The sequence below is a fragment of the Streptomyces sp. NPDC088254 genome (assembly GCF_044740925.1).
Taxonomy (GTDB): Bacteria; Actinomycetota; Actinomycetes; order Streptomycetales; family Streptomycetaceae; genus Streptomyces.
In genome coordinates this window covers 1-57,671 of record NZ_JBIURQ010000007.1, presented here as the reverse complement: position 1 = coordinate 57,671, position 57,671 = coordinate 1, and the positions used below count along the sequence as shown (strand labels likewise).

The window sequence follows — 57,671 nt, the reverse complement described above, 5'->3', positions numbered from 1 at the left end:
CCTCTTCCATCAGGGCATCGGCCCGAAAACCCTCGGGGTGGCTGTGCGCGAAGCGCTTGGTGTCCTGGGAAGGGGATGAAGAGGAGGTCATTGGGTCCTTACGTCGTTGGGGATGCCGTTGTGTCCGTATGCACGGCGGTCATTGTTGACAACGCACGAGTACCCCGGGAGATTCCCGTGTCCCGTGCCGCGCCGACCTGACGATGTTCGCACGGTACGGCCCGTCTCGTCATCGCCTTATTCCCGGGTTCAGGCGGCGGGCAGCGCGGGCTTCCAGTCGGGGTGGCCGGGCATGGGCGGAGTCTTCTCGGCGAACAGCCAGTCCTTGAAGAAGACGCCGAGGTCGCGTCCGGAGACCCGTTCGGCGAGACTCCGGAAGTCGGCCGTGCTCGCGGTGGCGTCGCGGTGCTCCTGCACCCAAGCCCGTTCCACCTGCTCGAACGCCTGCTCGCCGATCTCCTGGCGGAGGGCGTAGAGCACGAGGGCCGCGCCGTCGTAGACGTTCGGGCGGAAGATGCCGATCTTCTTGCCGGGCTCGGGCGGCTTGGGGGCTCCGGGCGGGCCGCCGGCGGCGCGCCAGCCGTCGGAGGCGCCGTAGGCCGCCTTCATACGCGCCTCGAGCGTGCGGCCGGCCTTCTCCTGCGCGTACAGCGCCTCGTACCAGGTGGCGTGTCCTTCGTTGAGCCACAGGTCGGACCAGGTGCGGGGGCTGACGCTGTTGCCGAACCACTGGTGAGCCAGCTCGTGCACCATGATCGACTCGATGTACCACTGAGGGTAGGCGGGCTCGGTGAACAACTGTTTCTCGAAGAGGGAGAGGGTCTGCGTCTCCAGTTCGAAGCCGGTGCTGGCCTCGGCCATGAGCAGGCCGTACGTCTCGAAGGGGTAGGGGCCGACCCTCTTCTCCATCCACGTGATCTGCTCGGGGGTCTTGGCGAGCCAGGGTTCGAGGAGGTCGCGGTCCCCGGCGGGGACGACGTCGCGGAGCGGCAGCGCGTGCGGTCCCTCGCGGTGCACGACGGTGGAGCGGCCGATCGAGACCTGGGCCAGTTCGGTGGCCATGGGGTGCAGTGTGCGGTACGTCCACGTGGTCGCGCCCACGGCCCTGCGCACACCGGTGGGCACGCCGTTGGCGACGGCCGTGTAGCCGTCGGGCGCGGTGACCCGGATGGTGAACAGCGCCTTGTCGGAGGGGTGGTCGTTGGACGGGAACACCAGGTGGGCGGCGTCGGCCTGGTTGGCCATCGCGAGGCCGTCGGAGGTGCGCAGCCAGCCGCCGTCCCGGCCCGCGCTCACCGGGTCGCTGGTGTGCCGCACGGTGACGCGCATCCAGTCGCCCCGGGGCAGCGGGTTCTGCGGGGTGATCACCAGGTCCTCGCCGGCGCTCGCGAAGGTGGCGGGCTTGCCGTCGACCTCGACTGAGGAGGCCTCGCCGTGGGCGAAGTCGAGGTTGATCCTCTCCAGTGCGGCGGTGGTCCAGCCGTCGATGACGGTGACCGCCTGGAGCGGCTCGCTGTTGTTGCCGGAGTACGTGAACGACAGGTCGTACGAGGCCACGTCATAGCCGGGGTTGCCTAGGTGCGGGAAGAGGCGGTCGCCGACGCCGAGCGGAGTCGCCGGGGCACTCGCGGCGACGAGGCACACGGCGACCGCCGAGGCGAGGAGGGCGGGCTTGAGCCTGCGGCGCCGGGAGGCGGCGGGGCGCGGGCCCTGTGACGCGGGGAGGCCGGTGCGGGAGCGAGGGGTGAGCAGCATGCCCCACCGCTATCAGCGCGTGCGTGCGCCTCGGCGACGGCGCGCGACCGGCCCACCCGAACGGGTTGCCCGGGTGCGATGGAGGCCACCGGGGCGGACGCCCGCCACCTCGCGCCCCTCGGAACAGCGGACGCCCGCCACCGTCCGCCCCCGGCGAAGCGTCACAGCGGACGCCGGCCACCACACGCCCCTCGGCGCGTGTCCGCCTCAAGGCGCCGGCGCGTGGTGCGGGGTGCGGCTCACGTCGTACACGCCGGCGACATTGCGCATGGCGCGCATCAGGGTCGGCAGATGCGCCGCGTCGGGCAGTTGCAGGGTGTAGGTGTGGCGTACGCGCTGCTGGCTGGGGGGTTCCACGGTCGCGGAGACGATCTCCGCGCCTTCCACGGCGATCGCCTCGGTGAGGTCGGCGAGCAGGTGCGGGCGGCCGAACGATTCGGCGACCAGGGTGACACGGCACTCGGTGGTGTCCCCCCAGCGCACGTCGACCTCCGTGCGCCCCGCCTTCGCCAGCCGGGCCACGGCGGCGCACTCGGCGCGGTGCACGGTGACCACTCCCCCGCGCACGGCGAAGCCGGTCACCTCGTCGGACGGCACGGGCGTACAGCAGCCGGCGAGCCGCACGCCGGCGTCCGGGCGGCCCACGACGGTGATCGCGGTGTCGGGCCGCGCCCCGGGCTCCCCGGAAGCCGCCCGCACGCCCGCGGGCCGTTCGGTCGCAGGACGCCCGGCGCCGCCCCCCTCGCCGTCCGTCCCGTCCGCCCCGCAGGGTGCGGGCCCGTCGGCGGGCTCCCCGGACCCGGTGTCCGCCCCGGGGTGCGCCGCCAGCCACCGCTGGATGGCGATGCGGGCGGCCGGGGTCTGGGCGTGCTCCAGCCACTGACTGGAGGGCCCTGAGGCCGGGTCCTGGCCCATCAGGAGCTGGACGGTGTCGCCGTCACGCAGGACGGTGCTCAGGGTGGCCAGGCGGCCGTTGACGCGCGCCCCCATGCAGGCGTGGGCGTCGTCGCCGTACTGCGCGTAGGCGGCGTCCACGCAGGTGGCTCCCTCCGGCAGGCCGAGGGTGCCGCCGTCGGGACGGAACACGGTGATCTCCCGGTCCTGGGCGAGGTCCTCACGCAGGGTGGACCAGAAGGTGTCGGGGTCGGGCGCGCCCTCCTGCCAGTCGAGGAGCCGGGAGAGCCAGCCCGGCCGGGTGGGATCGACGCGCTCGCCGTCGCCGACCGGGCCCCCCTCTGCCCGGGAGCCCTCGGCCGCGCCCCGCTCCGCCCGGCCGGCCTCGCCGCCCTGGTCCTCCGCGGGCTGGGCGTAGGGGTTGCCGAGCGCGACCACGCCGGCCTCGGCGACCTTGTGCATCTGGTGCGTGCGGATGAGGACTTCGGCCACCTGGCCGTCCGCGCGGGCGACCGCCGTGTGCAGCGACTGGTACAGGTTGAACTTGGGGACGGCGATGAAGTCCTTGAACTCCGAGACGACCGGCGTCATGCAGGTGTGCAGTTCGCCGAGGACCGCGTAGCAGTCGGCGTCCTCGTTGACGAGGACGAGCAGCCGGCCGAAGTCGCAGCCGCGCATGCGCCCGCGCTTGCGGGAGACGCGGTGGACGGAAAGGAAGTGCCGTGGCCGGATGAGGACTTCGGCCTGGATGCCGGCGTCGCGCAGGACCGTGCGCATGGCCTCGGCGAACTCGGTGAGGGGGTCGTCCGGGCGGGAGGCGTTGTCGGCGATCAACTCCCTGGTGTGCGCGTACTCCTCGGGGTGCAGGATCGCGAAGACCAGGTCCTCCAGCTCGGTCTTGAGGGCCTGCACGCCGAGGCGTTCGGCGAGCGGGATGAGGACCTCGTGGGTGACCTTGGCGATGCGGGCCTGTTTCTCGGGGCGCATCACGCCGAGGGTGCGCATGTTGTGCAGGCGGTCGGCGAGTTTGATCGACATCACGCGGACGTCGTTGCCGGTGGCGACGAGCATCTTGCGGAAGGTCTCGGGCTCGGCGGCGGCGCCGTAGTCGACCTTCTCCAGCTTGGTGACTCCGTCGACCAGGAAGCGGACCTCCTCGCCGAACTGCTCGCCGACCTGATCGAGGGTCACATCGGTGTCCTCGACGGTGTCGTGGAGCAGCGAGGCCGTCAAGGTGGTGGTCTCCGCGCCGAGTTCGGCGAGGATCAGCGTCACGGCGAGCGGGTGCGTGATGTACGGCTCGCCGCTCTTGCGCATCTGGCCGCGATGGGAGGACTCGGCCAGGACGTAGGCGCGGCGCAGCGGTTCGAGGTCGGCGTCGGGGTGGTGGGCGCGGTGCGCCTCCACGACGTGGCTGATGGCGTCGGGGAGGCGGCCGCGGGAGGTGGGACCGAGCAGCGCGGCCCGGCCCAGGCGGCGCAGGTCGATCCGGGGGCGGCTGCGCCTGCGGGGAGCGGCAGGCGCTACCGGGCCTGGGGTCGCGGGGTTCGTGGCCTCCGCACTCATGGGCACCTCCGGCTGCGTGGACCGGCGGACGGAGTGCCCCAGGGCGGACACGGCTCAGGGGGCTGGCGTCTCCCCCGTCCGGGCCGGTGCTTGATGCTACCGAGCCCATCACGCCCAACTGGCCGCCTCTCGCCGAGCGTGAAACGGATCACCCATTCGAGCGACGATTTCGAGGTTTACCTTTTACGCCAGTCGACTTTGAGCCTGTCGTGCTTTCCAACTCGTGACAGCGTCCCGGGCGGCGGTCCCGGTCCTCGGCGGGCTCTGCCGCCTGCGATGCCAAGCCGGCGGCCGGCTCAACGGACAGCGGTTTCCAGCCATTCGGGTTCGATCTCGCCTTCGGCGACGATGACCGCGGGTCCGGTCATCTCGATCTCGCCGTCCGGCCGCTCGGTGATCACGAGGCGTCCGCCGGGGACGTCCACGGTGTAGGTGACGGGGGATCCGGTCGCGGTCGGGTCGGCGCCGTCCCTGCGCGCGGCCGCCACTGCGACGGCGCACGCGCCCGTGCCGCACGACCGGGTCTCGCCGGAGCCCCGCTCGTGCACGCGCAGCGCGACGTGCCGCGGGCCGCGGTCGACGACGAACTCGACGTTCACGCCGTCCGGGTAGGCGGAGGCGGGGCTGAAGGGCGGCGGGGAGAACAGGTCGCCCGCGTGCGCGAGGTCGTCGACGAAGGCCACGGCGTGCGGGTTGCCCATGTTCACGTTGCGGGCGGGCCAGCTGCGCTCGCCGACGCTCACGGTGACGTCTCCCTCGGGCAGGCGCGCCCTGCCCATGCCGACGGTGACGTCACCGTCCTTGGCGATGTGCACGCTCTTCACTCCCCCGCGCGTGGCGATCGCGAGGTCGCCCTCGGGGACGAGACCCGCGTGCTGGAGGTAGCGGGCGAAGACGCGGACGCCGTTGCCGCACATCTCGGCGACGGAGCCGTCGCCGTTGCGGTAGTCCATGAACCACTCCGCCTCGGCCGCCATCTCCTTCGCCTCGGGATGGGCGGCGCAACGCACGACGTGCAGCAGCCCGTCCCCGCCGATGCCCGCACGGCGGTCGCACAGGGCGGCGACGGTGGCCGGGGGGAGGTCCAGGGCGTTCTCGGGGTCCGGGACGATCACGAAGTCGTTCTCGGTGCCGTGCCCCTTGAGGAAGGCGATCCGCGTGCTCATTCCTCGATCGTACGGGGTGGGTACGACACGGCACGCGGGACGGGCCTCAGCGCAGCCTGGCGACGCGCAGGACCGCCAGGACCACCACGACGGCGACCAGGACGACGTAGGCGAGGACGACACGCCAGTCGGGTCGACGGCCCGAGCCGCGCGGGGGGAGTCCGGGCCAGGTGTGGCCCACGCGGCGGGCGGCCGTCATGCCCCATCCGGCCGCGCAGAAGCAGATCAGCAGCCCCAGCATGGCGATCACGGCCCCGCTGTCGCCGAAGTCGAAGGCGAGCGGGAACGCGAACATCAGGGAGCCGGTGGCGGCCAGGGCCACGATGGGGGCGAGCTGCCAGATCCGCAGGCGGCGCTGCGGGCGCAGTTCGACCTCGACCTCGGGGCCGCTCGCGAACATCTCGTCGGGCTCGGGACCGTCCTCGGTCACGCCGTCCAGAGTGTCGTCCACACCGCTCCCGGCGTCGTCCGGCCCGTCGGGGCTCAGACGCACGTCCTCCGGCTCCGGTTCCACCCGCTCGGTGGTCAGGTGCTCGGTGCCTTGTGCGGTGTCACGAGGGCCGGCCTCCATCGCCACGCGCCCTCCCAGTTCGGACTCCACTTGGTCGATCGAAGCTCGATGATGGCACGCTGCCGGGGGCCCGGATGACGGCCTGAGCGTCCCGATGCCATGACGTGATCAGGCTGTGACCGGTCGTTCGAGCAACGTCAGTGCGAGCCGCGGAAGTTCCGTGCGGTCCGCGGCGGCCCCACTCAACCAGTGCACCCGCGGGTCGCGCCTGAACCACGAATCCTGACGGCGCGCGAAGCGCTTGGTGGCGCGCACGGTCTCGGCGCGCGCCTCGTCCATCGTGCACTCGCCGGCCAGCGCCGCCAGGACCTGCTGGTAGCCGAGCGCGCGCGACGCCGTGCGCCCCTGGCGCAGGCCCCGCGCCTCCAGGGCGCGCACCTCGTCCACGAGTCCCTCGTCCCACATGCGGTCGACGCGGCGGGCGATGCGCTCGTCGAGTTCGGGGCGGGCCACGTCGACACCGATCTGGACGGTGTCGTAGACGGAGTCATGGCCCGGCAGGTTGGCCGTGAAGGGCCTGCCGGTGATCTCGATCACCTCGAGGGCGCGGACGATACGGCGTCCGTTGCTGGGCAGGATCGCCTGCGCGGCCTCGGGGTCGGCGGCGGCGAGGCGGGCGTGCAGCGCGCCGGAGCCGCGCAGAGTGAGCTCCTCCTCCAGCCTGGCGCGGACCTCGGGGTCGGTGCCCGGGAACTCCAGGTTGTCCACGGCGCCGCGGATGTAGAGCCCGGAGCCGCCGACCAGGACCGGCCAGCGCCCCTCAGCGAGCAGCGCGTCGATCCGGGCGCGGGCCAGCCGCTGGTACTCGGCGACGGAGGCCGTGACGGTGACGTCCCAGATGTCCAGCAGATGGTGCGGAACCCCGGCGCGTTCCTCGGGCGTCAGCTTGGCGGTGCCGATGTCCATGCCGCGGTAGAGCTGCATGGAGTCGGCGTTGACGACCTCGCCGCCGAGCTGCTGGGCCAGGAAGACGCCCAGATCGGACTTTCCGGCCGCCGTGGGGCCGACGACCGCGACGACGCGAGGGGTGGAGGATGCGCTGCTCACCGTGACAGTCTCCCAAACCTCGCACCCTGCCCCCGAACGAGTGAGGTGACGGGGCCGGTCCGGCGTCGTTTCGGCCCGCACCGGGCGACGCGGGAAGCCGCCCGCGCGAGTACCGTATGGAGTGATTGCGGGCGGTATCGCACATCTCGTTCTGCTTCTGCGGAGAAGGTGACCCATGGGTCTTCTGCACAACTTGAAGTCCAAGCTCGCCCCGGCCAAGGACAAGGTCTCGCACCTGGCGCACCGGCACGAGAAGAAGATCCATCACGGGATCGACAAGGCCGCCAGGACCGTCGACGAGAAGACGAAGGGCAAGTACAGCGACAGGATCCACTCGGGCACCGGCAAGGCGAAGGGCGCCATGGACCGGCTCGCCCACAAAGAGGGACACCACGGGCACAAGGACGGGCCGGGAGCGGGCGACACGTTCACGCCGCCGACCACACCGCCGCCGCCGAACTCCTGAGCCCCACCCGCACGCCCCAGAAAGGCGTCAGGACCAGACGGAGACCACGTACCCCACGCCGTACGGGGCGTCCTCGTACAGCAGCGTGCCCGTGAGACCCGCGGCCTCGGCCGCGCCCGCGAGCACCTGCCACGGGGCCCGGCCGGAGGCTTTCAGCTCGCGTGCCACACGGACGTCGAGCGCCTTGAGCGCCTCGACGTCCGCCGTGCCGATCGCCCGTGCGACGGCGGCGTCGAACGGGGCGGCGCGCTCGTCGAGGTAGCCCGGCGCCTTCACGGTCCGGCAGGCGCTGGCGTCGCCCATGACCAGAAGGGCGACCCGTCCCGACCGCGCGCCGATGTCCCTGCCGACCTCGACGCAGCGCTCGGCGGCCAGGGGCTCTCCCACGCCGAGCCCCTCGACGGGGACGTCGGGCCGTCCGGCGTGCTCCAGCAGCCAGGCGCCGACGGCGAGGGACGGCGGCAGCTCCACCGCGGGACCCGTGTCGGCGACGGCGCGGCCCAGGCGTACGGAGATGTCCACGCCGAAGCCGCGGAAGGAGCCGTGCGCGCCCTCGGGATGCGCTCCTCGTCCGGACTCGTCGGCGGGGCCGACGATCACGAGGCGGTCCGGCCGGGCGGCGGCGAGCACGCCCACCGCTTCGGCGCACGCGGCGCGCGCGTCGTCCAGCTCGGACGCGGCGCCCGCGGCGACCTCGGGCACGAGCAGGGGCGGGCAAGGGCAGACTGCGGCGGCGACCAGCATGGTCAGTCGCAGCCGCAACCGCTGCCGGCGGCCACGGGGAGCGGCGCGGGGGCGCCGATCCCGGGCAGGCCGAGCATGACGCCGGCGGACCGGGCCGCCTTCTCGGCGTGACGCTTCTCCCAGGCGTCGCCCGCGCGCGTGCGGCGCACGTCCAGGACCGCGCCCTCGGCGAGGAGGTGGTGCGGCGCGGCGTAGGTGACCTCGACGGTCACGACGTCGCCGGGACGCACCTCCTGCTCCGGCTTGGTGAAGTGGACCAGACGGTTGTCGGGGGCGCGGCCGGAGAGGCGGTGGGTGGCGCCGTCCTTGCGGCCCTCGCCCTCCGCCACCATGAGGTCCAGCTTGCGGCCGACCTGCTTCTTGTTCTCCTGCCAGGAGATCTCCTCCTGGAGGGCGACGAGACGCTCGTAGCGCGCTTGGACGACTTCCTTGGGGATCTGGTTCTCCATGGTGGCGGCGGGGGTGCCGGGGCGCTTGGAGTACTGGAAGGTGAACGCCTGCGAGAAGCGGGCCTCGCGCACGACGTGCAAGGTCTGCTCGAAGTCCTCCTCGGTCTCGCCGGGGAAGCCCACGATGATGTCGGTGGTGATCGCCGCGTGCGGGATGGCGGCGCGCACCTTCTCGATGATCCCGAGGTAGCGCTCCTGGCGGTAGGAGCGGCGCATCGCCTTCAGGACGGTGTCCGAGCCGGACTGCAGCGGCATGTGCAGCTGCGGCATGACGTTCGGGGTCTCCGCCATGGCCGCGATGACGTCGTCGGTGAAGTCGCGCGGGTGCGGGGAGGTGAAGCGGACGCGCTCCAGACCGTCGATCTTTCCGCAGGCCCGCAGCAGCTTGCTGAACGCCTCGCGGTCGCCGATGTCGGAGCCGTAGGCGTTGACGTTCTGGCCGAGCAGGGTGATCTCGCTGACGCCCTCGCCGACCAGGGCCTCGATCTCGGCGAGGATGTCGCCGGTGCGGCGGTCCTTCTCCTTGCCGCGCAGCGCCGGGACGATGCAGAAGGTGCACGTGTTGTTGCAGCCGACGGAGATGGACACCCAGGCCGCGTAGGCGCTCTCCCGGCGGGTCGGCAGGGTCGAGGGGAACGCCTCCAGCGACTCGGCGATCTCGACCTGCGCCTCCTCCTGCACGCGCGCGCGTTCCAGCAGGACCGGCAGCTTGCCGATGTTGTGCGTGCCGAAGACGACGTCCACCCAGGGCGCCTTCTTGACGATGGTGTCGCGGTCCTTCTGGGCCAGGCAGCCGCCTACCGCGATCTGCATGCCGGGCCGGGACGCCTTCTTCGGCGCGAGCCGGCCGAGGTTGCCGTACAGCCGGTTGTCGGCGTTCTCGCGGACCGCGCAGGTGTTGAAGACGACGACGTCCGCGTCCCCGTCCGATCCCTCGGGGGCGCGCACGTATCCGGCGTCCTCGAGCAGCCCGGACAACCGCTCGGAGTCGTGGACGTTCATCTGGCACCCGTAGGTGCGGACTTCGTAAGTCTTCACGCCCTCTGCCCGGGTCCGGTCGCTGCTGCTGGTCATGGGACAAGGGTAGGCGCTCGCGAACGGTGCCCCGGATCGCCGTTCGCCCCGGGGGCCGGCGGGGCCTCACCGGTCCTCGCAAGGACCCCTCAGGGGTCGATCAGGCCGGCGCGGATCGCATAGCGGGTGAGCTCCAGGCGGTCGCGCATGCCGAGCTTCCGCAGCAGGTTGGCGCGGTGCCGTTCGGGCGAGGGCCCGCTCCGCGCCGGGGTGGATGAACGGCTCGTCGCGCATGACGGCGCGCCACGCAACAGGGCGCGTTCGCCCATGCCCCGGATGCCGCTGCGACCGACTACGTGCTGATCCCGCTACACCGAACCGCCGGCCCTGTGGTGGTCGCGGCGGGGCGGCCCGCCTTCGGTGCCCGCTCCCGCCCCCTGTGACCCTCGCCCTGGTCACCGTCGCCTCCCGCCTGGCAGGATCGCGCGCATGTCCAAGGTGTTCCCCCGTGCCGGCAGGGGCCGCGTCCTGTCGGGTGCGGCCGGCGTCGTCGTGCTCGGGCTGCTGCTGTGGTGGCTGCTGCCGCTGGGCGAGGAGCCGCCGAGCGGCGCGGTCACCCTCAGCACGGGCACCACGAGCGGCGTCTACTACGAGTACGGCAGCCGCCTGCGCAACGAGCTCGCCGAGGACATGCCGGACCTGGACGTGGACCTGACCGCGAGCAACGGCTCGCAGGAGAACGTCGCGCGCGTGGCGGCGGGCCAGGCCGACTTCGCGATCGCCGCCGCCGACGCCGTGGAGACGTACGAGGCGCAGCACGCCGACGCCACCGCCCGGCTGCGCGGCGTGGCCCGGCTGTACGACGACTATGTGCAGCTGGTCGTGCCGCGCGACTCCGCAGTCCGCTCCGTCGCGGACCTCAAGGGCAGGACGGTCGCCACGGGGCTGGCCCGGTCCGGGGTGCGGCTCATCGCGGAGCGGGTGCTGCGGGCCGCGGGGCTCGATCCCACGAAGGACATCACGGCGATGGCCGAGGGCATCGACACCGGGCCCGAGCAGCTGCGGCAGGGCAGGATCGACGCGTTCTTCTGGTCCGGCGGGGTGCCGACGGCCGGTCTGCAGGACCTCGCCAACCGTTTCACCTTCCGGTTCGTGCCGATCGGCCCCGAGCTCGTGGCCAAGATGCACGAGCAGGACGACGCCACCGGCTACTACCGGGCGACGAACATGCCCGAGTCGGCTTATCCGACCATCCAGAACGGCGCGACGGTGCCGACGATCGCCGTCTCCAACCTGCTGATCACTCGTACGGACATGGATCCGAGGCTCACCGAGTGGCTGACCCGGACGGTGATCAAGAGCCGGGACGGCATCGGCCGGCACGTCCACTCCGCGCAGCTGGTCGATCTGCGCACCGCGATCTACACCGACCCGCTGCCCCTGCACGAGGGCGCCAAGCGCTACTACAAGTCGGTCAAGCCGTAGAACGCACTCGCTGCAAACACCTCGCTCTCGCGACGTGGGAGGCCTCAGCCCGTCGGCCGTGACCTGGGCACCGACACCGTCACCCTGAGGCCGCTGGGCTCGTGGTGCTCGTAGGTCAGCGAGCCGCCGCCGGCCGCAAGAAGGGTGCGGGAGATGGACAGGCCGAGTCCGGAGCCCTTGATGTTCTGGTGACGGCCGCTGCGCCAGAAACGGTCGCCCACGCGCGTGAGTTCCTCGTCGGTCAGCCCGGGGCCGTTGTCGGTGACCACGACGGTCGTGGCATCCCCGTCGCAGGCGACCGCCACCTCGACGCTCTCGCCCTCGGGCGTGAACTTCACCGCGTTGTCGATCACCGCGTCCAGGGCGCTGGAGAGCGTGACCGGGTCGGCCCAGGCGGTGGTGGGCGGGCAGTCCCCGACCAGGCGCACACCCTTGGCCTCGGCGGTCGGCGCCCAGGCCGCGACGCGCTCGGCGGTGAGCGCACCGATGTCGGTGACCCTGAGGTCGGCCTCGGTGTGCTCGGCCAGCGCCAGGTCGAGCAGGTCGTCGAGGACCTGGGCGAGGCGCTTGCCCTCGCTCTGCACGGAAGCGATCTCCTCGTTGCCCTCGGGGAGCTCGTACGCCAGAAGTTCGATGCGCAGCAGCAGCGCCGCGAGGGGGTTGCGCAGTTGGTGCGAGGCGTCGGCGACGAAGGCGCGCTGCTGTTCCAGGACGTCCTCGACGTTGTCCGCCATCTCGTTGAAGGACCGGGCCAGCCGTCGCAGTTCCGGCGGGCCGCTGGCGACGGCGACCCGGGACTTCAGACGGCCGGTGGCGATGTCGTGGGTGGTGGCGTCCAGGACCCGGACCGGCCTGAGCACCCACCCGGTCAGCCGGAGCGCCGCGCCGATGGCGAGGAGCATCGCGGCGATCTCGCCGGCGCCGATGACGAGCCAGCCGTGCAGGATCCGTGAGCGCATCGCACCGGTGGGCGAGTCGGTGACGACGACGGCGACGACGTCGCCGTCGCGGATGACCGGTGACGCCACGACCAGCCGGTTGCGCTGCCATGGCCACACCTGTCGGGGGTCATGGCTGCGGCGGCTGAGGAGCGCCTCCTCGAAGGCGTCCCGCACCTCGCCCGACTTGGGGAGGTACCAGTCCCTCGGCGCGTGGGCCATGGGGGCGTCGGTGCCGTAGAAGACGCCGGCACGGATGCCGTAGACGTCGTAGTAGCTGGCCAGTTCGCGGACGAGCGCCTCGCGCCGTTCGTCGGGGGACGTGGGCTCGGCGGCGCTCGGCGCGGCGACGAACTGGGCGAGGGCGGCGAAGCGGGCCGTGTCGTCGATGCGGTCGACGACCACATCCTGCTGCTCGGCCCGGGCCACGCTGACGGCGAGCGGCACGCCCAGCGCGAGCAGGACGGCCGCCATCAGGACGATCAGCAGGGGGAGCAGCCGGGTCCGCACACCGTCCCCGCTAAGCGGCCGGGGCGACGAGCCGGTACCCGACGCCGCGCACGGTCTCGATCAGGGCGGGCATGCGCAGTTTGGCGCGCAGCGAGGCGACGTGCACCTCCAGGGTGCGCCCGGTCCCCTCCCAACTGGTGCGCCAGACCTCGCTGATGATCTGTTCCCGGCGGAAGACGACGCCGGGGCGCTGGGCGAGCAGCGCGAGCAGGTCGAACTCCTTGCGGGTGAGCTGGATCACCGAGCCGTCGACGGTGACGCGTCGGGTGGGCAGTTCGATGTGGACGGGGCCGAGGCGCAGTTCGTCCTCGCCGGCCTCGGCCGGGTCCTCGGGCGCGGTGCGCCGGCTGACGGCGTGGATGCGGGCGAGGAGTTCGCCGGTGTCGTACGGCTTCACCACGTAGTCGTCGGCGCCGAGGTTGAGGCCGTGGATGCGGGAGCGCACGTCGGAACGGGCGGTCACCATGATGACCGGGGTCGAGGTGCGCTTGCGGATCTTGCCGCAGACCTCGTAGCCGTCCTGGTCGGGCAGCCCCAGGTCGAGCAGGACGACACCGAAGCCGGGGCCTTCCGGGACGAGCGCCTGGAGCGCCTCCTCGCCGCTGCGCGCGTGGGTGACGTCGAACCCGTGCCGCTTGAGGACCGCTGACAGCGCGGCGGCGACGTGGTTGTCGTCCTCGACGAGCAGCAGTCTCACCCCGGCCTCCTTCGGTTCATCGGGCGTACGATCTGACTCTGTAGAAAGTCGTACGAACTGGACGTGTGGTTTCAGCACACCACCGGCGCGGCGCACACGCGCGCACGGTGGAAGTCACGCTGATGGACGAGGACGCCGTCAAGTGGGTTCCGGTTGCGCGGAGCTTCCGTTATCCGCCCGATACGCGCCCAGGTCACAAGTGCTACGACACGTGTCCGATTGCTATCGGATCGTGATGCTCAGATTCCCCTCAGATGTAATGACGCTGGTCGCGAGTGGTTACTACTGTCCTCCGAAACCGAGGAGGACGGAGCCTTAGAGCGATGACCGAAGTATCGGTGGCCAAGGAAGACGCGGCCGCGCCCGGCGAACTGGTCGTCCTGAAGAGCGTCAACAAGCACTTCGGCGCGTTGCACGTTCTCCAGGACATCGATCTGACGATCGAGCGCGGTGAAGTCGTCGTCGTCATCGGACCCTCCGGGTCCGGCAAGTCCACCCTGTGCCGCACCATCAACCGCCTGGAGACGATCGACGCGGGAACGATCACGATCGACGGGAAGCCGCTGCCCCAGGAGGGCAAGGAGCTGGCCCGGCTGCGCGCCGACGTCGGCATGGTCTTCCAGTCGTTCAACCTGTTCGCGCACAAGACCGTGCTGCAGAACGTGATGCTGGGCCAGATCAAGGTCCGCAAGGCGGACAAGAAGAAGGCGGAGGAGAGGGCCCGCGAGCTCCTCGACCGGGTCGGTGTGGGCACCCAGGCCGACAAGTACCCGGCCCAGCTCTCCGGCGGTCAGCAGCAGCGCGTCGCCATCGCGCGGGCCCTGGCCATGAACCCGAAGGTCATGCTCTTCGACGAGCCGACCTCGGCCCTCGACCCGGAGATGATCAACGAGGTGCTGGAGGTCATGCAGCAGCTCGCCCGGGACGGAATGACCATGATCGTCGTCACCCACGAGATGGGCTTCGCGCGATCGGCCGCGAACCGCGTCGTCTTCATGGCGGACGGCCGGATCGTCGAGCAGGCCACGCCCGACCAGTTCTTCAGCAACCCGCGCAGCGACCGCGCCAAGGACTTCCTGTCGAAGATCCTGCACCACTGACGGCGCGCCGCCCGGCGCACCGCCCCGGCGCATCCCGCGCCGCCCCGACGACGATCCGCGCCACAGCACCTGGAACACCGGTCCACGTCACCCGGCCCGGATCACAGACCCTCGTCATCCGCCTTTCGACGGCCCGCATTCCTTCGTCTCGCGAAGGCATCATCCAAAGGAAGTTCATAATGAAGCTTCGCAAGGTCACCGCCGCCTCGGCCGCCGTCCTCGCCCTCACCCTGAGCGCCACCGCGTGCGGCGGCGACAAGGACTCAGGGTCCGGTGGCGACAAGGTCAAGATCGGCATCAAGTACGACCAGCCCGGCATCGGCCTGAAGGAGCCGAACGGCTCCTTCTCCGGCTTCGACGTGGACGTGGCGACCTACGTGGCCAAGGAGCTCGGCTACGAGCCGAAGCAGATCGAGTTCGTCGAGACCAAGAGCGCCGACCGCGAGAACGCCCTCTCGCGGGGCGACGTGAAGTTCATCGTGGCCTCGTACTCGATCAACGACAAGCGCAAGGCCAAGGTCGACTTCGCCGGCCCCTACCTGCTGGCCCACCAGGATCTGCTGGTCAAGTCCGACTCCAAGATCGCCAAGGGCGCGGACCTCAACGGCAAGAACCTGTGCTCGGTCACCGGATCGACCTCGGCGCAGAACATCAAGGACAAGATCGCCCCCAGCGCCAACCTGCGGCAGAACCCGGGCTACTCGGAGTGCCTCGCCGCCCTCCAGAGCGGTTCGGTCGACGCGGTGACCACCGACGACTCGATCCTCGCGGGCTACGCCGCGCAGGACAAGTTCAAGGGCAAGTTCAAGCTGGTGGGCGAGAAGCTCAGCAACGAGAACTACGGCGTCGGCGTGAAGAAGGGCGACAAGGCGACGGTCGACAAGATCAACGCCGCGCTGAAGAAGATGGTCGACGACAAGTCGTGGCAGAAGGCCGTCGACGAGAACTTCGGCCCGGCCAGCTACAAGAACGAGCCCGCCCCGAAGATCGGCGTCATCGTCAAGTAACCCGGCGCCCGCCGCCTCAGGAATCCCGCGCCCGACGTGGGGTTCCGCGGGCGGGCCGCCCGCCGTCGCGATCACGGCGGGCGGCCCGCCACGCCCTCCACGTACGCCACCCACCCGGAAGCGCGGGAGATCGTGTTCGACTTTCTTGAAGGCTATGACGTCCTCGGGGCGTTCTGGGTGACGGTCAAACTGACCGTCTTCTCCGCCGTCGGCTCCCTGGTCTGGGGCACCCTGCTGGCCGCCATGCGGGTCAGCCCCGTACCGATGATGCGCGGGTTCGGCACCGCCTACGTCCACATCGTCCGGAACATCCCTCTGACCGTCATCATCGTCTTCACCTCGCTCGGCCTCGCCGACATCTTCGGTATGACGATGGGCGCCGCGAACAACTTCGAGCTCCAGGGCTTCCGGCTCGCGGTGCTCGGACTGATCGCCTACACCGCGGCGTTCGTCTGCGAGGCGATCCGCTCCGGCATCAACACTGTGCCCCTCGGGCAGGCCGAGGCGGCGCGCGCGATCGGGCTGGGCTTCAGCCAGACGCTCACGCTCGTCGTGCTGCCGCAGGCGTTCCGCGCGGTCATCGGCCCGCTGACCAACGTTCTGATCGCCCTCACCAAGAACACCACCGTGGCGGCCGCGATCAGCGTGCCCGAGGCGGCGTTCCTGATGAAGGAGATGATCGAGAACGAGGCCCAGACCCTGGCCATCGGCGCGGTCTTCGCGTTCGGCTTCGTGGTCCTGACCCTTCCCACCGGCCTGCTGCTCGGCTGGCTCGGCAAGCGACTGGCGGTGAAGCGATGAGTTCCGTCCTTTACGACTCCCCCGGCCCCCGCGCCAAACAGCGCAACGTCATCCTCTCCGTTCTCTTCGTCGCCCTGCTCGCGGTGGCCCTGTGGTGGGTCTGGACGAAGATGGACGACAAGAAGCAACTCGAATGGGCGCTGTGGGAGCCGTTCACCACCTCCGAGGCGTGGACGACGTACCTGCTGCCCGGCCTCGCCGACACCCTTAAGGCCGCGGCCCTCGCCATGGTCATCGCCCTCCCGCTGGGCGCGTTCTTCGGCATCGCCAGGATGTCCGACCACCGCTGGGTGAGCGTCCCGGCCGGCGCGGTGGTCGAGTTCTTCCGCGCCATCCCGGTGCTGCTGCTGATGCTGTTCGCCAACGAGTTCTTCGTCCGCTCGACGAACGTCAGCAGCGAGGACCGGCCCCTGTACGCGGTCGTCACCGGCCTGGTGCTCTACAACGCCTCGGTCCTCGCCGAGATCGTGCGGGCCGGCATCCTCGCCCTGCCCCGCGGGCAGACGGAGGCCGCGTACGCCGTCGGTCTGCGCAAGGGGCAGACGATGAGCAGCATCCTGCTGCCGCAGGCCGTCACCGCGATGCTGCCGGCCATCGTCAGCCAGCTGGTCGTCATCGTGAAGGACACCGCGCTGGGCGGCGTGATGCTCGGCTTCACCGAGCTGCTCAGCGCGCGCAGCACGCTGGCGGCCAACTACGCCAACGTGGTGCCCAGCTTCATCGTGGTCGCGATCATCTACATCGTGCTGAACTGGCTGCTGACCTCCTTCGCCTCCTGGCTGGAGGGGCGGCTGCGGCAGAGCAAGCGGGGCACGGGCGCGGTGCTGGCCGCGGACGACGTCGAGGACAACCCGGCCGCGGTCCCGGGCGACGCGGGCACGGGCGCGGGCGGCGGCGGCTGACGCCGGCTCACTCCGTGTGACCTGTGCGGCCCTCTGGGCCCTATGGAGGCAGTGGCGTGCGCGCCGCTGCCTCCTTCGCTTGACGCGGGAACCGGCAATAGGTTGCATACGTTCTGTGATCGTGCACCCTGCTCCTACCTCTTGTTCGCTTACGTCCCCGAGGACACCGTCGCAGGCAGGGGGCATCGCACCGTGGACCCGGTGATCATCGTCGGAGCGGGGCCGGTCGGGCTCACGCTGGCCCTGGCGCTGGCGCGTCAGGAGGTGCCGTCGATCGTCCTGGACGAGGGCCCCGGCAAGGATGAGCCGCGGCTGGCGCGCACGGTTGTGCTGCGCGAGGACACCACCGCCCTGGTGGAGCGGCTCACCGGCGTGTCCCTTGCGGGGGCCGGCGTCCGCTGGTCCGGATGGCGGGCGATGCGGCGCAAGCAGGTGACGCGCGAGATCGTCTTCGGCGACGGGGAGCCGGCCCCCCTGCACCTGGCCCAGCACGTGCTGACAGGCGTCCTGCGCACGGCCCTCGCGGACGAACCACTGGTGCGGATCGCCGTGGACAGCCGCCTCGACACCGTCGAGCAGGAGCCCTCCGGGGTCAGCGCCCACACCCGCGGTCCGGGCGGCACCTGGTGGCGCGGCAGCTACCTGGTCGGCTGCGACGGCCCCCGCTCCACGGTCCGCAAGCTCCAGGACATCCGCTTCCCCGGGCGCACGGCGGTCGAGCGGCACGCCGTCGCCGCGCTGCGCACCGAACTGCCGTGGGGAGATGAGGCGCTGCTGCACCGGGCTCCGCCGTGGCGCACGTCGGGCCCCTCCGCCGGAGAGATCCTCGGACGTCCGCTGCCGGACGGCGTCTGGCGGCTGGACTGGCTGCTGCCGCCCGGCAACGACCTCGTCACACCCGAACTGCTGGTGGCGCGGGTCCGCGAGACCCTGGCGGGCTGGAGCGGCGGCTCGACCCCGGCCTACGAACTGCTCGACACCGGCGTCCACACCGTCCACCACCGGCTGGCGCGCCGCTGGCGCGCGGGACGGGTCTTCCTCGCCGGGGACGCGGCGCGCCTGCTCGGCGCGCTGGGCGCCCAGGGCCTGGACGAGGGGCTGCGCGACGCCGACAACCTCGCCTGGAAGCTGGCGCTGGCCTGGCACCACGGGCCGCGCGAGGCACTGCTCGACAGCTACCAGACGGAGCGGCGGGCGGTGGTCGCCGCCCGGCTGCGCGCCGCCGACCAGGCGCTGCCGCTGCTGCGTGGCGGCAAGGGCATAAGGGCGTACGTGCCGGGCGCGGCGCGGGGTCACGAGGCACTGCTCACGGAAGGCCACGTGGGGCGCGGCGCGCTGGGCGCTCCGGGCACGTACGCCGACTCCCCGCTCTCGCCCCGCCGGCTGGAGGGCGAGACGCCGGTGGACACTCCGGCGGGGTCACCGGTCGAGGACGTGCGGGTGACCGCGGAGGACGGTTCCTTCGTACGGCTGCGGGACCGGCTCGGGCGTGGCGCCCTGCTCGTGGTACTGGTCGCGCCGGGCACGGGCGTCTGGGAACGCAAGCACTGGGTGGGCGCGGGCGTCATGCCCCGTCTCGCCGCTGCGGTGACGGCTCTGCCGAGCCCGGCCGAACTGCTGGTGGCCGAGAGCTACCCGGGGGCGGCCGCGCACACCGTGCTGCTGGTCCGCCCCGACGGGCACCTGGTCACCGCGCTGAGCGGGGTCCGCCCCGCCGACCTGCACGCGGCCGCGGAGGCGGCCGTGGGCGGGGCGGTCGGCGCGGAGACGACGGGGCAGGGGGAAGCGGAGGCTCGGAGCGAGGCGGGGGCGGGAGCGAAGTGAGGGCGGGAGCGAAGTGAGGGCACTCACCGTCACCCTGGGGTCCACATCGTGACAGTGAGTTGACCGGTGTGCACCGGCGTGCTCTACTCCGACTCGTGACCGACACCGATGTGCGCCTGTGGCGGAGGGTCCATATGGACTTCGTCCGCTATGCGGGCTGCGTGTGTCGCCCGTCCTGCTGACTTCGCATCCCCTTCTTCACCGGCGCGCGCCGTCGAGCGCTCCCGCGCTGCCGCGCGCCGTCCGCGAACGCTTTCAGGACGGTACTCGTGTCTGCCTCTCTGTCTCCCGCTGTCTCCTCCACCCCGCTGTCTTCCGCCGTGTCCGCCTCCGTCTCGTCTTCCGCGTCCACCGCCGGCGCGGGAACCGGGCCGACGCAGGCGGAACTCCTCGACTTCGTCCGCAGGACGGCCGCCGACGCCGAGCTGATCGCCTCACTCCCCCTCGATCCCGAAGGCCGCACCTGGGTGCGCCTGGAGGGGCCCGGTGGCAGTGAGGCCTGGCTGATCGGCTGGCCGCCCGGCACCGGCACCGGCTGGCACGACCACGCCGACTCGGTGGGCGCGTTCCTCACCGCTCGCGGCGAGCTGCGGGAACACGCGCTGGCCGTGCGGCTGCCCACGGACGGCTGGCAGAGCCTGGAGCTGTCCGAGGGCGTGGACCGCGAGCGCCGGCTCGGAGCGGGCCAGGGCCGCGCCTTCGGACGCCACCACGTCCATGAGGTGCTCAACGCCTCGGCCGACGAGCACGCGGTCTCCGTCCACGCCTACTACCCGCCGCTCCCCCGCATCCGCCGCTACAGCCGCACCGGCCAGGTGCTGCACCTGGAGCAGGTGGAGCGCCCGGAGGACTGGCAGTAGGCGCGCCGGGCGAACGGCCACCCGCGTCGGCGAGTTCGACGGCATGGCTACGAGGCCGCCCCGCGTGGGACTCTCGTCAGAACTCCCCGTCCTCGCCCAGGAACTCCGTGTCCTCCCCCTCCTCCTCGAGCGCCTGCCGGACCACGCGCAGGGCCATCCCCTGCGAGTAGCCCTTGCGCGCGAGCATCCCGGCCAGGCGGCGGATCCGTTTGTCGCGGTCGAGGCCGCGGGTGGCCCGCAGTTTGCGGTCGACGAGTTCGCGCGCGGTCGTCTCCTCCTGCTCGGTGTCGAGCTGGGCGACGGCCTCGTCGATCAGTGCGGGGTCGACGCCCTTGGTGCGCAGTTCCTGCGCGAGCGCCCGCCGGGCCAGCCCCCGGCCGTGATGGCGGGACTCCACCCAGGCGGCCGCGAAGGCGCTGTCGTCGATCAGTCTGACCTCCTCGAACCGCGACAGCACCTCCTCGGCCACGTCGTCCGGGATCTCCCGCTTGCGCAGGGCGTCGGCGAGTTGCTTGCGCGTGCGCGGGGTCCCGGTGAGCAGGCGCAGGCAGATCGCCCGCGCCCGCTCAGCCGGGTCCCCTGAAGACGCCTCCCGCTCGGCCCTCGACGAGGAGGGAGCGCCTTCGTCCTCGGCGGACGGTTCCCCGAAGCCGCGCCGACGGCGTCCGCGCCCGCCGCGCGGACGGGAACCGCCCTCGTCGCCACCCCCCGCTCGGCGGCCGTCGAAGGAACGGCCCTCGCCGTCCTCGCGCCCGCCCCCGTGCGGGCCGTCCCATGAACCGCCGTCCGGCCAGGTCTCACCGACCCCGGCGGGTCCGACCCCGGCGGATCCGCCGGGGTGCGCGTCGCTCTCGGCCCAGTCCGTTCGTCGTGTCACGGATCAGCTCTTGGCAGCCGCGGCCTTGTTCCGGGTGGTTTTGGCTGTGGGAGCGGTGACGGCCTTGGCGGCGTCGTCCGCCGGCGCGCCCGTGGCGGCCGCGGTGTCCGCGCCCGGCTCGGCGGCGGGATCCTGCGGGCGCACGCCGACGCCCAGCTTCTCCTTGATCTTCTTCTCGATCTCGTTGGCGAGGTCGGGGTTGTCCTTCAGGAAGTTGCGGGCGTTCTCCTTGCCCTGGCCCAGCTGGTCGCCCTCGTACGTGTACCAGGCGCCGGCCTTGCGGACGAACCCGTGCTCCACGCCCATGTCGATCAGACCGCCCTCGCGGCTGATGCCCTGGCCGTAGAGGATGTCGAACTCGGCCTGCTTGAAGGGCGGCGCGACCTTGTTCTTGACGACCTTGCAGCGGGTGCGGTTGCCGACCGCCTCGGTGCCGTCCTTCAGGGTCTCGATGCGGCGGATGTCGATGCGCACCGAGGCGTAGAACTTCAGCGCCCGGCCACCGGTCGTGGTCTCCGGCGAGCCGAACATGACGCCGATCTTCTCGCGGAGCTGGTTGATGAAGATGGCGGTGGTCTTGGACTGGTTGAGCGCGCTGGTGATCTTCCGCAGGGCCTGGCTCATCAGGCGGGCCTGCAGACCGACATGGCTGTCGCCCATCTCGCCCTCGATCTCCGCGCGCGGGACGAGCGCGGCGACGGAGTCGATGACGATGAGGTCGAGGGCGCCGGAGCGGACCAGCATGTCCACGATCTCCAGGGCCTGCTCGCCGTTGTCGGGCTGCGAGAGGATCAGGTTGTCGATGTCGACGCCGAGCTTCTTCGCGTACTCGGGGTCGAGGGCGTGCTCCGCGTCCACGAAGGCGACCTGGCCGCCGGCCTTCTGGGCGTTGGCGACGGCGTGCAGGGTCAGCGTGGTCTTACCGGAGGACTCCGGTCCGTAGATCTCCACGACGCGGCCGCGCGGCAGGCCGCCGACGCCGAGAGCCACGTCGAGGGCGGTCGAACCGGTCGAGATGACCTCGATGGGCTCCATCGACCGCTCGCCCATGCGCATGACCGCGCCCTTGCCGAATTGCCGTTCAATCTGTGCGAGAGCGGCGTCCAGGGCCTTCTCGCGGTCGGTTCCTGCCATGGGTTCCACCCGGTTTGCTTGAGTCGATCGCTTCACGTCAAAGACGCTAACGCCTGCCACTGACAATGCGCCCCGACACTGGTCCGGCCTGTGGATAACTCGGGCACTTATCCCCTTGAACCGGGACGAAGTCCCCGTCGAGAGGCTTGCCGGAGCCTCCATCAGAATAGATGTTCGATTTTCGTGTCAAGCGCGCCCCATGACCCGACGCCCCCGGCGCCCGGCCGCCTCGGGAGGCTCTCGCCCCCGTCGGCCTCCCCCGCCGCGGTCAGCCGGACCGTTCCCTCCGGCGGCCCGCGCGTTCCCTCGTCGCCGCCCACGCCTTCCGCGCCCGGTCGAGCAGCCCCGGCCCTTCGCCCCGGCGGCGGTGCCCGTGGACACGCGGGTCGTCCGTCACGTCGTACCGCTTCACATAGGCGCCCAGGAAGGCCTGGAGCGTGGCGACGGCCGGGATGGAGATCAGCGCTCCGACCGCGCCGAGAAGCGCGGTGCCGGCGATGACCGAGCCGAAGGCGACGGCGGGGTGGATGTCGACGGTCTTCGACGTCAGCTTGGGTTGCAGCATGTAGTTCTCGAACTGCTGGTAGACCACGACGAACACCAGCACCCACAGCGCGTACCAGGGGTCGACCGTGAAGGCGATCAGCATGGGCAGCGCGCCCGCGAGATACGTGCCGATGGTGGGGATGAACTGGGAGACCACGCCCACCCACACCGCGAGCACGGGCGCGTACGGGATGCCCAGGGCCTCCAGGAGGATGTAGTGCGCGATGCCCGAGATCAGCGCCATCAGCCCGCGTGAGTACAGGTAGCCGCCGGTCTTGTCGACGGCGATCTCCCACGCGCGCAGCACCTCCGTCTGCCGGGCGGGCGGCAGCACCGAGCACAGGGCGCGCCGCAGCCGGGGCCCGTCGGCGGCGAAGTAGAACGAGAACAGCGCGATCGTCAGCAGCTGGAAGAGACCGCCGAGGACCTGGGTGGAGACGTCCAGGACGCCGGCGGCGCTGTTCTGGGCGTACTTCCGCAGCCACTCGGAGTGGAGCAGGCCCTCCTGGATGTCCACGCGCCGCAGTTCGGTGTGGAACGTGGTGTTGATCCAGCTGATCACGGAGTCCAGGTAGTCCGGGAAGTCCTCGATCATCTTGATGATCTGCCCGGCGAGCATCGAGCCGAGCAGCGTGAAGAAGCCCGCGAACGCGACCAGCAGGCCGAGGAAGACCAGGAAGGCCGCGAGGCCCCGGCGGACGCCGCGGGCGGCCATCCGGCTCACCGCCGGTTCCATGGCGAGGGCCAGGAAGAACGCGATGAGGATGTTGATCAGCAGGCCGATGAGCTGGTGGAAGGCCCAGGTTCCCAACTGGAACAGGGCGACCAGGGCGAGCGCGAGCACCATCGCACGCGGGAGCCAGCGCGGCATGCGCGCGCCCGGCGCGGTGTCGGTGCCGGCGCCGGGCCCAGGCCCGGCGGGCGGCGTGGTGTCCGACAGGGTCGCGGGTGGGGCGACCTGCCCGTTCTCGTCAGTGGGTGCCACGGCTCAAGTCTCGCCCACGGCACCGACAACCGGGGACCCCGGTGCGATCTTCACCTCGGATTCGGCGCAACCGGCACGGCCGGCAGGGATCAGCGCTTCTCCTGCGGCACGTTCATCACCGTGCACACCACGCGCCACACGGCCTTGGCGTCCCAGCCGGCCGCCAGCGCCTCGTGCACGGTGCGCCCGCCGAGCTCCGTCATCACGTGATCGCGCGCGAAGGTGTCGGCGTACCCCGCGCCGAAGTGCTCGTCCATCCGCTGCCAGAAGACCGTCAACCGCATGATTTGCGCTCCGCACCTGCCATGACCTGCATGTTTCCCACTCTTCGCGCCTCCGCACCCCGTCAGGGGGTGTCCGGGGAGTCGCCTCCCCACCGAACCAAGCATCCATGGCGGCGCGACCTCGCGTGCCGGCGTCGGGCATGAAATGCGTGTATGTACGCAGAGTAAAGCCCTCACCCGTTCACCTTCGAGGCGTCGCCTCCCGGGGCGATCAGTCCCGTTTCGTAGGCGAAGACAACGGCCTGGACCCGATCGCGCAGATCCAGCTTCGACAGGACGCGGCCGACGTGGCTCTTGATCGTGGTCTGGCTGAGATGGAGACGGGAGGCGAGTTCGGCGTTGCTGAGGCCCGTGGCGAGCAGACGGAGCACCTCCAGTTCACGCGGGGTCAGGGTGGACAGATCACGGTGAGGGGCGATGGCCTGTGGTTCGTCGTGCTTGGCGAAGCGTTCGATCAGGCGGCGGGTGATCGTGGGTGCGAGGAGAGCATCGCCGGACTGCGCCAGACGCAGCGCGGCCACCAGGTGCTCCGGGGAGACGTCCTTGAGCAGGAATCCGCTGGCACCGGACGTGAGGGCTGCGTAGACATAGTGGTCGAGGTCGTATGTCGTGAGGATGATGACCCTGGTCCCCTGCAGACCCTCACTGCCCAGGATGCGCCGGGTGGCCTCGATGCCGTCCATCTGCGGCATCCGGATGTCCATGAGAACGACGTCGGGCCGCGTGCGACGGACTGCTGCGACGGCCTCGGCCCCATCAGCCGCCTCAGCGGCCACCTGGATGCCGTCCGCGGCCAGAATCATCTTGAAGCCGGTGCGCACGAGGGCCTGGTCGTCCGCGATGACCACGCGCAGCGGTGTGGCCGCCGTCATGCCGCGTTCCGCGGGATACGGGCCGTGACCCTGTAGCCGCCGGCGTCTGTCGGTCCGACCGTCAGCCGGCCTTTGTAGACGGCCAGCCGCTCACGCAGACCCAGGTGGCCACGGCCGTTGCTCTCCGCTGGCGAGAAGCCCTTCTCGCCGCCCGTGTCCGTGACCTCGATCTGCAGACCGGTGTCGGTGTAACCGATGGAAAGCGTCGCCTCCGCGCCGCGTGCGTGTTTGACGGTGTTGGTCAGCGCCTCCTGCACGACGCGGTACGCCGCGAGGTCCACGCCCGGCGGCAGCGGTTCCGGCGGCAGCGACAGCTCGACGCTCACGGGCGTCCCGGCAGCGCGTACCCGCGCGACCAGCGCGTCGAGCTGCGCGAGCCCGGGTTGGGGCTCCAGGCCGTCGGGCTCGTCCTGATCGGCGGCTGCCAACAGGCCCATCACGTGCCGGAGTTCTGCCATGGCGGCCCGGCCTCCCGCCTCGACGGCCAGCAAAGCCTCCTTGGACTGCTCCGGCATCACGTCCATCACCTTGCGTGCCGCGCCCGCCTGGATCACCATCACGCTCACATTGTGAGTGACGACGTCATGCAGCTCGGCAGCGATACGGGAACGTTCCTCCTCGACGGCCCGGCGCGCGGCCTGCTCCTGAGCCTCCTGCAGTTCGGCCACCCGGAGCCTGCTGGACGCCAGACGCAGGTGCAGGAAACGAACGAGGCTGGCCAGCATCCCGGCCACCAGCAGCACGAAACCCGGGCTGGACCATCCCGGGACCACTGGCTCCGCATTCCGGAAGGCGAAACCGGACAACACGGCGGCGATCACCAGTATGGCGATCGACAAGATCCGGTATCGGCTGTGGACGACGGCGCTGTAAGCGGCGATGACACAGGCCAGGATGGTGATCCAAGAGGCCGAGCTGCCGATGGCCAGGCTTGCGCCCAGCACTGTTATGAAGACGGCCAGCGGGTAGCGGCGCCGCAGGGCGAGCGGCAGCGTCGACATGAGGACCAGGGCCCAGGGCACAGGAGAAAGGCCTTCCTCCACAGGCGCCTGATCGGGGCCGGGCGGCGGCGGGGCCGGGATGCCGGTGCCGACGTCGATCTTGGGCGGGTCGATGGACACCGGTCCGTTCCCGGGATAGCGCACCGCGACGAACACAGCGACGGCACTCAGGACGATCGCCAGCACCACATCGGCGCGCGCTGCTCGCCCGGACGGCGTGGCCTTCGCCTCGGGGCGTAACGCGTCCACGAGCTGTCGCTGCCGGCCGCGCCAGTCATCCGTCTCCATCCGCACATTGTGCTGGGTTCTGCACTCGTCCCACGTCCGTCCGACTGACCACGGCCCCCTCCTCGGGTCCTCATCCTCAAGGAGGAGTCCGCGACCGGATCGTCCGAAGGAACGGGCGGGTATCGGTTCCGCGGCCGACGCGCACCGCCGTTACCGCCCCCTAGGTTCACAGGGCCGGCAACAGCACGCGCCTCTCGCGACCGTAAGGACGGGCCTCTCCCATGAACCAAGTGATCGAACTGGAGGGCGTGGCCAAGCGCTACGACAGCGCCGGCGCGACCGCGCTCGGACCGCTCTCACTGAGCGTCGCCAGGGGCGAGGCCCTCGCTGTGACAGGTCCTTCCGGCAGCGGCAAGTCCACGCTGCTGAACCTCGTCGCCGGCTTGGACAAGCCGACGGACGGCGCTGTGATCGTGACGGGCCGACGGATCGACCAGCTGAGCGAGCACGCCCTCGCCAGGTTCCGGCGCGCGCACATCGGCATGGCCTTTCAGTTCTTCAACCTCCTCGACGACCTCACCGTCGCCGACAACATCCAACTCCCGGCACAGCTGACCGGCACCAGCCGTCGCGAAACCGCGTCCCGCGCAGGCGAACTCATGGAGATGCTCGGCATTCAGAAGCATGCCCGCGCCTACCCGGGCCGGCTGTCCGGAGGCGAACGCCAGCGAGTCGGTGTAGCCAGGGCGCTGATCAACCGGCCCGAGCTGCTGCTCGCCGACGAGCCGACCGGTGCGCTCGACACCGCGTCGGGCCACGACGTCCGCGACCTGCTGATGGACCTGCACCGCGGGGGCCAGACCATCGTGCTGGTGACACACGACCTGTCACTGGCGGAGGCGATCGCGAGCCGCGCCATCCACCTCGTGGACGGTCGCCTCGCCCGCGACACGTATGCGAAGGCCGTCCGATGAGCGTGTTCGGTAACGGCGCGCTGAGCCGGGTCGTTCGCTGCGGGGTGAGCCGGCGGCGTGTGCAGTCCGTGGTGATCGCCATCGCCACGATGATGGCCGTGGCTTCGGCCGTGGTTGCCGGGTCGCTGATGGTGGCCGCGGCCGCGCCCTTCGACCATGCCTTCCACAAGCAGCGAGGCGCCCACATCACCGCGCAGTTCGATCCGGCCAGGGTGAGCACGGCGAAGCTGGCGGAGACGGGGAGGCTGGACGGCGTCACCGCGAGCGCGGGGCCGTACTCCTCCACGGCGTTCCGCCCGGTGGATCAGACGGGCTTCCGGCTTCCGACTCTTACCCTTGTCGGGCGGTCCGGTACGGACGACGCCGTGGACCGGGTGGAGCTGAAGTCCGGTCAGTGGGTGCAGAGGCCGGGCGAGATCGTGCTCAACACGTCCTTCGAAGGGCCAGGCGTCGAGATCGGCTCCACCCTCAGGACGTCGGACGCCACGAACTCCCCGGCCTTCAAGGTGGTCGGCTTCGCCCTGTCGGCCAGCAAGACCGCCGACTCCTGGGCGACGCCGGCGCAGGTTGACGCGGTGGCGTCGCAGGGGCACCCCGTCATGCGGCAGATGCTCTACCGCTTCGACTCCGCGGACACCATGGCGCAGCTCCTCGCCCACCGGGCGGTCCTCGCCTCCGCCACGGGCTCCGGAGCGCTGCTCGGTACGCAGTCCTGGCTGGACACCAAGCGCGCCGCCGATCAGGCTGCGGCGGCGACCGTTCCGTTCGTGATGGCGTTCGGTGTGCTCGGCATCGTGATGTCGGTGATCACCGTGAGCAGCGTCATCAGCGGTGCGGTCGGCACCGGTCTGCGCAGGATCGGCATCCTCAAGGCCATCGGCTTCACTCCGCGCGAGGTCGTCCGCGCCTACGTGGCCCAGGCGATGATCCCGGCCGTCGTCGGCATCGTTCTGGGCGTCCTGCTGGGCAACCTCCTGGCCGTGCCGATGCTGGCGGATACGCAGTCGGTGTACGGCACCGTCTCGCTCGCGGTGACCTGGTGGGTGGACGTCACGGTGCCGGCCGCCGCCCTGCTCGTCGTGGGGCTCGCGGCTCTGATTCCCGCACGGCGAGCCGGAAAGCTGCACACGGTCGAAGCCATCGCGGTCGGCCGGGCGCCGCGCAGGGGGCGCGGGCAGCGGGCCCACCGGGCGCTGGGCCGGCTGCCGTTGCCACGACCGGTGACCTACGGTCTCGCAACCCCCTTCACTCATCCGGTCCGCGCCCTCGCGATGCTGCTCGCGGTGGCGTTCGGCACCATCGCGGTGACCTTCGCGGTGGGGCTGACCTCGTCGCTGGGCGCGATCAGCGCGTCGCAGGATCCCGAGAGCCGTGCCTCGGTCACGGTGACGACGGTCAAGATGAACACCCTTGCTCCCCCGCCGCCTCCCCCCGCAGGCGGCGAGGCGAGCCCGCCTCCCGTGGCCGACGGCCGGCCGGACCCGTCCAAAGCCAAGCCCGCTGACCCGGCGAAGGTGAGATCCGCCATCACGTCCCAAGCGGGCCTGGACTCGTACTACGGCAAGCTCCAGACCGAGGTCGTCGTGGCCGGCGTCTCCGGGTCGGTTCAGGCCCGCCTCTACGAAGGCGATTCCCGCGACGGCAGCTACGAGATGCTCTCGGGACACTGGCTCACCGGCAAGGGGCAGGTCGTCGTGCCCTCCCGCTTCCTGGAGCGGACCAGCACCAAGATCGGCGACACCGTGCGGGTGACCTACGAGCAGCAGAGCGCCGACCTGAAGATCGTGGGCGAGTCCTTCGACACTTCGGGCAACCAACTGGAGATCCACGCGACCATGTCGGACTTCCCGGCGGCCGCGCCCAGCACGTTCCTCGTCAAGGTGCTGGCCGATGTCTCGGCGGACGACTACGCCCGCAAGCTCGCGTCGGTGGTGCGGCCACTGGGGGGCGACGCCACGACCATCCCCCCGGACGAGCAGGAGGGGGTCATCCTCATCATGAAAGCGATGGCAGTGCTGCTCACCCTCATGCTGGTCGCCGTGGCGGGCCTCGGCGTGCTCAACTCCGTCATCCTCGACACCCGGGAACGCGTTCACGACCTGGGCGTCTGCAAGGCGATCGGGATGACGCCCCGGCAGACCGTCAGCCTCGTGCTCGCCTCGGTGACGGCGATCGGTGCACTCGGCGGGCTGCTGGGCGTGCCTGTGGGATACGTCCTGCACGGATTCGTCATGCCGGTGATGGCACGCGCCGTGGGCACCACCATGCCGTCGTCCGTGCTCGATGTGTACGGGCCGGCTCGGCTGCTCATGCCGGGACTCGGCGGCGTCGTGCTCGCCGTGCTGGGTGCGCTGGTCCCGGCGGGCTGGGCAGCCAGGACCCTGACGGCCACCGCGCTGCACACCGAGTAGCACCCGCGGTCGGTCGGGCGAAGACACAGCTCTCCGTGCAGCCGGGACGGTTCTCACGGGCCGGTTTCACTCCTCTCGTCTGGCCGGCGCGGCCGGCGCCGCATCAGGGGTGGGATCACGGCGACGACGTCCCCGACGCCGATGGTGCCCGGCGCGGTCACGATCGGGTATCGCCAGATCCGCCCGAGGCCATCCGCTGCCGGAAGACCGTCAACCGCATGACATCCGTGTCCCGCGCGCGGGGGTGGCCCCGGCCGGGACCGCCTGCCGGGACCGCTTCGCGGCCTACGGTCTGATCCATGGCCGACTCCGGAGCATCCCCACTCCCCCCGACGACCCAGGCGCGCTCCCCGCTCTCCCGCGCCGAGCACTTCGTCTGGCTCACCGCGCGCGTGCTCGAACAGCGCCTCTTCGCCTACCACTTCCTGCACGGCGGCGCCGATCCCGTGGAGACCGCGCTCGACGCCTACCGCAACGAGGACGGCGGTTACGGCCACGCGCTCGAACCCGATCTGCGCGGCCCCGTCAGCCAGCCCCTGCACACCGCGCGGGCGCTGCGCGTCCTGGACCGTCTCGGGCGCTGCGACGGCCGGCGCGTGGAACACGTGTGCCGCTATCTCACCGCCGTGTCGACCCCCGACGGGGCCCTGCCCGCGGTCCACCCCAGTCAGCGCGGGTATCCCGCCGCCCCGTTCGTCCCGATCGTGGACGACCCGCCCAGCGCACTCCTGGCCACCGGCCCGGTGGTGGGCCTGCTGCACCGCAACGAGGTGTGGCACGCATGGCTCTTCAGAGCCACGGACTTCTGCTGGCACGCGGTGGACTCCCTGGAGACGTCCCACCCCTACGGGATCGAGGCGGCCGTGGCCTTCCTGGATTCCGCCCCCGACCGGCCGCGCGCCGAGGCGGCTGCGGACCGGCTGGGCCGCCTGGTCCGCGAACGTCGGCTCGCCGTGCTGGACCCGGACCGCGCGGACGCCTACCCGGTGGCGCCCGGCTACGCCCCCGGCGAGCACCACTTCCCTCACGACTACGCCCGTACGCCGGGCTCCCTCGCGCGCGCGTGGTTCACCGACGACGAGATGGCCCGCTCCCTGGACTTCCTCGCCGGCGACCAGCGGGAGGACGGCGGCTGGCCGATCCGCTGGCGCGCGTGGGCGCCGGGCACCGCCCTGGAGGCCCGCCCCATGGTGACGATCGACGCCCTGCACACGCTGCGGGCGCACGGCCGCACGATCGACTGACAGGCGGACGATCGGCCGGCATCCGGACGCACGGATCACCACACGCGCACGATCACCTCGCGCGGCCGCCGGCGACCCCGGCGACCGCTCAGCCGCCCAGTGCCCGGACCCCCGCCGTCACCGCCACGGCCGCCGCGACGACCAGCAGGAACGGTGCGCGCAGGACGAGCGCCACGGCGGCCGCGGCGAGCCCCGCCGCCCTCGCGTCGAGCACGAGCGCCTGCCCGTCGGCGAAGGTCTGCTGGGCTGTGAGGGCGGCCAGGAGAGCGACCGGGAGCAGTGCGGCGAGCCTCCGGACCAGGGGCCGTTCCAGAGCGCCCGCCGGGACGAGCAGCCCGGCGAGCTTGACGGCGTAACAGGCGACGGCGGTCACCCCGATGGCGATCCAGACGTTCACCGCTCCCCCTCCGCGTCGCGCTCAGCGGCGGCGCGCTCCGACGTGTCACGGCCCTGCGGCGCGCCGCGGCGGCCCTCGGCCCACAGGGCGACCGGCGCGGCGAGCGCGGCCACCAGGACGGGCACTCCGGCGGGCAGCAGGGGCAGCAGGCCGAGCCCCAGCACGACCGCGAGAGCGGCGGTGAAGCGCTCGGTGGCGGTCTTCAGCATCGGCGCGAGCAGCGCCAGGAAGACGGCGGGACCGGCCGCGTCGAGCCCCCACGCGTCCGTGTCGCCGATGGCCTCGGCGCCCAGGGCGCCCAGCAGTGTGGTGAGGTTCCACAGCACGTAGAGGCTGATGCCGGTGACGGCGAACCCGAGGCGCGCCCCGCGCCGGTCGCGCTGCGCCAGCGAGACGGCGGTCGTCTCGTCGATCACCCACTGTGCGGCGAACGGGCGCACCGCGCGCGGAAGGGCCAGCACCTGCGACAGCCGCAGGCCGTAGAAGGCGTTGCGCACGCCGAGGAAGAAGGCGCCCGCGGCCGCCGTGAAGGGGTTGCCGCCGGCCGCCAGCGCACCGACGAGCGCGAACTGGGACGCGCCGGTGAACACCAGCAGGCTGAGCGCACAGGTCTGCCATGCCGTGAGCCCGCTGCCCGCCGAGGTCACCCCGAAGGCGAATCCGGAGAGTCCGACGGCGATGCCGACGCCGAGGGCGTCCCGTACGACAGCGGCGTCCGGTCTGCCTCCCCCGCCGGGTCCTGTGCTCGCGCGCGCCGTCCGGGCCACTTGTCCTGTCCGAGCTGTCTGTTCTGCCACCCGTCGGACGGTAGGAGCAGCCGGCGCCGCACGTCTTGTACGTTCTTGCGCTCGCGTACGTCCTCGGGCTCGCGTACGTCCCTGTGCTGCCGAGCATCCTCGCGGCCGCGCTGGTACGCGCCCGGAGGCACGCCCACGATCCGCGTGAAGTGCCGGTTGAGGTGGGGCTGGTCGGTGAACCCGACGGCCACGGCCGCCTCCGCGGGCGGGATGCCGGTGTCCAGCAGCCGCCGCGCCCGACGGACCCGGGCGTCCGTCAGCCAGGTGTGGGGCGGCATCCCGTAGGCGTCCCGGAACGCCCTCAGCAGGGCGAAGGGGCTGGTCCCGAGATCCTGCGCGAGGTGCTCCAGGGTGGGCGGGCCGGTCATCCGCTCCTCCAGTACCGCACGCGCGCGTGCGGCGATCCGCCCTCCGGCCGTGCGCACCGCTCGCTGGGGCGCCGGTCCGCCGTTGAGCCGCAGCAGCCGGGTCACGGCCACTCGCAGCAGCGTGTCGGCGGCCAGTGCGTCGCCCTCGTCGGCGGCCCGCAGCACCCGGTGCACCAGCGCCGCGGCGTACGGGTCGTCGAGCACCGGGCTGACGAACCCCGGTGCCCCCTTCAGCGTGGTCGTCTCGGCCGCGATCGCCGCCACCACCTCCGGTGACGGATACACCGCCCCGTACCGCCAGCCCTCGGGCACACCGGCCCGCCCGGTGTGCGGGGTGTCGGGGTTGACCAGCGCGAGCGCGCCGGCCCCGGCGTACTGGTCGCTCCCCCGGTGGTGGAACACCTCGACCCCGTCGGCGATGGCGGCGATGACGAAGTGCTCGTGGGTGTGCCGGACGAACGTCTTGCGGACATATCGGGCACGGAGCAGGTCCACCTCCGGCAACTCCGCGTACCGCCAGTGCCGCGCCATCTCTCCGGAACCCGCCATACCCCCATTCTGCGCGACCGCCCGCCCCGCGACGGGATCCGGGCGGCGGGACGGGCCGCAGGTCAGCGCCGTTGTCAGTGCTCGGGTGCAGGATGGACGCATGGTCAGCGACGCACACCGAGCCATGGACGGCTTCTCCCCCGCGACCCGCGGCTGGTTCACGGGTGCCTTCTCCGCGCCCACCGCGGCCCAGGCGGGCGCGTGGCAGGCCATCGGCGAGGGCTCGGACGTGCTGGTGGTGGCTCCGACCGGGTCCGGCAAGACCCTGGCGGCGTTCCTCGCGGCCCTGGACCAGCTGGCCTCGACGCCCCCGCCGGCCGATCCGAAAAAGCGCTGCCGCGTCCTGTACGTGTCACCGCTCAAGGCCCTCGCGGTCGACGTCGAACGCAATCTGCGCAGCCCGCTGACCGGAATCCGCCAGGAGTCGGTGCGGCTGGGCCTGCCGGAGCCGGAGATCAAGGTCGGCATCCGCTCCGGGGACACGCCCGCCGCCGAGCGCCGCGCGCTGTCCACCCGCCCGCCGGACATCCTGATCACCACTCCGGAGTCGTTGTTCTTGATGCTGACGTCGGCCACGCGAGACGCGCTGACCGGCGTGGAGACGGTCATCCTGGACGAGGTCCACGCAGTGGCCGGCACCAAGCGCGGCGCCCACCTCGCCCTCTCCCTGGAGCGCCTCGACGAGCTCCTGCCGGCGCCGGCCCGCCGGATCGGCCTCTCGGCGACGGTCCGCCCGGTCGACGAGGTGGCCCGCTATCTGTCCCCGCGCCGCAAGGTGGAGATCGTCCAGCCCGAGTCGGGCAAGGAGTTCGACCTGTCCGTGGTGGTCCCGGTCGAGGACCTGGGCGAGCTGGGCGGCTCCCCGGTCGCCGACGGCTCCGAGGGCGCGGAACGCCCGTCGATCTGGCCGCACGTCGAGGAGCGCATCGCCGATCTCGTCCAGGCCCACCGCTCCACGATCGTGTTCGCGAACTCCCGCCGGCTCGCCGAGCGCCTGTGCAACCGCCTCAACGAGATCGCCTACGAACGGGCCACCGGCGAACCGCTGGACGAGCACCACGCGCCGGCCGAGCTGATGGGCGGCTCGGGTGCGGCGCAGGGCGCGCCGCCCGTCCTCGCGCGCGCCCACCACGGCTCGGTGTCCAAGGAGCAGCGCGCGCTCGTCGAGGAGGACCTGAAAGCCGGCCGTCTGCCCGCCGTGGTCGCCACCTCCAGCCTGGAACTCGGCATCGACATGGGCGCCGTCGACCTGGTCGTCCAGGTGGAGTCCCCGCCCTCGGTGGCCTCCGGGCTGCAGCGCGTGGGCCGCGCGGGCCACCAGGTCGGGGCCGTGTCGACCGGTGTGGTCTTCCCCAAGTACCGCGGCGACCTGGTCCAGGCGGCGGTCGTCACCGAGCGGATGCGCACGGGCGGCATCGAGTCCCTCAAGGTCCCGGCGAACCCCCTGGACGTGCTCGCCCAGCAGCTCGTCGCGATGACTTCCATGGACACCTGGCAGTTCGACGACCTGCTCACCCTGGTCCGCAGGGCCGCGCCCTTCGCCTCCCTCCCGGAGTCCGCCTTCACGGCAGTCCTCGACATGCTCGCCGGCCGCTACCCGTCCGACGCGTTCGCCGAGCTGCGCCCGCGCGTGGTGTGGGACCGGGTCGCCGGCACGATCACCGGCCGCCCCGGCGCCCAGCGCCTGGCCGTGACCTCCGGGGGCACGATCCCCGACCGGGGCCTGTTCGGCGTCTTCCTGGCCGGGGCCGACCCCAAGAAGGGCGGCGGCCGCGTCGGGGAGCTCGACGAGGAGATGGTCTACGAGTCCCGGGTGGGCGATGTCTTCACACTCGGCACGAGCTCCTGGCGCATCGAGGACATCACCCGCGACCGCGTCCTGGTCTCGCCCGCGCCCGGTGTCCCGGGCCGGCTCCCGTTCTGGAAGGGCGACCAGCTGGGCCGGCCGCTCGAACTCGGCCGCGCGGTGGGCGCGTTCCTGCGCGAGGTCGGCTCCCTGCCCGAGGAGGACGCCCGGCTCCGTCTGCTCACCGCGGGCCTGGACGCCTGGGCGGCGGACAACGTGCTGTCCTACCTCGACGAACAACGCCAGGCCTGCGGCCATGTGCCGGACGACCGGACCATCGTCGTCGAACGCTTCCGCGACGAACTCGGCGACTGGCGCGTCGTCGTGCACTCGCCCTTCGGCGCCCAGGTGCACGCCCCCTGGGCGCTCGCACTCGGCGCCAAGCTGTCCGAGCGGTACGGCATCGACGCCCAGGTGATGCACGCCGACGACGGCATCGTGCTGCGCCTGCCGGACGCCGACCTGATGAGCCTGGACCTCCTCGACCGTGAGCCCACGAGGGCCGGCTCCGAATACGACGCCGAGCAGGCGCCCGTCGGCGCGGCGGACGTCGTCTTCGACAAGGGCGAGGTCGACCAGATCGTCACCGACCAGGTCGGCGGCTCGGCGCTGTTCGCCGCCCGGTTCCGTGAGTGCGCCGCCCGCGCGCTGCTGCTGCCGCGCCGCAACCCGGGCAAGCGCACACCGCTGTGGCAGCAGCGTCAGCGAGCCGCCCAACTGCTCCAGGTGGCAAGCGAGTTCGGCTCGTTCCCGATCGTCCTGGAGGCGGTCCGCGAGTGCCTCCAGGACGTCTTCGACGTCCCCGGCCTCGTGGAGCTGATGGGCGACCTGGAGTCGCGCAAAGTGCGCCTGGTCGAGGTCACCACCCCCGAGCCGTCCCCCTTCGCCCGCTCCCTGCTCTTCGGCTACGTCGCCCAGTTCCTCTACGAGGGCGACTCCCCGCTCGCCGAGCGCCGCGCCGCCGCGCTCTCCCTGGACTCGCGTCTGCTGGCCGAACTGCTCGGCCAGGCCGAGCTGCGCGAACTGCTCGACGCGGAAGTCCTCACCGAGCTGGAGCGGGAGCTGCAGTGGCTCACCGAGGACCGCCGCGTGAAGGACGCCGAAGGCGTCGCGGACATCCTGCGCCTGCTCGGCCCGCTCACCGGAGCCGAACTCGTCGAGCGCGGCGCCGAACCCGCGTGGGCCGCGGAACTGGCGTCCGCCCGCCGGGCGATCAGGGTCCGCATCGCCGGCGCGGACCACTGGGCGACCATCGAGGACGCGGGCCGGCTGCGCGACGCGCTGGGCACGGCCCTTCCGGTCGGCGTCCCGGAAGCCTTCACCGAACCGGTGAAGGACCCCCTCGGCGACCTCCTCGCCCGCTACGCCCGCACCCACGGCCCGTTCACCTCGGCCACGGCCGCCGCCCGCTTCGGTCTGGGCGTGGCGGTCACCGAGGGCGCGCTCCAGCGGCTCGCGGCGGGCGGACGCGTCGTCCAGGGCGAGTTCCATCCCGCGGGCATCGGCCAGGAGTGGTGCGACGCGACCGTGCTGCGCAGGCTTCGCCGGCGCTCCCTGGCCGCCCTGCGGCACGAGCTGGAACCGGTCCCGCCCCCGGCCTTCGCCCAGTTCCTGCCCCAGTGGCAGCACATCGGCAAGGGCCACGCACTGCGCGGCGTGGACGGTCTGGTCCGCGCGGTCGAACAGCTCCAGGGCGCGTCAGTGCCCGCGTCCGCGCTGGAGAAGCTGGTGCTGCCCTCCCGGGTGACGGACTACACCCCGGCGATGCTCGACGAACTCACCGCCTCCGGCGAGGTGGTGTGGGCCGGGGCCGGCTCCCTGCCCGGCAAGGACGGCTGGGTCTCGCTGTATCTGACGGACGCGGCCCCGCTGCTCCTGCCGCCGCCCCACCCGCTGGAGCTGACGGAGCTGCACCGCCGTGTCCTGGACGCCCTCTCGGGCGGCTACGGCCTGTTCTTCCGTCAGATCGCCGACCAGGTCCGCGCGAGCGGCCATCCCGAGGCCACCGACCCCCAACTCGCCGACGCCCTCTGGGATCTCGCCTGGTCCGGCCGGCTCACCAACGACACGCTGGCGCCGATGCGCGCCCTCCTGGGCTCGGGCCGCACCGCCGGCTCCACGGCGCACCGCGCCAAACGCGCCGTCCCCCGCGGACGATACGGCTCGCTGACGGCCGCCGCGCGTGCCGCGTCCCGCAGCGGCCCGCCGACCGTCGGAGGCCGCTGGTCGCTCCTCCCGGCGCAGGAGGAGGACCCCACGGTCCGCGCCCACGCCCTCGCCCGCACGCTCCTCGACCGGCACGGAGTGGTCACTCGTGGCGCGGTCGCCGCCGAGGGCGTCGAGGGCGGCTTCTCGGCGACGTACCGGGTCCTGTCCGCCTTCGAGGACAGCGGCCAGGCCCGGCGTGGGTACGTCGTGGAAGGCCTGGGCGCCGCGCAGTTCGCCATGGACGGCGCCGTGGACCGCGTCCGCGCGGTGGCCAACGCCCGCGACCGCGGCGAGACCCTGCCCGGCCCCACGCTCGGGTCCGGCGCTTCCGGCGGCACCGCCGGGACGAAAGACGGCTTCGTCTTCCCCGACGCCTCCCCGTCCGACGATCCCGGCTGGGAGCTTTTCGGTTCCGACGATTCCTCCGGACCCCAGGTCACGTCCACCTCGCCGGACGACCTGCTCTCGCCGCACGACTTCGACTCCCCCGGCGCGGGCGGCCCGAGAGGCGGCTCCGGGCCCTCGTACGGCGCGCCCTACGCGTCCGGCTCCCGCCACGCCGCCCCGCGGGCCTCCGGCTTCGCCGACCGCGGTCGGCGTGCGCCCTCGCCCGCTTCCCGCGCGGTGGTCCTCGCGGCGGCCGACCCCGCGAACGCCTACGGCGCCGCCCTGTCCTGGCCCGAGCCGCCGACCGGCGCCGGGCACAAACCGGGGCGCAAGGCGGGCTCCCTGGTGGTGCTCGTCGAGGGCGAGCTGACCCTCTACATGGAGCGCGGCGGCAAGACCCTGCTGGCCTGGCCGACCACCGCCGAAGGCCAGGACTCCCCGGCCGACGACCCCCGTCTGCAGGCGGCGGCGCAAGCCCTGGCCGAGGCCGCCCGCGCGGGCTCCCTCGGCACGGTCACAGTGGAGCGCGTCAACGGCGCCTCGGCCCTGACCTCCCCCCTGGGCGCCCTCCTGGAGCAAGCGGGCTTCATCGCGACCCCCCGGGGACTGCGGCTGCGAGCATGACGAACAGCCCCGCAGCTCCGCTCCCCGTGCCACCCTTGACCCATGCCCGAAGGTGACACGGTCTGGCAGGCCGCGCGGCGACTGCACGGCGCCCTCGCCGGCAAGACGCTGACCCGCTCCGACCTGCGGGTGCCGAAGCACGCCACCGCCGACCTCACCGGACGCGCCGTCCTGGACGTCACCGCGCGCGGCAAGCACCTCCTCACCCGCGTCGAGGGCGGCCTGACGCTCCACTCGCACCTGCGGATGGACGGCTCCTGGCGGGTGTACACGAACGACCAGCGCTGGACCGGCGGCCCGGGGCATCAGATCCGCGCGATCCTCGGCACCGAGGACCGGACAGCCGTCGGCTACCGCCTCCCCGTCCTGGAACTCCTGCGCACCGCCGACGAGGAGCGGGCGGTGGGGCACCTCGGCCCGGACCTGCTGGGCCCCGACTGGGACCCCGAGCGGGCGCTCGCCAACGTTCTCGCCGACCCCGACCGCCCCCTCGGTGAGGCCCTCCTCGACCAGCGCAACCTCGCCGGCATCGGCAATGTCTACAAGTGCGAGCTCTGCTTCCTCCTCGGCGTCAGCCCCTGGCTCCCCGCTGGCGCGCTCCCCGCCGACCGCGCCGCGAAGCTGCCCGCCCTGGCCAAGCGGCTCCTGGAGGTCAACCGTGACCGCCTCGTCCGCGCCACGACCGGCCGGCGCGGCCAGGACCTCTTCGTCTACGGCCGCGCGCACCGCCCCTGCCTGCGCTGCGGAACTCCCGTCCGCCTCGCCGACCAGGGCGACGGCTCCCGCGAGCGTCCGACGTACTGGTGCCCCGCCTGCCAGCCCGGGCCCGCCCCGGCCCCGGGATCCCCGGCCGCCCGCCGAATCCGCCCCCGCACCGGTAATTGACGACCCGTCAGAAACTCTCGTACGGTCCCCTCATGGCCGTGAAGGCGTACGACCTCACCGGACGCACCGCATTCGTCACCGGCGCCGCCGGCGGCATCGGCCGGGCCTGTGCCGTGCTGCTCGCCGAGGCCGGCGCGTTCGTCCACGGCGCGGACCGCGACGCCACGGGCCTGCACGATACGGCGGCCCTCATCAAGGACCGGGGCGGCGTCGCCCACACCCACCTCCTCGACGTCACCGAGCACGCCCAGGTCCGGCAGGCGGTGGAGTCCTGCGAGCGCCTGGACGTCATGGCCGCCGTCGCCGGGATCATGCACAGCAGTCCCGTCCTGGACACCCGCGAGGAGGACCTCGACCGGGTGCTCGACGTCAACTTCAAGGGCGTGCTGTACGCCTGCCAGGAAGCCGCCCGTCTGATGATCTCGACCGGCACGAGGGGCAGCATCGTCACCATGGCCTCGGGCGCCGTGGACACCGGCGGCCCCGGGCTCCTGTGCTACGGCGTCGCCAAGGCCGCCGTGGTCCAGCTCACCAAGACCCTGGCGACCGAGGTCGGCCGGCACGGCATCCGCGTCAACGCCGTCGCCCCGGGGTGGATCCGCACACCCATGACCGACCGCCGTGACCCCGGCGCACAGGAGCGCACGGAGGCGCTCATGTCGCGTATGTCACCGCTGGGCCGGGTCGGCGAACCCGACGAGATCGCTCACGCCGTACTGCACCTGGCCTCGGACGCGTCGTCCTTCACGACGGGCCAGATCCTCCGCCCGAACGGCGGGGTCGCGATGCCCTGGTAGCCGCCCGCACGACGGATGCCCGAGGCCGGGTCGCGAGCGGAACTCCGCGACACCGCCTCCCCTGCCCGCACCCACCTCACCGCACCCCCCGCCAGGCAGCCTTCCACCGCCCCACAGCCACCGCGCCCACGACCCGCCCCTTGGCCGCGCAGTGCACCGGGAGCAGGCTCAGCCCCCACCCGCCCGCGACGACGGCCCCTTCGACCACTCCCGCGTCCGGGCTGACCGCGAGCCTCAGCACGGCCCACCACCACAACGCGCCCAGACCCAGCGCGACCCCGCGCCGGGCTATCACGCAGACTCCGCCCGGCAGGGACGGGAACACTTCACGACGTCGCTCATCGGCACCTCCGGTGGTCAGGCCCGCACAGCCACTCCCCCGTCCAGCCCCTCCACGATGACCGCCGCGCCAGACCCCGGCAAACGGACCCGTCCCCCCGCACACCGCACGGTGGACCGCCCCCGGGCATGCAAAAACCCCGACCGCACTCCCCGGGTCACCCCCGGAGCACCCCGGCCGGGGCCTCCACAATGTCGTCGTCCTGTGCCTCGCTGGTCGTGCACCCCGCCGCCCGGACGGACAGGTCAGGCGGCGACCACGTCCACCGCTTCGGCGGGCGCCTTGATGGTCACCCGCTCCGGTGGCACACCGGTCACCGACACGGAACCCAGCATCGGGCGAACCGGCGAGGGCACGGACTCGCTGGGGGTGGCGGCGGCAGACTGAGCCAACTCGGCGAGGGCGAGCTCATCGCTCACTTCCCGCATGAGCTCGGACATCCGTACGTCCAACGCGTCGCAGATGGCGGAGAGCAGCTCGGAGGAAGCCTCCTTCTGCCCCCGCTCCACCTCGGAGAGATAGCCGAGTGAGACTCGGGCGGACGAGGAGACTTCGCGCAGAGTACGGCCCTGGCGCTGGCGCTGCCGACGCAGCACGTCACCCAGCAGGCGACGGAGCAGAATCATCGGTGGCTCCCTCCTCGGACCGCGTAGCCGCATCCTTCACGCCCCACCGTACCGCCTCGCGCTGCGGCCGTGCGGGGAGCGATGTCGTGTTCACTCAGGGCTGCAAACATCAAAACCCCCCGTTCTGTTCCGTATCCTGTGCCCGCTCATTCCCGGTCTGTTCGTCCGCAAGCGCCCTCAGAAGCACTGTGAGTACGCTCCGTACACTCTCTCTACGAATTTCCGCACGGCTGCCGTTCAACCGCAGCGCCTCCACTTTTCCGCCACAGGCAGAAACAGCTCCCGCCCCGAACGGCCCGTCCACCGCCACGAAGACCATGCCGACGGGTTGGCCGTCCTGGGGGTCGGGGCCGGCCACGCCGGTGGTGGCGATGCCCCAGTCGGCGCCCAGCGCCTTGCGCACCCCGGCCGCCATCTGGGCCGCGACCTGCGGGTCCACAGCTCCGCGGGCGGCCAGCAGGCCGGCGTCGACGCCGAGCAGTTCCTGCTTGAGACCGGTCGCGTACGCGGTGACCGATCCACGGAAGACCCGGGAGGCGCCGGGGACGTCAGTGATCTCCGCCGCGACCAGTCCACCGGTGAGCGATTCGGCCACGGCGAGCGTCTCACCCCTCACGGTGAGTAGTCGCACGACTTCGGGGGCCGGGGAACTCAACGCGGTGTCTCCTCCAGTGCCCCCTTGCGCTCGGCGATGCCCTGCCGGCGCAGCACGACGGCCTGCCGCACGTAGTCGAGCCCGGTCACCACGGTCAGCACGACAGCGGCGCCCATCACCCAGAATCTGAGGGTCGCCAGCCATCCCGTCAGCGCCAGCACGTACATCCCGACGGCCACGCCCTGGGTGAGCGTCTTGAGCTTGCCGCCCCGGCTGGCCGGGATCACGCCGTACCGGATGACGAGGAAACGCATCAGGGTGATGCCGAGTTCCCGGCCGAGGATCACGCCCGTCACCCACCAGGGCAGGTCGCCGAGGGCGGACAGACAGATCAGGGCCGCCCCCATGATGGCCTTGTCGGCGATGGGGTCGGCGATCTTCCCGAAGTCGGTGACGAGGTTGTAGGTCCGCGCCAGGTGCCCGTCGAACAGGTCGGTGATCATGGCGATGGCGAAGGCGGCCCAGGCGAGAGACCGCCAGGCCGGGTCGTAGCCGCCGTCGGCGAGCATCAGGGCGACGAAGCCGGGCACCAGGAGCAGCCGGAGCATCGTCAGCATGTTGGCGATGTTCCAGACGCTCGCCTGGTTGACGGCCGCGGCGGCCAGTTTGCCCCCGCGCGCGGGCCGCAGGGTGCCCTGCTCGTCGGGGGCGGCACCGGTCACGTCGGCGCCGATCTCCGCGACCGGGCCGTCCGCGCCCGTGGCGACGGGCGCGGAGGCGGGCCTCGCGGCCGGCCCCTTCGCCTGCGAGGAGCCTCCTGCCGCCGACGCCGGGACACCCGTCATCTGGCTGCCTCCTCACTACACCCGATCGAGCCCGCGAGGGGCTCGGCCACCAGGTCGACGCCTTCCGTGCCGACCACCTTCGCCTCGACCATACGGCCGACGGCCAGTCCCTCGCCCGACGTGAGCAGCACCTGGCCGTCGGTCTCGGGCGCCTGGTGCTCGCCCCGGCCGTGGACGCCCTCGTCGTCCAGCGACTCCACGAGCACGCGCACGGTCTCCCCGACGCGCTCCTCGGCCCGCTGCGAGACGAGTTCCTCGGCGAGCCGGGACACCCGGGCGAGCCGCTCGGCGACGACGTCCTCGTCGAGCTTGTTCTCGTACGTGGCGGCCTCGGTGCCTTCCTCGTCGGAGTAGCCGAAGACGCCGATGGCGTCCAGCCGCGCGTGGTTCAGGAACCGCTCCAGCTCCGCCAGGTCGGCCTCGGACTCGCCGGGGAAGCCGACGATGAAGTTGGAGCGCACACCGGCCTGGGGCGCCTTGGCGCGGATGGTATCGAGCAGTTCCAGGAAGCGGTCGGTGTCGCCGAAGCGGCGCATCGCGCGCAGCACGCCGGGCGCGGAGTGCTGGAAGGACAGGTCGAAGTACGGGGCGACCTTCGGCGTGGAGGTCAGCACGTCGATCAGGCCGGGCCGCATCTCGGCGGGCTGGAGGTAGCTGACCCGCACCCGCTCGATGCCGTCGACGTCGGCGAGCTCGGGCAGCAGGGACTCCAGCAGGCGGATGTCGCCGAGGTCCTTGCCGTAGGAGGTGTTGTTCTCGGAGACCAGCATGATCTCCTTGACGCCCTGCTCGGCCAGCCAGCGCGTCTCGTTCAGCACGTCGCTCGGGCGGCGCGAGATGAAGGAGCCACGGAAGGACGGGATGGCGCAGAAGGTGCAGCGCCGGTCGCAGCCGGAGGCGAGCTTGACCGAGGCGACCGGGGTGCCGTCGAGACGGCGGCGCAGGGGCGCGCGCGGCCCGGAGACCGGGGCGACGCCCTCGGGCAGGTCGGCCGGTGCGCCGTGGCCGGGCAGGGCGACGTCCGGGGCGGACTGCCGCTCGGCCGGGCTGATCGGCAGCAGCTTGCGCCGGTCGCGCGGGGTGTGGGCGGCGTGGACGCCGCCGCTCAGGATGGTCTGGAGGCGATCGGAGATGTCGGCGTAGTCGTCGAATCCGAGCACGCCGTCGGCCTCGGGCAGGGCCTCGGCGAGGTCCTTGCCGTACCGCTCGGCCATGCAGCCCACGGCCACGACGGCCTGGGTTCTGCCGTGCCCCTTGAGGTCGTTGGCCTCCAGCAGGGCGTCGACGGAGTCCTTCTTGGCGGCGTCGACGAAGCCGCAGGTGTTGACGACGGCGACGTCCGCGTCCTCGGCGTCCTCCACGAGCTGCCAGCCGTCCGCCTCCAAACGGCCTGCGAGCTCCTCCGAGTCCACCTCGTTACGGGCGCAGCCAAGGGTGACGAGTGCGACGGTACGGCGTTCAGGCATGGGCTCAAGACTACTTCGTCCGGCTGACAGCCCCGGCCGACGGGGTTGGCGATGTACGCCGACCCCGTACGCGCGCGTGCCACCGCTCAGCCGGCCTGCGGATCGCCCTTGGTGTACGTGAGCCGCTCCACCGCGCCGGGCTGGAAGTCGTCCTCGATCTTCTTGCCGTTGACGTACAGCTGGATCGCGCCGGCGTCGCCGAGGACCAGGTTGATCTTCTCGCTGTCCTGGAAGGTCTTGGACTGGCCCTTCTTGAGCAGCCCGTCGAACAGCATCCGGCCGTTGTGGTCCTTGGCGTAGATCCAGCTCTTGCCGTCGGTGGCGCTGACCTGGACGGTCACCTTGTCCTGGGGCGCGGCGGCGATGGCGCTGTCGGAGGGGGCGGGCTTGACGGGGGCGGGCTTGTCCGACTTGGTGGTGGGGGTGGCGGGGGCGCTGCTGGAGGGGGCGGTGCCGTCGGCGACGTCCTTGGTCCCGTCGTCGCCGCCCTTGAACGCGGTGAAGCCGACGAAGCCGATCACCGCGACGATCGCGGCGACCATGGCGGCGGTCCAGTTCGGGCCGCGTCGCTCGGGGCGGATGCGTTCCGCCTCGAACAGGGGGGCGGCCGGGGTGGGCGCCGGACGGCCGCCGTGCAGGGCGTCGAACTGATTCATCAGCGGGGCGGGATCCAGGCGCACGGCGCGCGCGAGGCTGCGGATGTGCCCGCGCGCGTAGACGTCACCCCCGCAGGGGGCGAAGTCGTCCGCCTCGATGGCGCGCACGATGGCGATCCGGACCCGGGTGGCGGTGCTGACGTCGTCGACGGTCAGGCCGGCGGCGACGCGGGCCTGTCGCAGGGTTCGACCGATGGAGGGGCGGGCTTCCTCGGAGACGTCTTCGAACGGACGCTCGTCTTCAGGGGAGTTGCCGATGGACACGGGGGCGCCTTTCGAGCGTGTAGCCGCCTGTGCTGGAGGTTCAGTGTAGGGGGGTTGCGAAAGGGAGGGGCAACCGGGCGGTAGCACTTTGTACGCCATCGGAATGGCCGGACACGCCGATGACGGGCCAGACGTGAACCCCGAGGTCGGAACCCTCGTCTGTCTCGCTCAACTTGACGTACCCCGAAGGGAAACGGTTGCGCGTCGCTCGCTAACGGCTCAGTCACGGACGGCCTCCCTCCCCGCGGGGAAACGCCTACCCTTCAGACTCCCCACGGATCACCGCGAGCACGCCGTCCAACTCGTCGGGTTTCACAAGAACGTCACGTGCTTTCGATCCTTCGCTCGGTCCGACGATGTTGCGCGACTCCATCAGGTCCATCAGCCGGCCGGCCTTGGCGAAGCCGACGCGCAGCTTGCGCTGGAGCATGGACGTCGATCCGAACTGCGTGGACACCACCAGCTCGGCGGCCTGGCACAGGAGGTCCAAGTCGTCGCCGATGTCCTCGTCGATCTCCTTCTTCTGCTTGGAGCCGACGGTGACGTCGTCCCGGAAGACCGGCGCCATCTGGTCCTTGCAGTGCTGCACGACGGCCGCGACCTCGGCCTCGGTGACGAACGCACCCTGCATTCGGGTCGGCTTGCTGGCCCCCATCGGCAGGAACAGCCCGTCGCCCTTGCCGATGAGCTTCTCCGCGCCGGGCTGGTCGAGGATGACCCGCGAGTCGGCGAGCGAGGAGGTGGCGAAGGCGAGCCGGGAGGGCACGTTCGCCTTGATCAGACCGGTGACGACGTCGACGGAGGGCCGCTGGGTGGCGAGCACCAGGTGGATGCCGGCCGCGCGCGCGAGCTGGGTGATCCGCACGATCGCGTCCTCGACGTCGCGTGGTGCGACCATCATCAGGTCCGCGAGCTCGTCGACGATCACCAGCAGGTAGGGGTACGGCTGGAGCTCGCGCTCGCTGCCCTCGGGCGGCTTGACCTTGCCCTCGCGCACGGCGCGGTTGAAGTCGTCGATGTGCCGGAAGCCGTACGCCGCCAGGTCGTCGTACCGGAGGTCCATCTCGCGTACGACCCACTGGAGCGCCTCTGCGGCCCGCTTGGGGTTGGTGATGATCGGCGTGATCAGGTGCGGGATGCCCTCGTAGGCGGTCAGTTCGACCCGCTTGGGGTCGACGAGGATCATCCGGACGTCCTCCGGGGTGGCCCGCATCATGATCGACGTGATCAGGCAGTTGATGCAGGACGACTTGCCGGACCCGGTGGCGCCGGCGACCAGCATGTGCGGCATCTTCGCCAGCGAGTGCATGACGTAGCCGCCCTCGACGTCCTTGCCGAAGGCGACGAGCATCGGGTCGTCGTCCTCCGCGGACTCCGCGAGCCGCAGCACGTCGCCCAGGTTGACCATCTCGCGGTCGGTGTTGGGGATCTCGATGCCGACGGCGGACTTGCCGGGGATCGGCGAGATGATCCGCACGTCGGGGCTGGCGACGGCGTACGCGATGTTCTTCGTCAGCGCGGTGATCCGCTCGACCTTGACGGCGGGCCCGAGCTCGACCTCGTAGCGCGTGACCGTCGGGCCGCGGGTGAAGCCGGTGACGGCCGCGTCGACCTTGAACTCGGTGAACACGGTCGTCAACGCGGCCACTATGGCGTCGTTGGCCGCGCTGCGCGCCTTGCCGGGCCCCCCGCGCGTGAGGAGGTCGAGCGTCGGCAGCGCGTAGGTGATGTCCCCGGACAGCTGGAGCTGCTCGGCGCGCGAGGGCAGGTCGCGCGGCGGCTCGGGAGCCGCCTTGGTCAGGTCGGGGACCGGCCCCGACGTTTCCTTGCCGCCCCGCTCGGCGCGCGCGACCGGCGCGGGGACGGGCGTCGGCGTGGTGGGTTCACGCTCGCCCGTCCGCACGCCCTGCGTGAGGTCGGCGACGGTCCGGGAGGGCGGCATGCCGTGCAGGACGGCCCCGTCGAGGTCGGCCGCCGCGGCCGCGGCGATGTCCACGGCGTCGAGCTGCCGGTCCATCGCCGGCTGCGGCACCGCCGAACGCCGGGGCCGGCCCCGCCGCCGGCCGAGCGCCTCCTCCTCGGCTGCGTCGGCGTCGTACGCCTGCGGGGCGCCCGCGCGGCCGCGGGATCGCGCGGGAAGCGCCTCGCGCCACTGGTCGTCGTAGCGCTCGTCGTCGTCCGTGAGGTCGCCGTACTCGTCGTAGCCCGCGGGGTCGTGCAGCACGCCCAGGCGCACGCCGAGCTGCCGCAGCCGCTGTGGGATGGCGTTGACGGGCGTGGCGGTGACCACCAGCAGCCCGAAGACGGTGAGCAGCACGAGCAGCGGTACGGCGAGGACGTCGCCCATGGCGTACGTCAGCGGGGTGGCCGCGCCCCAGCCGATGAGGCCGCCGGAGTCCCTTATGGCCTGCATGCCGTCGCTGCGGGCGGGCGCGCCGCACGCGATGTGGACCTGGCCGAGCACGCCGATGACCAGCGCGGACAGGCCGATGACGATGCGGCCGTTGGCCTCGGGCTGCTCCGGGTGCCGGATGAGCCGGACCGCGATGCCCGCGAACAGGATCGGCGCGAGCAGGTCCAGACGCCCGAAGGAGCCGGTCACCAGGATCTCGACGAGGTCGCCGACCGGGCCGCGCAGATCCGCCCAGGTGCCCGCGGCGACGATCAGCGCGACGCCGAGCAGCAGCAGCGCGACGCCGTCCTTGCGGTGGGCCGGGTCGAGGTTCCTGGCGCCGGTCCCTATCCCGCGGAACACCGCGCCCACGGCGTGCGCCAGGCCCAACCACAGGGCGCGCACCAGCCGGTACACGCCCCCCGTGGGGCTGGGCGCCGGCTTGGGCGCCGGCTTCTTCGCCACGGCCTTCCTGGCGGGCGCCTTCTTCGCGGGCGCCCGCTTGGCCGGAGGCTTCTTCGCGGCGGCCTTCTTCGCCGGAGCCTTCGCGGGAGCGGCCGCCTTCCTGGCGGGCTGCTTCTTGGCTGCGGAGGGACGTGAGGCCATGGTGTGAGATTACCGGTGGAGACGGAAGGCGACACGTGTGCCCACCGCTTCACCCGTTCGTGTCGCCCCGGCGAAGGCGGGAAACTGACGCCCGCTCACGCGCAACTCCCGGCGCGGCACACGTCAATTCCGGTCAGGTCTGCGACGGCACCGACGCCGTGCCGCTGCCCGTGCCCGGCTCCAGCGCGTCCAGCGCCCGCCGCAGGCCGGTGAGTTTGCGCTCCAGGTGCGCCGCCGTGGCCACCGCCGCCGCGTCCGCCGACTCGTCGTCGAGCTGCTTGGACAACGCCTCGGCCTGCTCCTCGACCGCCGCGAGCCGCGCGGACAGCTCGGCGAGCAGCCCCGCCGACTCCTTGCCGCCCACGGCCGGCTTGCCGCCGCCCTCCAACTGGAGCCGCAGCAGCGCCGCCTGCTCACGCAGCTGGCAGTTCTTCATGTACAGCTCGACGAACACGGACACCTTCGCCCGCAGCACCCACGGGTCGAACGGCTTGGAGATGTAGTCCACCGCGCCCGCCGCGTACCCGCGGAAGGTGTGATGGGGGCCGTGGTTGATCGCCGTGAGGAAGATGATCGGGATGTCCCGCGTCCGCTCTCGGCGTTTGATGTGCGCGGCCGTCTCGAAACCGTCCATTCCCGGCATCTGCACGTCCAGCAGGATGACCGCGAAGTCGTCCGTCAGCAGCGCTTTGAGCGCCTCTTCCCCGGACGATGCCCGCACCAGCGTCTGATCGAGCGCCGAGAGGATAGCCTCCAGCGCCAGCAGATTCTCCGGCCGGTCATCGACCAGGAGGATCTTGGCCTTCTGCACCATGGCCCGCCCTCCTCGCCCCGGCAGTGCACCGGGCGCCGCCCCTGGGGACGACTCCTTTGCGCCGCCCTTCCTTGTGCCGGTCATGGTAGCTGCACCCCGACCGTCGCCACACCCTGTCACCGTGATGTCACTCAGCACGTAGCAGGAACGCGGCACGAGACCAGAAGGTTCCCCGAATCCCGCCCCGCTACACGACTTCGGACACCCTGAGTCAACAACTTCTCGCGCCGCCGCATGGTTCCCGTCACTCCTCCCGCATCCACTGCTCCATCACCGACAGCAGGTGATCGGGATCGACCGGCTTGGTGACGTAGTCCGAGGCGCCCGACTCGATCGCCTTCTCCCGGTCGCCCTTCATCGCCTTCGCGGTCAGCGCGACGATCGGCAGCCCGGAGAACTGCGGCATCCGCCGGATCGCCGTGGTCGTCGCGTACCCGTCCATCTCCGGCATCATGATGTCCATCAGCACGACCGCCACATCGTCGTGCTGTTCCAGCACCTCGATGCCCTCACGGCCGTTCTCCGCGTACAGCACCGACAGACCGTGCTGCTCCAGCACACTGGTCAGCGCGAACACGTTGCGGATGTCGTCGTCGACGATCAGCACCTTCTCACCGCCGAACCGGATGCCCCGGTGCGTGTGCCGCGTCGCCTCCTGCCCCACGGGCGCCCACTGCTCGGGCCGCCCGACCTGCGGCTCGCCCCCCGCCACCGTCCGACGCCGGCGCCGGAACAGCGCCGCCGCGCCGTTCTGCGTCTCCTGGTACGACTTCACCTCCGCCGGCGTCTCGACCTCCACGTCGGACAGCTCCGCGGGCTCCGTCGGCCGGTTCTCCGACGCCACCAGGTCGCCCGCCTCCAGCGCGGGCACCACCTGCTGGTAGCCCTGCGGCGGCAACTCGCTCGGGTGCAGCGGCAGGTACAGCGTGAACGTCGACCCACGGCCGGGCTCACTCTGGGCGTAGATCTCACCGCCGAGCAGCTGCGCGATCTCCCGCGAGATGGACAGCCCCAGACCCGTACCGCCGTACTTGCGGCTGGTCGTGCCGTCCGCCTGCTTGAACGCCTCGAAGATCACCCGCATCTTGCCGCCGGCGATCCCGATGCCGGTGTCCGTCACCGAGAACGCGATCAGCGGCGCGTCCGCGTCGGTCAGCGACCCCGCCTCCAGCAACTGCTCCCGGATCGCCATCGGCACATCCCCGCCGGCCGGCCGGATGACCAGCTCCACCGACCCGGAGTCGGTGAACTTCACCGCGTTCGACAACAGGTTGCGCAGCACCTGCAACAGCCGCTGCTCGTCCGTGTGCAGCGTCGCCGGCAGCTCCGGCGACACCCGAACCGACAGGTCCAGGCCCTTCTCCGCCGTCAGCGGACGGAAGGTCGCCTCCACGTAGTCGACGAGCTGGACCAGCGCGATCCGCGTCGGGGAGACGTCCATCTTGCCCGCCTCCACCTTCGACAGGTCGAGGATGTCGTTGATCAGCTGCAGCAGGTCCGAGCCCGCCCCGTGGATCGTCTCGGCGAACTCGACCTGCTTCGGCGTCAGGTTGGTGTCCGCGTTGTCCGCGAGCAGCTTGGCCAGGATCAGCAGCGAGTTGAGCGGCGTGCGCAGCTCGTGCGACATGTTGGCGAGGAACTCGCTCTTGTAGCGCATCGACACCGCGAGCTGCTCGGCGCGCTCCTCCAGAACCTGACGCGCCTCCTCGATCTCGGTGTTCTTCACCTCGATGTCCCGGTTCTGCCGGGCCAGCAGCTCGGCCTTCTCCTCCAGTTCGGCGTTGGACGCCTGCAGGGCCTTCTGCCGCTGCTCCAACTCCGCCGACCGCTCCCGAAGTTGCTCGGTCAGCTCCTGCGACTGCTTCAGCAGCTGCTCCGTCTTGGTGTTGACGGAGATGGTGTTGACGCTGGTCGCGATCATCTCGGCGAGCTGGTTGAGGAAGTCCTTCTGGATCTGCGTGAACGGCGTGAACGACGCCAGCTCGATCACACCGAGCACCTGGCCCTCGAACAGCACCGGAAGCACGATCACCTGCGCGGGCGGCGCCTCGCCGAGCCCGGAGGAGATCTTCAGATAGCCACTCGGGGCGTTCTCGACGAGAATCGTCCGCTTCTCCTCGGCGGCCGTCCCCACCAGCGCCTCACCCGGCCGGAACGAACTCGGCATGGAGCCCATCGAGTACCCGTACGAACCCAGCATCCGCAGCTCGTACTGGTCGCCACCGCCGTCGCCCGCCGGCATCGCCAGGAAGAACGCGCCGTGCTGCGCGGCCACCAGCGGCGGCAGCTCACTCATGATCAGCGAAGCCACGTCCTCCAGATCGCGCCGCCCCTGCATCAGGGCCGACACGCGCGCGAGGTTGCCCTTGAGCCAGTCCTGCTCCTTGTTGGCGATCGTGGTGTCACGCAGATTGGCGATCATCTTGTTGATGTAGTCCTGAAGCTCCTGGATCTCCCCGGACGCGTCCACGTCGATCTTCAGGTTCAGGTCACCACGGGTCACCGCGGTCGCCACGCGCGCGATGGCACGCACCTGCCGGGTCAGGTTCCCGGCCATCTCGTTCACCGACTCGGTGAGGTCGCGCCACGTCCCGTCGACGTCCCGCACGCGTGCCTGCCCGCCGAGCTGTCCCTCGGTGCCCACCTCGCGGGCCACCCTCGTGACCTCCTCCGCGAAGGACGACAGCTGGTCGACCATCGTGTTGATGGTCGTCTTCAGCTCAAGGATCTCCCCGCGCGCGTCGATGTCGATCTTCTTCGTCAGGTCGCCCTTGGCGATGGCCGTCGTCACCATCGCGATGTTGCGCACCTGACCCGTCAGGTTGGACGCCATCCCGTTCACCGAGTCGGTGAGGTCCTTCCACGTGCCCGCCACACCCGGCACGTGCGCCTGACCGCCCAGGATGCCGTCCGTGCCCACCTCACGGGCCACCTTGGTGACCTGCTCGGCGAACGAGCTCAGCGTCTTCACCATCGTGTTGAAGGTGTCGGCGAGCTGCTGCACCTCACCGCGCGCCTCGATCGTCACCGTCCGCGTCAGATCGCCGTTGGCGACGGCCGCCGCGACCTGGGAGATGTTGCGCACCTGCATGGTCAGGTTCTTCGCCATCAGGTTGACGTTGTCGCTCAGGTCCTTCCAGATGCCCACCACGCCGGGCACATGCGCCTGACCGCCCAGGATGCCCTCGGTGCCCACCTCACGGGCCACCCGCGTCACCTGCTCGGCGAACGACGACAGCTGGTCCACCATCGTGTTGACGGTCGTCACCAGCTCGAGGATCTCGCCCTTGGCGTCGACAGTGATCTTCTTCGACAGGTCGCCCTTGGCGACCGCCGTGGTGACCTCCGCGATGTTGCGCACCTGGATCGTCAGGTTGTTCGCCATGAAGTTCACCGACTGTGTGAGGTCCTTCCAGGTGCCGGAGACACCCTGCACCTCGGCCTGACCGCCGAGGATGCCCTCGGTGCCCACCTCACGGGCCACCCGCGTGACCTCCTCGGCGAACGACGACAGCTGGTCCACCATCGTGTTCAGCGTGTTCTTCAGCTCGAGGATCTCCCCGCGCGCGTCCACGGTGATCTTCTGAGACAGGTCACCCCGGGCCACCGCCGTGGCCACCTGGGCGATGTTGCGCACCTGACCCGTCAGGTTGGACGCCATCCCGTTCACGGAGTCCGTCAGGTCACGCCACACCCCGGCCACACCGGGCACCTGAGCCTGACCGCCGAGGCGGCCCTCCGTGCCCACCTCGCGCGCCACCCGGGTCACCTGGTCGGCGAAGGCCGACAGCTGGTCCACCATCGTGTTGATGGTGTTCTTCAGCTCGAGGATCTCCCCACGCGCGTCCACGTCGATCTTCTGCGACAGGTCACCCCGGGCCACCGCCGTCGTCACCTGGGCGATCTGCCGCACCTGGGAGGTGAGGTTGCCGGCCATGAAGTTGACGGAGTCCGTGAGCTCCTTCCATGTCCCCGACACCCCGTCCACCCGGGCCTGACCGCCGAGCCGTCCCTCCGTGCCCACGTCCCGGGCCATCCGCGTCACCTGGTCGGCGAACGACGACAACTGGTCCACCATCGTGTTCACGGTGTTCTTCAGCTGAGCCATCTCACCGGACACGTCCACGGTGACCTTCTGCGACAGGTCGCCGTTGGCCACCGCCGTCGTCACCTGGGCGATGTTCCTCACCTGCCCGGTGAGATTGCGGAACGCCGTGTTGACGGAGTCCGTCAGGTCCTTCCACGTCCCCGCCGCACCCGACACCTGCGCCTGGCCGCCCAGCTCGCCCTCGACACCGATCTCCCGCGCCACGCGCGTCACCTCGGCGCCGAACGCCGACAGCTGGTCCACCATCCCGTTGACGGTGTTCTTCAGCTCCAGCATCTCGCCGGCCACGTCCACCGTGACCTTCTGCGACAGGTCACCGTTGGCCACCGCCGTCGTCACCGCGGCGATGTCCCTCACCTGTGTGGTCAGATTCCGGAACACCGTGTTGACGGAGTCCGTCAGGTCCTTCCACGTCCCCGCCGCGCCCGGCACGTTCGCCTGACCGCCCAGCTGCCCCGCAGCACCGACCTCGTTGGCCACCCGTGTGACCTCGTCCGCGAAGATCCGCAGCGTCTCGGTCATCTGGTTGATCGTGTCGGCGAGCTGCGCGACCTCACCGCGCGCCGGCACCGTCACCTTCCGCGACAGGTCACCGTTCGCGACCGCCGTCGTCACCTCGGCGATCCCCCGCACCTGGGCCGTGAGATTGCCGGCCATGGTGTTCACGGAATCCGTCAGTTCTTTCCACACACCGTCGACGCCGGACACCTGCGCCTGACCGCCCAGGATGCCCTCGGTGCCCACCTCACGCGCCACCCGCGTCACCTCGGACGAGAAAGCGGACAGCTGGTCGACCATCGTGTTGACGGTCTTCTTCAGCTCCAGCATCTCGCCTTCGACGTGCACGGTGACCTTGCGTGACAGGTCGCCCTTGGCCACCGCCGTCGTCACCAGCGCGATGTCCCGCACCTGCGCCGTCAGCCGCTCCGCCATCGTGTTGACGGACTCCGTGAGGTCCTTCCACGAACCGGACATACCGCGCACCTGGGCCTGACCGCCCAGCTTGCCCTCGGTGCCCACCTCACTGGCCACCCGGGTGACCTCGTCGGTGAACGTCGACAACTGGTCCACCAGGTTGTTGACGGTCCGCCCGACCTTCAGGAACTCACCCCGCAACGGATGCCCGGCGCCCTCAGAGGTGTGCGCCCGCAGCTCCATACGCGGCGACAGATCACCCTCGGCCACCGCCGACAGCACCCGCCCGACCTCCGAGACAGGCCGCACCAGGTCGTCCACCAGCGCGTTCGAGTTGTCGATGGCCGTCGCCCAGGACCCCTCGGAGGCACCTGTCTCCAACCGCTCCGTGAGCTTTCCCTCACGTCCCACCACGCGCCGCACCCGCGCCAGCTCACCCGTGAGGTGGAGATTGCGGTCGGCCACCTCGTTGAAGACCGCCGCGATCTCCGACATCACGCCGTCCCCGGACACCGTGAGCCGCTTGCGGAAGTTCCCGTCCCGCATGGACACCAACGCCCCCAGCAACTTGTGCAGGGCCGCCGTGTCCACCTCGGTGGTACCCGTCCGCGGTGTGCGCTGCCTGTTCAGGGACTGTCCGCCTTTCGCGCGCGCTTTCGTGCCCCGCGTCGCTGCGCCAGACTCCACTTGTCCCTCCCGCAGGGATCGACCGTCTTACTGCCCGATGTAACCAGGCAGGCCCGAGGGGGCTGCTGCCCGCCGTACACACAAGACACCCAGTCTGCCCGGACCTTCACAAGAAGCTTGCCCAGTGTTTCACCCTCACCGAACCAGGCCATAACAGTTCGGCAGCTTCGCACACGGTCCGCACACGCCGGAGGCGGAAACACCGGCGACCGGCATCCGTACGGACGGGGAAGGTAAGTAACCTTGCATGCGGCTGTCCAGCCGCACCGGTCCGTCCGGTCTGGGCGGTGGCACGGAGATCGAGCGGGCATCGGAGGGGCGGCCGCACACATGACCACCGGACTGATCCCGGGGGCTCAGCCCCCGGACCCCCGGCCGACGGGCACGCTGCCGCAGCAGCGGCACGAGCCGGACACCCGGGCAGCCCTGCACGTCGACAACCGGCCGAGGAGTTCTGTGATCACCGCGCGCGCGGCCGCCAGTTTCGAGCCCGTCGGGCGATCCGTCGCCACCGCCCGCTCGTTCGTCCGCGACACCCTCCAGGGCTGGGGATTCGCCGACATCGTCGACGACGCGGTGGTCCTCACCAGCGAACTGGTGACCAACGCCGTCGTCCACGCGGGCACCCACGCCGACGTCCTGTGCCTGCGCACCGAGGACGGCATCCGCGTGGAGGTCTCCGACCGCTATCCCGAGCGCGAGATCCCCCTCCAGGGCTCCCCCGCCACCATGGGCAGCCCCGACCGCGAAGGCGGCCGAGGCCTCCAGCTGTGCGCGGCGATCGCCGGCCGCTGGGGCGTCGAGTACACACCGACCCACAAGCAGGTCTGGTTCCAGCTCGATCTTCCCGATCGCCCCGTGGGGACCCGCGCCGCAGGCCCCTGCCTGCCCTCCGAACTCCTCCCCCTCACCGACAGCCGGGTCCGCGTCGCCGTCGTCCAGATCGACCGCACAGGCGCCATCTCCGCCTGGAACGAGGACGCGGAGGAACTCTTCGGCTACCCGGCCGACCAGGTCACCGGCAAACCCCTCACCGACCTCGCCGCCTGGCCCCACACCCCCGGCACCAGCACCGGCATCGTCGAGGCGCTGCAACTCTCCCGCTGGGAGGGCAGCTACGGCATCCGCGCCGCCGACGGCCGCGTCACCCCCGTCTACGCATCGCACCTGCGCGTCCGCGACACCGACGGCGACCCCTCCACCGTCTGCCTCCTCGTCCGCGACCACGAACGCGCGGTACTGCAGACCCCCTTGCGCCTCCCCGCCTCCGACGCGACGTCCAACGCCGACGGGTCGAGCTCCGACCCCTTCGAGGTGTTCATCGGCTCCCCGGCCCCGGACGACCTCGACGGCCTCCTCCAGCGCACGGTCGAACGCGCCCGCGACATGCTCGACGGCGACTCCGCCTTCCTCCTGCTCGCCACCGACGACGAGACGGAGTTGGAGGTCCGCGCCTCCACCGGCCTGCCCTCCGCCCGCCAGCGCTTCGCGCGCGTGCCCGTCGAAGCGGGCCCCGGCCGCTACGGCTCCGCCCGCATGCCGGCCGTTCACGAGGACCTCCTCTCCGTCCCCGGAGCCGTGCCCCTGCTCAGCGGCACGGGCATGCGCTCGGTGGTCACGGTCCCGCTGAAGGTCGAGGGCCGCCTCACCGGCTCCCTCGGCGTCGCCGCCGAAGGCCCCGGCAGATACTCCAACGAGGAGGCCCTGCGGCTGCAGTTCGCCGCGGACCGCATCGCGCTGGCCGTCGAGTCGGCCCGCCTCGGCGAACTGGAACGCCTGCGCCGAGGCTCACTCAGCTTCCTCGTCGAGGCCTCCGACCTCCTGGCCGGCACCCTCGACCGCGACCAGACCCTTGCCCTGATGGCCCAGATGACGGTCCCGACCCTGGCCACCTGGTGCGCCGTCTACACGATCGCCGACCAGGCCTCCGACCCCTACCTGTCCTACGTCCTGCACGAGGACGAGGAACTCATCGACGGCATCAAGTCGTTGCTCTCGAAGGTCTCCCCGCCGGATCCCGTCCCCACCCCCGGCGCCCGGGTCTGGTCCGCACCCGGCGAGGCCGCGCACGAGGCGGCGCTGCGCAGCTCCATGCGCAGTCTCGGCCTGTCCGGCGGCCCGGCCCACCAGCAGGTCACGTCGGGCATCGGCCCCACGCTGGCCACGGCGTCGGCGGTCGGCGGCGAGACCGTCGTCCTCCCTCTCGTCGCCCGCAACCGCGTCATCGGCATGCTCACCCTCGGCAAGCCCACCGACGAGCACTTCCGCCAGGAGATCCTCGAACTGGCGGAGGACCTGAGCCGCCGCGCCGCCCTCGCCCTCGACAACGCCCGCCTCTACTCCGAGCGCACCGCCATCAGCCAGGCCCTCCAGCGCAGCCTGCTCCCCCCGGAGCTCCCGGAGATCGACGGCGTCGAGGTGGAGGTCATCTACCGCGCGGCCGGCGAGGGCAACGAGGTCGGCGGCGACTTCTACGACCTCTTCCCGATCAGCGACGGCGCGTACGGCTTCGCGATCGGCGACGTCTGCGGCACCGGCCCCAACGCGGCGGCGGTGACCGGCCTGGCCCGCCACGCCCTGCGTCTGCTGGCCCGGGAGGGTCTCAGCGGCCCGGCGGTCCTGGAGCGCCTGAACTCGGCGATCCTCGACGAGGGGGCCCGCAGCCGCTTCCTCACCCTCCTCTACGGCGAGATGCGCCCGCAGGACGACGGCAGCGCCGAGCTGAAGGTGGTCTGCGCCGGACACCCCCTCCCCCTGCGTCTGCGCCAGGACGGCACCGTCGAGCCGGCCGCCGAACCGCAGCCCCTGCTCGGCGTCATGGAGGACCTGGAACTCTACGAGCAGACGGTGACCCTCGATCCGGGCGACGTCCTGCTCTGTGTCACGGACGGCGTCACCGAGCGACGCGAGGGCACCCGCATGCTGGGCGACGACGGCCTCGCCGACGTTCTCACCACCTGCACGGGCCTGACGGCCGGCGCGGTCGCGGCCCGCATCATGCGCGCGGTGGAACGCTTCGCTTCGGACGCCCCGTCCGACGACATGGCGATTCTCGCGATGCGCGTGGCCTGAGAAAAGGCACGCAGAACAAGAAGAAGGCCCCCGCCCAAAAGGGCGGAGGCCTTCTTCTGTGGAGCCCCCTAACGGAATCGAACCGTTGACCTTCTCCTTACCATGGAGACGCTCTGCCGACTGAGCTAAGGGGGCTGGTCACTTTTCGAGGTTTCCCTCGCGGCAACAGAACAGATCGTACCCCGAACTTGCCGGTGTTCCCAAACTCGTTCAGAAGGCGGGTTGAAGCAGTCCACCGAGCGCATTGCAGGCGGACACCACGCGCTGCATGTCCCTTCTGGTGAGCGAGGCGTCAACGGGCAGAGCGAGGGTCTCGTCGGCGGCCAGCTCGGTCTGAGGCAGTGTGACGCAGCGCCGGAACTCGGGCAGTCGGTGCAGAGGAGTCTTCACCGGCACACGACAGTCCACTCCCCGTGCCCGCAGGGCCCTGGCGAAGGCGTCCCGGTCGGGCCGACCGTTGCCCGGCACCCGCACCACGTACTGCTGGTAGGTGTGCCCGTCCGCGTGGTCCGGCGTCCGCACCCCCCGCAGCCGTGCGTCGAGGTAGGCGGCCCGCTCCCTGCGCTGCGCCACCTCGTCGTACGACGTCTCGGTCTCTCCTCTTTCGAGCACCAACATCTCGTGCCTGCGCCCCAGTTCGTGCAACCGCACGAGATCGGCCGGCCGCCCGAAGCGGTGCACCACCACGACGGCCGTGGTCCGCGCGGTCATGACCGCTTCGACGGCGGCCGGGTCCAGGCAGTACGTCCTGGGATCGATGTCCGCGAAGACGGGCAGCGCACCCGCCCGGGTCACCGCTTCGGCTATGTCGACGTTCCCGAAGGCCGGCACGATGACCTCGTCACCGACTCCGACGCCCGCGGCCCTGAGGAGTGCAGCAGTTCCCATGTGCTGGAGCCTGGCCGCGCAGCGTGAACGTCAAGTGACGGAAAACAAAAAAGGGTTGGGCCCTGAACCGAAGTTCAGGGCCCAACCCTTTGAATGATTGTTCGGCGGCGTCCTACTCTCCCACAGGGTCCCCCCTGCAGTACCATCGGCGCTGTGAGGCTTAGCTTCCGGGTTCGGAATGTAACCG

The 57,671-nt window shown here is 71.4% G+C and carries 45 protein-coding genes, 1 tRNA gene, 1 rRNA gene and 2 pseudogenes (1 of these 49 running past the window's edge); 17 read left to right on the top strand and 32 right to left on the bottom strand.

What is annotated here, in order from left to right; genetic code table 11:
• From hflX to miaA, 6 genes are all read right to left on the bottom strand, one after another.
• On the bottom strand, window positions 1-91 hold the start of the coding sequence (gene hflX / locus ACIOC0_RS20955) for a GTPase HflX (protein WP_402156644.1). 1,403 nt of this gene lie to the left of the window's left edge; 91 of the gene's 1,494 nt are visible here — the first part of the coding sequence; its start codon is at window positions 89-91; its stop codon lies off the left edge, out of view.
• Between the two features lie 158 nt (window positions 92-249).
• Window positions 250-1,755 (bottom strand): M1 family metallopeptidase, encoded by a 1,506-nt coding sequence (locus tag ACIOC0_RS20950; protein WP_402156642.1) that lies wholly within the window; start codon window positions 1,753-1,755, stop codon window positions 250-252.
• A 207-nt stretch (window positions 1,756-1,962) separates the two neighbouring features.
• Window positions 1,963-4,215: a RelA/SpoT family protein gene (locus ACIOC0_RS20945; protein ID WP_402156641.1), complete on the bottom strand. Its 2,253-nt coding sequence runs from the start codon at window positions 4,213-4,215 to the stop codon at window positions 1,963-1,965.
• Between the two features lie 296 nt (window positions 4,216-4,511).
• Entirely contained in the window at window positions 4,512-5,381 is an 870-nt protein-coding gene (gene dapF / locus ACIOC0_RS20940; protein WP_402156639.1) for a diaminopimelate epimerase, read from the bottom strand.
• 46 nt (window positions 5,382-5,427) lie between these two features.
• Complete coding sequence (locus ACIOC0_RS20935) at window positions 5,428-5,952, bottom strand: hypothetical protein (RefSeq protein ID WP_402157156.1); 525 nt, start codon at window positions 5,950-5,952, stop codon at window positions 5,428-5,430.
• Between the two features lie 108 nt (window positions 5,953-6,060).
• Window positions 6,061-6,999, bottom strand: a complete 939-nt coding sequence (miaA, locus tag ACIOC0_RS20930; RefSeq protein ID WP_402156637.1) for a tRNA (adenosine(37)-N6)-dimethylallyltransferase MiaA — start codon at window positions 6,997-6,999, stop codon at window positions 6,061-6,063.
• Between the two features lie 175 nt (window positions 7,000-7,174).
• On the opposite strand from miaA, the gene ACIOC0_RS20925 reads away from it, so the two are divergent.
• On the top strand, window positions 7,175-7,465 hold the full coding sequence (locus tag ACIOC0_RS20925) for an antitoxin (RefSeq protein ID WP_402156636.1): 291 nt from the start codon (window positions 7,175-7,177) through the stop codon (window positions 7,463-7,465).
• A gap of 27 nt (window positions 7,466-7,492) precedes the next feature.
• On the opposite strand, the gene ACIOC0_RS20920 is transcribed toward ACIOC0_RS20925, so the two are convergent.
• The 3 genes and pseudogenes from ACIOC0_RS20920 to ACIOC0_RS20910 all read right to left on the bottom strand — a co-directional run.
• Window positions 7,493-8,209 (bottom strand): class III extradiol dioxygenase subunit B-like domain-containing protein, encoded by a 717-nt coding sequence (locus tag ACIOC0_RS20920; protein ID WP_402156635.1) that lies wholly within the window; start codon window positions 8,207-8,209, stop codon window positions 7,493-7,495.
• A gap of 2 nt (window positions 8,210-8,211) precedes the next feature.
• Window positions 8,212-9,732 (bottom strand): tRNA (N6-isopentenyl adenosine(37)-C2)-methylthiotransferase MiaB, encoded by a 1,521-nt coding sequence (gene miaB / locus ACIOC0_RS20915; protein WP_402156634.1) that lies wholly within the window; start codon window positions 9,730-9,732, stop codon window positions 8,212-8,214.
• A gap of 89 nt (window positions 9,733-9,821) precedes the next feature.
• A pseudogene (locus ACIOC0_RS20910) lies at window positions 9,822-9,932 on the bottom strand (DNA-binding response regulator); the annotation flags it as partial.
• Window positions 9,933-10,161: 229 nt separating this feature from the next.
• Here ACIOC0_RS20910 and ACIOC0_RS20905 point away from each other — a divergent pair.
• On the top strand, window positions 10,162-11,157 hold the full coding sequence (locus ACIOC0_RS20905) for a TAXI family TRAP transporter solute-binding subunit (protein ID WP_402156632.1): 996 nt from the start codon (window positions 10,162-10,164) through the stop codon (window positions 11,155-11,157).
• Window positions 11,158-11,201: 44 nt separating this feature from the next.
• Here ACIOC0_RS20905 and ACIOC0_RS20900 read toward each other — a convergent pair whose 3' ends face one another.
• On the bottom strand, window positions 11,202-12,605 hold the full coding sequence (locus ACIOC0_RS20900; RefSeq protein WP_402156631.1) for an ATP-binding protein: 1,404 nt from the start codon (window positions 12,603-12,605) through the stop codon (window positions 11,202-11,204).
• 10 nt (window positions 12,606-12,615) lie between these two features.
• Window positions 12,616-13,302 carry a response regulator transcription factor gene (locus tag ACIOC0_RS20895; RefSeq protein WP_130438247.1) on the bottom strand — a complete coding sequence of 229 codons (687 nt, stop codon included), beginning with the start codon at window positions 13,300-13,302 and terminating at the stop codon, window positions 12,616-12,618.
• A gap of 323 nt (window positions 13,303-13,625) precedes the next feature.
• Between ACIOC0_RS20895 and ACIOC0_RS20890 the strand changes: the two genes are divergently transcribed.
• The 7 genes from ACIOC0_RS20890 to ACIOC0_RS20860 all read left to right on the top strand — a co-directional run bounded on the left by ACIOC0_RS20890 (window position 13,626) and on the right by ACIOC0_RS20860 (window position 19,796).
• The gene (locus tag ACIOC0_RS20890; RefSeq protein ID WP_130438248.1) at window positions 13,626-14,402 is read left to right on the top strand and encodes an amino acid ABC transporter ATP-binding protein; all 777 of its coding nucleotides are present in this window, start codon (window positions 13,626-13,628) and stop codon (window positions 14,400-14,402) included.
• Between the two features lie 179 nt (window positions 14,403-14,581).
• On the top strand, window positions 14,582-15,409 hold the full coding sequence (locus ACIOC0_RS20885) for a glutamate ABC transporter substrate-binding protein (protein ID WP_402156630.1): 828 nt from the start codon (window positions 14,582-14,584) through the stop codon (window positions 15,407-15,409).
• Between the two features lie 132 nt (window positions 15,410-15,541).
• Window positions 15,542-16,210, top strand: a complete 669-nt coding sequence (locus ACIOC0_RS20880; RefSeq protein WP_402157154.1) for an amino acid ABC transporter permease — start codon at window positions 15,542-15,544, stop codon at window positions 16,208-16,210.
• On the top strand, window positions 16,207-17,112 hold the full coding sequence (locus ACIOC0_RS20875; protein WP_402156629.1) for an amino acid ABC transporter permease: 906 nt from the start codon (window positions 16,207-16,209) through the stop codon (window positions 17,110-17,112). Before ACIOC0_RS20880 ends, ACIOC0_RS20875 begins: the two co-directional genes overlap by 4 nt.
• Window positions 17,113-17,304: 192 nt before the next feature.
• The gene (locus tag ACIOC0_RS20870; RefSeq protein ID WP_402156628.1) at window positions 17,305-18,936 is read left to right on the top strand and encodes an FAD-dependent monooxygenase; all 1,632 of its coding nucleotides are present in this window, start codon (window positions 17,305-17,307) and stop codon (window positions 18,934-18,936) included.
• Window positions 18,937-19,004: 68 nt separating this feature from the next.
• Window positions 19,005-19,118 (top strand): putative leader peptide, encoded by a 114-nt coding sequence (locus ACIOC0_RS20865; protein WP_402156626.1) that lies wholly within the window; start codon window positions 19,005-19,007, stop codon window positions 19,116-19,118.
• Between the two features lie 126 nt (window positions 19,119-19,244).
• Window positions 19,245-19,796: a cysteine dioxygenase gene (locus tag ACIOC0_RS20860; protein ID WP_402157152.1), complete on the top strand. Its 552-nt coding sequence runs from the start codon at window positions 19,245-19,247 to the stop codon at window positions 19,794-19,796.
• 76 nt (window positions 19,797-19,872) lie between these two features.
• On the opposite strand, the gene recX is transcribed toward ACIOC0_RS20860, so the two are convergent.
• The 6 genes from recX to ACIOC0_RS20830 all read right to left on the bottom strand — a co-directional run bounded on the left by recX (window position 19,873) and on the right by ACIOC0_RS20830 (window position 25,783).
• Window positions 19,873-20,673 carry a recombination regulator RecX gene (gene recX, locus ACIOC0_RS20855; RefSeq protein WP_402156625.1) on the bottom strand — a complete coding sequence of 267 codons (801 nt, stop codon included), beginning with the start codon at window positions 20,671-20,673 and terminating at the stop codon, window positions 19,873-19,875.
• 3 nt (window positions 20,674-20,676) lie between these two features.
• On the bottom strand, window positions 20,677-21,807 hold the full coding sequence (recA, locus tag ACIOC0_RS20850) for a recombinase RecA (protein ID WP_402156623.1): 1,131 nt from the start codon (window positions 21,805-21,807) through the stop codon (window positions 20,677-20,679).
• 268 nt (window positions 21,808-22,075) lie between these two features.
• Window positions 22,076-23,338, bottom strand: a complete 1,263-nt coding sequence (locus ACIOC0_RS20845) for an AI-2E family transporter (RefSeq protein ID WP_402156622.1) — start codon at window positions 23,336-23,338, stop codon at window positions 22,076-22,078.
• 89 nt (window positions 23,339-23,427) lie between these two features.
• Window positions 23,428-23,622, bottom strand: a complete 195-nt coding sequence (locus ACIOC0_RS20840; RefSeq protein WP_402156621.1) for a DUF3046 domain-containing protein — start codon at window positions 23,620-23,622, stop codon at window positions 23,428-23,430.
• 173 nt (window positions 23,623-23,795) lie between these two features.
• Window positions 23,796-24,494 (bottom strand): response regulator, encoded by a 699-nt coding sequence (locus tag ACIOC0_RS20835; RefSeq protein WP_402156619.1) that lies wholly within the window; start codon window positions 24,492-24,494, stop codon window positions 23,796-23,798.
• Complete coding sequence (locus ACIOC0_RS20830) at window positions 24,491-25,783, bottom strand: sensor histidine kinase (protein ID WP_402156618.1); 1,293 nt, start codon at window positions 25,781-25,783, stop codon at window positions 24,491-24,493. Before ACIOC0_RS20830 ends, ACIOC0_RS20835 begins: the two co-directional genes overlap by 4 nt.
• Window positions 25,784-26,004: 221 nt before the next feature.
• Between ACIOC0_RS20830 and ACIOC0_RS20825 the strand changes: the two genes are divergently transcribed.
• From ACIOC0_RS20825 to ACIOC0_RS20815, 3 genes are all read left to right on the top strand, one after another.
• Window positions 26,005-26,697: an ABC transporter ATP-binding protein gene (locus ACIOC0_RS20825; RefSeq protein WP_402156616.1), complete on the top strand. Its 693-nt coding sequence runs from the start codon at window positions 26,005-26,007 to the stop codon at window positions 26,695-26,697.
• A complete protein-coding gene (locus ACIOC0_RS20820; RefSeq protein WP_402156614.1) occupies window positions 26,694-29,108 on the top strand; it encodes an ABC transporter permease in 2,415 nt (804 codons plus the stop codon). Before ACIOC0_RS20825 ends, ACIOC0_RS20820 begins: the two co-directional genes overlap by 4 nt.
• Before the next feature lie 299 nt (window positions 29,109-29,407).
• Window positions 29,408-30,352 (top strand): hypothetical protein, encoded by a 945-nt coding sequence (locus tag ACIOC0_RS20815; RefSeq protein WP_402156613.1) that lies wholly within the window; start codon window positions 29,408-29,410, stop codon window positions 30,350-30,352.
• Between the two features lie 88 nt (window positions 30,353-30,440).
• Here ACIOC0_RS20815 and ACIOC0_RS20810 read toward each other — a convergent pair whose 3' ends face one another.
• The 3 genes and pseudogenes from ACIOC0_RS20810 to ACIOC0_RS20800 form a co-directional block, all read right to left on the bottom strand.
• Complete coding sequence (locus tag ACIOC0_RS20810) at window positions 30,441-30,749, bottom strand: AzlD domain-containing protein (protein ID WP_402156612.1); 309 nt, start codon at window positions 30,747-30,749, stop codon at window positions 30,441-30,443.
• Window positions 30,746-31,516 (bottom strand): AzlC family ABC transporter permease, encoded by a 771-nt coding sequence (locus ACIOC0_RS20805; RefSeq protein ID WP_402156611.1) that lies wholly within the window; start codon window positions 31,514-31,516, stop codon window positions 30,746-30,748. The genes ACIOC0_RS20810 and ACIOC0_RS20805 overlap by 4 nt, the downstream gene beginning before the upstream one ends.
• Window positions 31,399-32,463, bottom strand: a pseudogene (locus tag ACIOC0_RS20800) (AraC family transcriptional regulator); the annotation flags it as partial. The pseudogene ACIOC0_RS20800 and the gene ACIOC0_RS20805, both read right to left, overlap by 118 nt.
• Before the next feature lie 100 nt (window positions 32,464-32,563).
• Here ACIOC0_RS20800 and ACIOC0_RS20795 point away from each other — a divergent pair.
• Genes ACIOC0_RS20795 through ACIOC0_RS20785 form a run of 3 tightly spaced genes read left to right on the top strand, consistent with a single transcriptional unit; the run spans window position 32,564 to window position 39,210 of the window.
• Window positions 32,564-37,528: an ATP-dependent helicase gene (locus ACIOC0_RS20795; protein WP_402156610.1), complete on the top strand. Its 4,965-nt coding sequence runs from the start codon at window positions 32,564-32,566 to the stop codon at window positions 37,526-37,528.
• A gap of 42 nt (window positions 37,529-37,570) precedes the next feature.
• Window positions 37,571-38,413, top strand: a complete 843-nt coding sequence (locus ACIOC0_RS20790) for an Fpg/Nei family DNA glycosylase (RefSeq protein ID WP_402156609.1) — start codon at window positions 37,571-37,573, stop codon at window positions 38,411-38,413.
• A gap of 32 nt (window positions 38,414-38,445) precedes the next feature.
• Window positions 38,446-39,210 (top strand): SDR family NAD(P)-dependent oxidoreductase, encoded by a 765-nt coding sequence (locus tag ACIOC0_RS20785; RefSeq protein ID WP_402156608.1) that lies wholly within the window; start codon window positions 38,446-38,448, stop codon window positions 39,208-39,210.
• A gap of 76 nt (window positions 39,211-39,286) precedes the next feature.
• Here ACIOC0_RS20785 and ACIOC0_RS20780 read toward each other — a convergent pair whose 3' ends face one another.
• The 7 genes from ACIOC0_RS20780 to ACIOC0_RS20750 form a co-directional block, all read right to left on the bottom strand.
• Entirely contained in the window at window positions 39,287-39,505 is a 219-nt protein-coding gene (locus ACIOC0_RS20780) for a hypothetical protein (protein ID WP_351100039.1), read from the bottom strand.
• A gap of 290 nt (window positions 39,506-39,795) precedes the next feature.
• Window positions 39,796-40,176: a helix-turn-helix transcriptional regulator gene (locus ACIOC0_RS20775; protein WP_352245816.1), complete on the bottom strand. Its 381-nt coding sequence runs from the start codon at window positions 40,174-40,176 to the stop codon at window positions 39,796-39,798.
• 109 nt (window positions 40,177-40,285) lie between these two features.
• The gene (locus ACIOC0_RS20770; RefSeq protein WP_402156607.1) at window positions 40,286-40,831 is read right to left on the bottom strand and encodes a CinA family protein; all 546 of its coding nucleotides are present in this window, start codon (window positions 40,829-40,831) and stop codon (window positions 40,286-40,288) included.
• Window positions 40,828-41,616 (bottom strand): CDP-diacylglycerol--glycerol-3-phosphate 3-phosphatidyltransferase, encoded by a 789-nt coding sequence (gene pgsA / locus ACIOC0_RS20765; protein WP_402156606.1) that lies wholly within the window; start codon window positions 41,614-41,616, stop codon window positions 40,828-40,830. Before pgsA ends, ACIOC0_RS20770 begins: the two co-directional genes overlap by 4 nt.
• On the bottom strand, window positions 41,613-43,082 hold the full coding sequence (gene rimO / locus ACIOC0_RS20760) for a 30S ribosomal protein S12 methylthiotransferase RimO (protein WP_356681012.1): 1,470 nt from the start codon (window positions 43,080-43,082) through the stop codon (window positions 41,613-41,615). Before rimO ends, pgsA begins: the two co-directional genes overlap by 4 nt.
• Window positions 43,083-43,168: 86 nt before the next feature.
• Window positions 43,169-44,002, bottom strand: coding sequence for a helix-turn-helix domain-containing protein (locus ACIOC0_RS20755; protein WP_402156604.1), 834 nt, complete (start codon window positions 44,000-44,002; stop codon window positions 43,169-43,171).
• 256 nt (window positions 44,003-44,258) lie between these two features.
• The gene (locus ACIOC0_RS20750; protein ID WP_402157150.1) at window positions 44,259-45,944 is read right to left on the bottom strand and encodes a DNA translocase FtsK; all 1,686 of its coding nucleotides are present in this window, start codon (window positions 45,942-45,944) and stop codon (window positions 44,259-44,261) included.
• A 319-nt stretch (window positions 45,945-46,263) separates the two neighbouring features.
• Between ACIOC0_RS20750 and ACIOC0_RS20745 the strand changes: the two genes are divergently transcribed.
• Window positions 46,264-47,007, top strand: a complete 744-nt coding sequence (locus ACIOC0_RS20745) for a hypothetical protein (protein WP_402157148.1) — start codon at window positions 46,264-46,266, stop codon at window positions 47,005-47,007.
• Between the two features lie 126 nt (window positions 47,008-47,133).
• On the opposite strand, the gene ACIOC0_RS20740 is transcribed toward ACIOC0_RS20745, so the two are convergent.
• On the bottom strand, window positions 47,134-47,814 hold the full coding sequence (locus ACIOC0_RS20740) for a two-component system response regulator (RefSeq protein WP_402156603.1): 681 nt from the start codon (window positions 47,812-47,814) through the stop codon (window positions 47,134-47,136).
• Window positions 47,815-48,058: 244 nt separating this feature from the next.
• Window positions 48,059-53,524: a HAMP domain-containing protein gene (locus ACIOC0_RS20735; protein ID WP_402156602.1), complete on the bottom strand. Its 5,466-nt coding sequence runs from the start codon at window positions 53,522-53,524 to the stop codon at window positions 48,059-48,061.
• A gap of 330 nt (window positions 53,525-53,854) precedes the next feature.
• On the opposite strand from ACIOC0_RS20735, the gene ACIOC0_RS20730 reads away from it, so the two are divergent.
• Window positions 53,855-56,596 carry a SpoIIE family protein phosphatase gene (locus tag ACIOC0_RS20730; protein ID WP_351100013.1) on the top strand — a complete coding sequence of 914 codons (2,742 nt, stop codon included), beginning with the start codon at window positions 53,855-53,857 and terminating at the stop codon, window positions 56,594-56,596.
• Between the two features lie 59 nt (window positions 56,597-56,655).
• Here ACIOC0_RS20730 and ACIOC0_RS20725 read toward each other — a convergent pair.
• The 3 genes from ACIOC0_RS20725 to rrf all read right to left on the bottom strand — a co-directional run.
• Window positions 56,656-56,731 (bottom strand) — tRNA-Thr (locus ACIOC0_RS20725).
• A 75-nt stretch (window positions 56,732-56,806) separates the two neighbouring features.
• Window positions 56,807-57,484, bottom strand: coding sequence for a DegT/DnrJ/EryC1/StrS family aminotransferase (locus tag ACIOC0_RS20720; protein WP_402156600.1), 678 nt, complete (start codon window positions 57,482-57,484; stop codon window positions 56,807-56,809).
• Window positions 57,485-57,583: 99 nt separating this feature from the next.
• Window positions 57,584-57,671: ribosomal RNA gene (gene rrf, locus ACIOC0_RS20715) — 5S ribosomal RNA — on the bottom strand; the annotation flags it as partial.

What these genes read in the sequence shown, in the direction of transcription:
- ACIOC0_RS20950 (WP_402156642.1), bottom strand. Translation starts at nt 1,755, where the DNA reads ATGCTGCTCACCCCTCGCTCCCGCACCGGCCTCCCCGCGTCACAGGGC.
- ACIOC0_RS20945 (WP_402156641.1), bottom strand. Translation starts at nt 4,215, where the DNA reads ATGAGTGCGGAGGCCACGAACCCCGCGACCCCAGGCCCGGTAGCGCCT.
- dapF (WP_402156639.1), bottom strand. Translation starts at nt 5,381, where the DNA reads ATGAGCACGCGGATCGCCTTCCTCAAGGGGCACGGCACCGAGAACGAC.
- ACIOC0_RS20935 (WP_402157156.1), bottom strand. Translation starts at nt 5,952, where the DNA reads ATGGAGGCCGGCCCTCGTGACACCGCACAAGGCACCGAGCACCTGACC.
- ACIOC0_RS20925 (WP_402156636.1), top strand. Translation starts at nt 7,175, where the DNA reads ATGGGTCTTCTGCACAACTTGAAGTCCAAGCTCGCCCCGGCCAAGGAC.
- ACIOC0_RS20920 (WP_402156635.1), bottom strand. Translation starts at nt 8,209, where the DNA reads ATGCTGGTCGCCGCCGCAGTCTGCCCTTGCCCGCCCCTGCTCGTGCCC.
- miaB (WP_402156634.1), bottom strand. Translation starts at nt 9,732, where the DNA reads ATGACCAGCAGCAGCGACCGGACCCGGGCAGAGGGCGTGAAGACTTAC.
- ACIOC0_RS20905 (WP_402156632.1), top strand. Translation starts at nt 10,162, where the DNA reads ATGTCCAAGGTGTTCCCCCGTGCCGGCAGGGGCCGCGTCCTGTCGGGT.
- ACIOC0_RS20890 (WP_130438248.1), top strand. Translation starts at nt 13,626, where the DNA reads ATGACCGAAGTATCGGTGGCCAAGGAAGACGCGGCCGCGCCCGGCGAA.
- ACIOC0_RS20885 (WP_402156630.1), top strand. Translation starts at nt 14,582, where the DNA reads ATGAAGCTTCGCAAGGTCACCGCCGCCTCGGCCGCCGTCCTCGCCCTC.
- ACIOC0_RS20875 (WP_402156629.1), top strand. Translation starts at nt 16,207, where the DNA reads ATGAGTTCCGTCCTTTACGACTCCCCCGGCCCCCGCGCCAAACAGCGC.
- recA (WP_402156623.1), bottom strand. Translation starts at nt 21,807, where the DNA reads ATGGCAGGAACCGACCGCGAGAAGGCCCTGGACGCCGCTCTCGCACAG.
- ACIOC0_RS20840 (WP_402156621.1), bottom strand. Translation starts at nt 23,622, where the DNA reads ATGCGGTTGACGGTCTTCTGGCAGCGGATGGACGAGCACTTCGGCGCG.
- ACIOC0_RS20835 (WP_402156619.1), bottom strand. Translation starts at nt 24,494, where the DNA reads ATGACGGCGGCCACACCGCTGCGCGTGGTCATCGCGGACGACCAGGCC.
- ACIOC0_RS20830 (WP_402156618.1), bottom strand. Translation starts at nt 25,783, where the DNA reads ATGGAGACGGATGACTGGCGCGGCCGGCAGCGACAGCTCGTGGACGCG.
- ACIOC0_RS20825 (WP_402156616.1), top strand. Translation starts at nt 26,005, where the DNA reads ATGAACCAAGTGATCGAACTGGAGGGCGTGGCCAAGCGCTACGACAGC.
- ACIOC0_RS20820 (WP_402156614.1), top strand. Translation starts at nt 26,694, where the DNA reads ATGAGCGTGTTCGGTAACGGCGCGCTGAGCCGGGTCGTTCGCTGCGGG.
- ACIOC0_RS20815 (WP_402156613.1), top strand. Translation starts at nt 29,408, where the DNA reads ATGGCCGACTCCGGAGCATCCCCACTCCCCCCGACGACCCAGGCGCGC.
- ACIOC0_RS20795 (WP_402156610.1), top strand. Translation starts at nt 32,564, where the DNA reads ATGGTCAGCGACGCACACCGAGCCATGGACGGCTTCTCCCCCGCGACC.
- ACIOC0_RS20790 (WP_402156609.1), top strand. Translation starts at nt 37,571, where the DNA reads ATGCCCGAAGGTGACACGGTCTGGCAGGCCGCGCGGCGACTGCACGGC.
- ACIOC0_RS20785 (WP_402156608.1), top strand. Translation starts at nt 38,446, where the DNA reads ATGGCCGTGAAGGCGTACGACCTCACCGGACGCACCGCATTCGTCACC.
- ACIOC0_RS20775 (WP_352245816.1), bottom strand. Translation starts at nt 40,176, where the DNA reads ATGATTCTGCTCCGTCGCCTGCTGGGTGACGTGCTGCGTCGGCAGCGC.
- pgsA (WP_402156606.1), bottom strand. Translation starts at nt 41,616, where the DNA reads ATGACGGGTGTCCCGGCGTCGGCGGCAGGAGGCTCCTCGCAGGCGAAG.
- rimO (WP_356681012.1), bottom strand. Translation starts at nt 43,082, where the DNA reads ATGCCTGAACGCCGTACCGTCGCACTCGTCACCCTTGGCTGCGCCCGT.
- ACIOC0_RS20750 (WP_402157150.1), bottom strand. Translation starts at nt 45,944, where the DNA reads ATGCCGCCCTCCCGGACCGTCGCCGACCTCACGCAGGGCGTGCGGACG.
- ACIOC0_RS20745 (WP_402157148.1), top strand. Translation starts at nt 46,264, where the DNA reads ATGGCGTTGACGGGCGTGGCGGTGACCACCAGCAGCCCGAAGACGGTG.
- ACIOC0_RS20740 (WP_402156603.1), bottom strand. Translation starts at nt 47,814, where the DNA reads ATGGTGCAGAAGGCCAAGATCCTCCTGGTCGATGACCGGCCGGAGAAT.
- ACIOC0_RS20730 (WP_351100013.1), top strand. Translation starts at nt 53,855, where the DNA reads ATGACCACCGGACTGATCCCGGGGGCTCAGCCCCCGGACCCCCGGCCG.
- ACIOC0_RS20720 (WP_402156600.1), bottom strand. Translation starts at nt 57,484, where the DNA reads ATGGGAACTGCTGCACTCCTCAGGGCCGCGGGCGTCGGAGTCGGTGAC.